59 protein-coding genes (2 of these 59 running past the window's edge) are annotated in these 57230 nt (G+C 34.8%); 22 read left to right on the plus strand and 37 right to left on the minus strand.

Going from position 1 to position 57230, the window contains the following annotated elements; genetic code table 11:
- Together ACFPVY_RS05885 and ACFPVY_RS05890 are read right to left on the minus strand one after the other, a co-directional pair.
- Nucleotides 1-357 carry the 5' end (the start) of a GTP cyclohydrolase gene (locus ACFPVY_RS05885; RefSeq protein WP_379791040.1) on the minus strand. Its footprint begins 783 nt before the window's first position, so 357 of the gene's 1140 nt are visible here — the first part of the coding sequence; it begins with the start codon at nt 355-357; its stop codon lies beyond the left edge, outside the window.
- Between the two features lie 3 nt (nt 358-360).
- On the minus strand, nt 361-1332 hold the full coding sequence (locus tag ACFPVY_RS05890; protein ID WP_379791041.1) for a transporter: 972 nt from the start codon (nt 1330-1332) through the stop codon (nt 361-363).
- 97 nt (nt 1333-1429) lie between these two features.
- Between ACFPVY_RS05890 and ACFPVY_RS05895 the strand changes: the two genes are divergently transcribed.
- The 5 genes from ACFPVY_RS05895 (at nt 1430) to ACFPVY_RS05915 (ending at nt 7433) form a co-directional block, all read left to right on the plus strand.
- Nucleotides 1430-1729, plus strand: coding sequence for a DUF4834 family protein (locus ACFPVY_RS05895; protein WP_465254368.1), 300 nt, complete (start codon nt 1430-1432; stop codon nt 1727-1729).
- A 73-nt stretch (nt 1730-1802) separates the two neighbouring features.
- Nucleotides 1803-4250, plus strand: coding sequence for a YfhO family protein (locus ACFPVY_RS05900; protein WP_379791043.1), 2448 nt, complete (start codon nt 1803-1805; stop codon nt 4248-4250).
- A 13-nt stretch (nt 4251-4263) separates the two neighbouring features.
- Nucleotides 4264-4431 (plus strand): hypothetical protein, encoded by a 168-nt coding sequence (locus ACFPVY_RS05905; RefSeq protein ID WP_379791044.1) that lies wholly within the window; start codon nt 4264-4266, stop codon nt 4429-4431.
- A gap of 215 nt (nt 4432-4646) precedes the next feature.
- The gene (locus ACFPVY_RS05910; protein WP_379791045.1) at nt 4647-5939 is read left to right on the plus strand and encodes a glycosyltransferase family 4 protein; all 1293 of its coding nucleotides are present in this window, start codon (nt 4647-4649) and stop codon (nt 5937-5939) included.
- 15 nt (nt 5940-5954) lie between these two features.
- Nucleotides 5955-7433: a lipopolysaccharide biosynthesis protein gene (locus ACFPVY_RS05915; RefSeq protein ID WP_379791046.1), complete on the plus strand. Its 1479-nt coding sequence runs from the start codon at nt 5955-5957 to the stop codon at nt 7431-7433.
- Nucleotides 7434-7628: 195 nt separating this feature from the next.
- On the opposite strand, the gene uvrA is transcribed toward ACFPVY_RS05915, so the two are convergent.
- Nucleotides 7629-10427 (minus strand): excinuclease ABC subunit UvrA, encoded by a 2799-nt coding sequence (gene uvrA, locus ACFPVY_RS05920; protein WP_379791047.1) that lies wholly within the window; start codon nt 10425-10427, stop codon nt 7629-7631.
- Between the two features lie 316 nt (nt 10428-10743).
- Here uvrA and ACFPVY_RS05925 point away from each other — a divergent pair, with 316 nt between their 5' ends.
- A complete protein-coding gene (locus ACFPVY_RS05925; RefSeq protein WP_379791048.1) occupies nt 10744-11328 on the plus strand; it encodes an RNA polymerase sigma factor in 585 nt (194 codons plus the stop codon).
- A gap of 48 nt (nt 11329-11376) precedes the next feature.
- Complete coding sequence (locus tag ACFPVY_RS05930; protein ID WP_379791049.1) at nt 11377-11520, plus strand: hypothetical protein; 144 nt, start codon at nt 11377-11379, stop codon at nt 11518-11520.
- A 134-nt stretch (nt 11521-11654) separates the two neighbouring features.
- Here ACFPVY_RS05930 and ACFPVY_RS05935 read toward each other — a convergent pair whose 3' ends face one another.
- Nucleotides 11655-12305 carry an endonuclease III domain-containing protein gene (locus ACFPVY_RS05935; protein WP_379791050.1) on the minus strand — a complete coding sequence of 217 codons (651 nt, stop codon included), beginning with the start codon at nt 12303-12305 and terminating at the stop codon, nt 11655-11657.
- Between the two features lie 75 nt (nt 12306-12380).
- On the opposite strand from ACFPVY_RS05935, the gene bcp reads away from it, so the two are divergent.
- Nucleotides 12381-12830 carry a thioredoxin-dependent thiol peroxidase gene (bcp, locus tag ACFPVY_RS05940; protein WP_379791051.1) on the plus strand — a complete coding sequence of 150 codons (450 nt, stop codon included), beginning with the start codon at nt 12381-12383 and terminating at the stop codon, nt 12828-12830.
- 205 nt (nt 12831-13035) lie between these two features.
- Here the strand turns inward: bcp and ACFPVY_RS05945 are convergent, their stop codons facing one another.
- Entirely contained in the window at nt 13036-14508 is a 1473-nt protein-coding gene (locus ACFPVY_RS05945) for a TonB-dependent receptor (protein WP_379791052.1), read from the minus strand.
- An 85-nt stretch (nt 14509-14593) separates the two neighbouring features.
- Between ACFPVY_RS05945 and ACFPVY_RS05950 the strand changes: the two genes are divergently transcribed.
- From ACFPVY_RS05950 to ACFPVY_RS05960, 3 genes are read left to right on the plus strand one after another with little or no spacing between them, the layout of a single operon-like run.
- Nucleotides 14594-15358 (plus strand): MBL fold metallo-hydrolase, encoded by a 765-nt coding sequence (locus ACFPVY_RS05950; RefSeq protein WP_379791053.1) that lies wholly within the window; start codon nt 14594-14596, stop codon nt 15356-15358.
- Nucleotides 15359-15367: 9 nt separating this feature from the next.
- On the plus strand, nt 15368-15865 hold the full coding sequence (locus ACFPVY_RS05955; protein WP_379791054.1) for a hydrolase: 498 nt from the start codon (nt 15368-15370) through the stop codon (nt 15863-15865).
- A gap of 47 nt (nt 15866-15912) precedes the next feature.
- Nucleotides 15913-16398, plus strand: a complete 486-nt coding sequence (locus ACFPVY_RS05960) for a hypothetical protein (RefSeq protein ID WP_379791055.1) — start codon at nt 15913-15915, stop codon at nt 16396-16398.
- A gap of 113 nt (nt 16399-16511) precedes the next feature.
- Here ACFPVY_RS05960 and ACFPVY_RS05965 read toward each other — a convergent pair whose 3' ends face one another.
- The 4 genes from ACFPVY_RS05965 to ACFPVY_RS05980 all read right to left on the minus strand — a co-directional run bounded on the left by ACFPVY_RS05965 (nt 16512) and on the right by ACFPVY_RS05980 (nt 20818).
- Nucleotides 16512-17159, minus strand: coding sequence for an alpha/beta hydrolase (locus ACFPVY_RS05965; RefSeq protein ID WP_379791056.1), 648 nt, complete (start codon nt 17157-17159; stop codon nt 16512-16514).
- Nucleotides 17160-17164: 5 nt separating this feature from the next.
- Nucleotides 17165-17491: a hypothetical protein gene (locus tag ACFPVY_RS05970; protein ID WP_379791057.1), complete on the minus strand. Its 327-nt coding sequence runs from the start codon at nt 17489-17491 to the stop codon at nt 17165-17167.
- Nucleotides 17492-17493: 2 nt separating this feature from the next.
- Nucleotides 17494-18750 carry a dihydroorotase gene (locus ACFPVY_RS05975; RefSeq protein ID WP_379791058.1) on the minus strand — a complete coding sequence of 419 codons (1257 nt, stop codon included), beginning with the start codon at nt 18748-18750 and terminating at the stop codon, nt 17494-17496.
- A gap of 130 nt (nt 18751-18880) precedes the next feature.
- Nucleotides 18881-20818 carry a BatA domain-containing protein gene (locus ACFPVY_RS05980; protein ID WP_379791059.1) on the minus strand — a complete coding sequence of 646 codons (1938 nt, stop codon included), beginning with the start codon at nt 20816-20818 and terminating at the stop codon, nt 18881-18883.
- 272 nt (nt 20819-21090) lie between these two features.
- On the opposite strand from ACFPVY_RS05980, the gene ACFPVY_RS05985 reads away from it, so the two are divergent.
- Nucleotides 21091-22203: a lactonase family protein gene (locus ACFPVY_RS05985; RefSeq protein ID WP_379791060.1), complete on the plus strand. Its 1113-nt coding sequence runs from the start codon at nt 21091-21093 to the stop codon at nt 22201-22203.
- A gap of 76 nt (nt 22204-22279) precedes the next feature.
- Here ACFPVY_RS05985 and ACFPVY_RS05990 read toward each other — a convergent pair whose 3' ends face one another.
- The 3 genes from ACFPVY_RS05990 to ACFPVY_RS06000 all read right to left on the minus strand — a co-directional run bounded on the left by ACFPVY_RS05990 (nt 22280) and on the right by ACFPVY_RS06000 (nt 25262).
- A complete protein-coding gene (locus tag ACFPVY_RS05990; protein ID WP_379791061.1) occupies nt 22280-23629 on the minus strand; it encodes a DEAD/DEAH box helicase in 1350 nt (449 codons plus the stop codon).
- Nucleotides 23630-23807: 178 nt separating this feature from the next.
- Nucleotides 23808-24572: a TIGR02757 family protein gene (locus ACFPVY_RS05995; RefSeq protein ID WP_379791062.1), complete on the minus strand. Its 765-nt coding sequence runs from the start codon at nt 24570-24572 to the stop codon at nt 23808-23810.
- Nucleotides 24573-24602: 30 nt separating this feature from the next.
- A complete protein-coding gene (locus tag ACFPVY_RS06000) occupies nt 24603-25262 on the minus strand; it encodes an ABC transporter ATP-binding protein (protein ID WP_379791063.1) in 660 nt (219 codons plus the stop codon).
- Nucleotides 25263-25410: 148 nt separating this feature from the next.
- Here ACFPVY_RS06000 and msrA point away from each other — a divergent pair, with 148 nt between their 5' ends.
- The gene (gene msrA, locus ACFPVY_RS06005) at nt 25411-26061 is read left to right on the plus strand and encodes a peptide-methionine (S)-S-oxide reductase MsrA (protein ID WP_379791064.1); all 651 of its coding nucleotides are present in this window, start codon (nt 25411-25413) and stop codon (nt 26059-26061) included.
- A 44-nt stretch (nt 26062-26105) separates the two neighbouring features.
- Nucleotides 26106-26402, plus strand: a complete 297-nt coding sequence (locus ACFPVY_RS06010; protein WP_379791065.1) for a hypothetical protein — start codon at nt 26106-26108, stop codon at nt 26400-26402.
- A 114-nt stretch (nt 26403-26516) separates the two neighbouring features.
- Here ACFPVY_RS06010 and ACFPVY_RS06015 read toward each other — a convergent pair whose 3' ends face one another.
- The 3 genes from ACFPVY_RS06015 to ACFPVY_RS06025 form a co-directional block, all read right to left on the minus strand.
- On the minus strand, nt 26517-26831 hold the full coding sequence (locus ACFPVY_RS06015) for a DUF6787 family protein (RefSeq protein ID WP_379791066.1): 315 nt from the start codon (nt 26829-26831) through the stop codon (nt 26517-26519).
- Between the two features lie 30 nt (nt 26832-26861).
- Nucleotides 26862-27281 (minus strand): DUF6146 family protein, encoded by a 420-nt coding sequence (locus ACFPVY_RS06020; RefSeq protein WP_379791067.1) that lies wholly within the window; start codon nt 27279-27281, stop codon nt 26862-26864.
- A 106-nt stretch (nt 27282-27387) separates the two neighbouring features.
- Nucleotides 27388-28578 (minus strand): pyridoxal phosphate-dependent aminotransferase, encoded by a 1191-nt coding sequence (locus ACFPVY_RS06025; protein ID WP_379791068.1) that lies wholly within the window; start codon nt 28576-28578, stop codon nt 27388-27390.
- A gap of 129 nt (nt 28579-28707) precedes the next feature.
- On the opposite strand from ACFPVY_RS06025, the gene ACFPVY_RS06030 reads away from it, so the two are divergent.
- Nucleotides 28708-30027, plus strand: a complete 1320-nt coding sequence (locus ACFPVY_RS06030; RefSeq protein ID WP_379791069.1) for a PDZ domain-containing protein — start codon at nt 28708-28710, stop codon at nt 30025-30027.
- A gap of 31 nt (nt 30028-30058) precedes the next feature.
- Here the strand turns inward: ACFPVY_RS06030 and ACFPVY_RS06035 are convergent, their stop codons facing one another.
- The gene (locus tag ACFPVY_RS06035) at nt 30059-30487 is read right to left on the minus strand and encodes a DUF1573 domain-containing protein (RefSeq protein WP_379791070.1); all 429 of its coding nucleotides are present in this window, start codon (nt 30485-30487) and stop codon (nt 30059-30061) included.
- 423 nt (nt 30488-30910) lie between these two features.
- Here ACFPVY_RS06035 and ACFPVY_RS06040 point away from each other — a divergent pair, with 423 nt between their 5' ends.
- Complete coding sequence (locus tag ACFPVY_RS06040; protein ID WP_379791071.1) at nt 30911-33544, plus strand: valine--tRNA ligase; 2634 nt, start codon at nt 30911-30913, stop codon at nt 33542-33544.
- 54 nt (nt 33545-33598) lie between these two features.
- On the opposite strand, the gene ACFPVY_RS06045 is transcribed toward ACFPVY_RS06040, so the two are convergent.
- From ACFPVY_RS06045 to rsfS, 8 genes are all read right to left on the minus strand, one after another.
- Nucleotides 33599-34666 carry a hypothetical protein gene (locus ACFPVY_RS06045; RefSeq protein ID WP_379791072.1) on the minus strand — a complete coding sequence of 356 codons (1068 nt, stop codon included), beginning with the start codon at nt 34664-34666 and terminating at the stop codon, nt 33599-33601.
- Nucleotides 34667-34745: 79 nt separating this feature from the next.
- Nucleotides 34746-35531 carry a superoxide dismutase gene (locus ACFPVY_RS06050; RefSeq protein WP_379791073.1) on the minus strand — a complete coding sequence of 262 codons (786 nt, stop codon included), beginning with the start codon at nt 35529-35531 and terminating at the stop codon, nt 34746-34748.
- Nucleotides 35532-35538: 7 nt separating this feature from the next.
- Entirely contained in the window at nt 35539-35802 is a 264-nt protein-coding gene (locus ACFPVY_RS06055) for an acyl-CoA-binding protein (protein ID WP_379791074.1), read from the minus strand.
- Nucleotides 35802-36461: a phosphatidylserine decarboxylase family protein gene (locus ACFPVY_RS06060; protein ID WP_379791075.1), complete on the minus strand. Its 660-nt coding sequence runs from the start codon at nt 36459-36461 to the stop codon at nt 35802-35804. The genes ACFPVY_RS06055 and ACFPVY_RS06060 overlap by 1 nt, the downstream gene beginning before the upstream one ends.
- Entirely contained in the window at nt 36454-37257 is an 804-nt protein-coding gene (locus tag ACFPVY_RS06065) for a phosphatidate cytidylyltransferase (protein WP_379791076.1), read from the minus strand. The genes ACFPVY_RS06060 and ACFPVY_RS06065 overlap by 8 nt, the downstream gene beginning before the upstream one ends.
- Before the next feature lies 1 nt (nt 37258).
- Complete coding sequence (locus tag ACFPVY_RS06070) at nt 37259-37855, minus strand: lactate utilization protein B/C (RefSeq protein WP_379791077.1); 597 nt, start codon at nt 37853-37855, stop codon at nt 37259-37261.
- A gap of 109 nt (nt 37856-37964) precedes the next feature.
- Nucleotides 37965-39905: an ATP-dependent zinc metalloprotease FtsH gene (gene ftsH / locus ACFPVY_RS06075; RefSeq protein WP_379791078.1), complete on the minus strand. Its 1941-nt coding sequence runs from the start codon at nt 39903-39905 to the stop codon at nt 37965-37967.
- A 15-nt stretch (nt 39906-39920) separates the two neighbouring features.
- Nucleotides 39921-40292: a ribosome silencing factor gene (rsfS, locus tag ACFPVY_RS06080; RefSeq protein WP_379791079.1), complete on the minus strand. Its 372-nt coding sequence runs from the start codon at nt 40290-40292 to the stop codon at nt 39921-39923.
- Nucleotides 40293-40384: 92 nt separating this feature from the next.
- Between rsfS and ACFPVY_RS06085 the strand changes: the two genes are divergently transcribed.
- A complete protein-coding gene (locus ACFPVY_RS06085; RefSeq protein ID WP_379791080.1) occupies nt 40385-41116 on the plus strand; it encodes a biotin--[acetyl-CoA-carboxylase] ligase in 732 nt (243 codons plus the stop codon).
- Here the strand turns inward: ACFPVY_RS06085 and ACFPVY_RS06090 are convergent.
- The 5 genes from ACFPVY_RS06090 to pyrE all read right to left on the minus strand — a co-directional run bounded on the left by ACFPVY_RS06090 (nt 41113) and on the right by pyrE (nt 45730).
- Nucleotides 41113-43377, minus strand: coding sequence for an ATP-binding protein (locus ACFPVY_RS06090; protein WP_379791081.1), 2265 nt, complete (start codon nt 43375-43377; stop codon nt 41113-41115). The two genes, ACFPVY_RS06085 and ACFPVY_RS06090, sit on opposite strands and share 4 nt — an antisense overlap.
- Nucleotides 43378-43380: 3 nt before the next feature.
- A complete protein-coding gene (locus tag ACFPVY_RS06095) occupies nt 43381-43998 on the minus strand; it encodes a biliverdin-producing heme oxygenase (protein WP_379791082.1) in 618 nt (205 codons plus the stop codon).
- Nucleotides 43999-44008: 10 nt separating this feature from the next.
- Entirely contained in the window at nt 44009-44446 is a 438-nt protein-coding gene (locus ACFPVY_RS06100) for a response regulator (protein WP_379791083.1), read from the minus strand.
- 159 nt (nt 44447-44605) lie between these two features.
- A complete protein-coding gene (locus ACFPVY_RS06105; protein WP_379791084.1) occupies nt 44606-44998 on the minus strand; it encodes an SRPBCC family protein in 393 nt (130 codons plus the stop codon).
- Between the two features lie 81 nt (nt 44999-45079).
- Nucleotides 45080-45730, minus strand: coding sequence for an orotate phosphoribosyltransferase (pyrE, locus tag ACFPVY_RS06110; RefSeq protein WP_379791085.1), 651 nt, complete (start codon nt 45728-45730; stop codon nt 45080-45082).
- 7 nt (nt 45731-45737) lie between these two features.
- On the opposite strand from pyrE, the gene ACFPVY_RS06115 reads away from it, so the two are divergent.
- Complete coding sequence (locus tag ACFPVY_RS06115; protein WP_379791086.1) at nt 45738-46340, plus strand: NUDIX hydrolase; 603 nt, start codon at nt 45738-45740, stop codon at nt 46338-46340.
- 195 nt (nt 46341-46535) lie between these two features.
- Here ACFPVY_RS06115 and ACFPVY_RS06120 read toward each other — a convergent pair whose 3' ends face one another.
- Nucleotides 46536-48263 carry a M14 family metallopeptidase gene (locus ACFPVY_RS06120; RefSeq protein WP_379791087.1) on the minus strand — a complete coding sequence of 576 codons (1728 nt, stop codon included), beginning with the start codon at nt 48261-48263 and terminating at the stop codon, nt 46536-46538.
- A gap of 120 nt (nt 48264-48383) precedes the next feature.
- Between ACFPVY_RS06120 and ACFPVY_RS06125 the strand changes: the two genes are divergently transcribed.
- Nucleotides 48384-49727, plus strand: a complete 1344-nt coding sequence (locus ACFPVY_RS06125) for a DEAD/DEAH box helicase (RefSeq protein WP_379791088.1) — start codon at nt 48384-48386, stop codon at nt 49725-49727.
- 132 nt (nt 49728-49859) lie between these two features.
- Here ACFPVY_RS06125 and ACFPVY_RS06130 read toward each other — a convergent pair whose 3' ends face one another.
- From ACFPVY_RS06130 to ACFPVY_RS06150, 5 genes are read right to left on the minus strand one after another with little or no spacing between them, the layout of a single operon-like run.
- Nucleotides 49860-50426, minus strand: a complete 567-nt coding sequence (locus ACFPVY_RS06130; protein WP_379791089.1) for a PhnA domain-containing protein — start codon at nt 50424-50426, stop codon at nt 49860-49862.
- A gap of 57 nt (nt 50427-50483) precedes the next feature.
- Nucleotides 50484-50942: a pantetheine-phosphate adenylyltransferase gene (gene coaD / locus ACFPVY_RS06135; protein ID WP_379791090.1), complete on the minus strand. Its 459-nt coding sequence runs from the start codon at nt 50940-50942 to the stop codon at nt 50484-50486.
- Nucleotides 50943-50956: 14 nt separating this feature from the next.
- Nucleotides 50957-51298, minus strand: a complete 342-nt coding sequence (locus tag ACFPVY_RS06140; protein WP_379791091.1) for a DUF5615 family PIN-like protein — start codon at nt 51296-51298, stop codon at nt 50957-50959.
- Nucleotides 51295-51519, minus strand: a complete 225-nt coding sequence (locus ACFPVY_RS06145; protein WP_379791092.1) for a DUF433 domain-containing protein — start codon at nt 51517-51519, stop codon at nt 51295-51297. The genes ACFPVY_RS06140 and ACFPVY_RS06145 overlap by 4 nt, the downstream gene beginning before the upstream one ends.
- Nucleotides 51520-51570: 51 nt before the next feature.
- Complete coding sequence (locus tag ACFPVY_RS06150) at nt 51571-52557, minus strand: D-alanine--D-alanine ligase (RefSeq protein ID WP_379791093.1); 987 nt, start codon at nt 52555-52557, stop codon at nt 51571-51573.
- Between the two features lie 141 nt (nt 52558-52698).
- Between ACFPVY_RS06150 and ACFPVY_RS06155 the strand changes: the two genes are divergently transcribed.
- Together ACFPVY_RS06155 and ACFPVY_RS06160 are read left to right on the plus strand one after the other, a co-directional pair.
- Entirely contained in the window at nt 52699-53316 is a 618-nt protein-coding gene (locus ACFPVY_RS06155; protein WP_379791094.1) for a PASTA domain-containing protein, read from the plus strand.
- Nucleotides 53313-54356, plus strand: coding sequence for an RluA family pseudouridine synthase (locus ACFPVY_RS06160; RefSeq protein ID WP_379791095.1), 1044 nt, complete (start codon nt 53313-53315; stop codon nt 54354-54356). Before ACFPVY_RS06155 ends, ACFPVY_RS06160 begins: the two co-directional genes overlap by 4 nt.
- A gap of 408 nt (nt 54357-54764) precedes the next feature.
- On the opposite strand, the gene ACFPVY_RS06165 is transcribed toward ACFPVY_RS06160, so the two are convergent.
- Together ACFPVY_RS06165 and ACFPVY_RS06170 are read right to left on the minus strand one after the other, a co-directional pair.
- Entirely contained in the window at nt 54765-55484 is a 720-nt protein-coding gene (locus ACFPVY_RS06165; RefSeq protein WP_379791096.1) for a LytR/AlgR family response regulator transcription factor, read from the minus strand.
- Nucleotides 55484-56857, minus strand: coding sequence for a sensor histidine kinase (locus tag ACFPVY_RS06170; RefSeq protein ID WP_379791097.1), 1374 nt, complete (start codon nt 56855-56857; stop codon nt 55484-55486). The genes ACFPVY_RS06165 and ACFPVY_RS06170 overlap by 1 nt, the downstream gene beginning before the upstream one ends.
- Before the next feature lie 208 nt (nt 56858-57065).
- On the opposite strand from ACFPVY_RS06170, the gene ACFPVY_RS06175 reads away from it, so the two are divergent.
- Nucleotides 57066-57230 carry the 5' portion of a hypothetical protein gene (locus tag ACFPVY_RS06175; protein ID WP_379791098.1) on the plus strand. Its footprint extends 27 nt past the window's final position, so only the first 165 of its 192 coding nucleotides appear in the window; its start codon is at nt 57066-57068; its stop codon lies beyond the right edge, outside the window.

Here is a 57230-nt window from a genome sequence, read left to right on the forward strand (position 1 = left end):
GTATTCTAAATTGTGCTGTTTTCCAAATTCATATACTTTTTCAAGCAAAGCTTTGGTCACTTCGATATCGTCGATCACGTCAAACCAGCCAAAACGAACTTTCTTTTTGCCTTGGTTGTTGACTTCGTCCCAATTGATGATTGTGGCAATTCTTCCGGCAATTTTTCCGTCTTTGTAAGCCAAATAAAAATTGGCATCTGCATTGGTAAACGCCGGATTTTTCTCCTTGTTAAAGGTTTCCATTTCTTCCGCAATAATTGGCGGTACCCAATATTTGCTATCATTATATAATTCAAAAGGAAACTTTACGTAGTCCTTTAATAATGCTTTTGTATTCGCTTCTTTTACTGTAATCATTTTTTATTCTGTAGGTTGTTCGCCTCCGACTTCGTCAATTCGTTTTTTCTCGTCGTCTTTTTTCTTCTTTTCTTTTTTATCTTTTGAATCGTCTTTTCCGGGAACATCGATTAAAATATCCTTATAATTTCCGTCAAAGCGCCAAGATACGCCAATTCCTCCGTAAAAAATAGACGGCGTGTCTTTAATATTTTTACTGATCGAAGCATCTAATTGAAGGTTTGGTCGTAATAAATATGCGGCACCAACTCTTGCAATTCCGTCAGAATAATAATCACTTTGATACGCCTGACCTTCGATAAACGCTGACCAATCTGGGTTTATTCCGTAAGTTAATGTAGCAATTCCGCCATAACTTGGAAAATCTGAAGAAATTTTATCAGCTATAATATTCATTACAAAAACATAACGGCTTCCAAAATGATTCTGAGTAATAACCATCAATTTCGGTGATATTTTTGGATCAGTAGGAAAAGTGTAAGGATTATTAGAAAAATTGATATTTGCTCCAGCATAAACTCCAACCGCCGGAATAAATTGTCTCCATTTAAACCTGTGATTTGCTTTCCAGCTATAAATATTTACTTTTTCTTCGTAATTTTTAAATGGATCGTAAATCAAATATTTTGCGCCCAAAGTCATTTTTTTCAAAGCGCTTCTGTTTTCAGAACCTAATGCAGTATTGTATTGATCTGCTTGATATTGAAAATTTGCAATAAATTCTAATTGCTCCAAAAATGCACCATAACGCAAAGCGAGATCCATCCCAAAACCTTTAGAATCAGTATTTAAAACGCTGTGATCTTCTGCAATTCCATAAATTCCTGCCTCCATTTGAAAAACAGATTTACCAACAGAAAAGCCAGACATTGATTCTCCGGGACGGTTTGAATTGATGTCGTCAGTAAATTGGGCATAAATTGCAGAGGTCGAAAAGGCAAAAAAGAGCAGTGAAAGTGACTTTAATTTAGACATATTCTCGAAGTTTTCATTAGGATATGGTTAGTATAACCCAAATGTACTATAATTTATTATTAATTTAAGAATCATATTTTAATTTTCAAATTTCATTTTGTTATTTTTACACATTAAAATTTCTATTATGCAATATGCTTCACTTGACGGTATCTTGAGAACGATATTAACTATTGTATGTATTTATTATTTGCTAAAATTTATTGGCAAGTTACTTTTCCCGATTATGGTGAAAACAGTGGTTGATAAAGCGCAAGAAAACTTTCACCAACAACAGCAAAGTTACCAACGACCTCAAAATAACCAGTCTGATTTTGTAAACACAAATAGCAAATCTGACAAGCCACGCGAGAAGAAAAAAGTAGGTGAGTACATCGATTACGAAGAAATAGACTAAACTTTTCTTTGAATATATTTGCGGTAAATGCGTATCTTCACGCCTTTATTTATTTGTTTTCAACTTATCTATTATGAAAATAATCAGCAAGTATTATCCTCATTTATTGGCCGTTCTTGGCTTTATTTTGGTTTCCTTAATTTATTTTTATCCTGTAATGCAAGGCAAACAGCTTTATCAGTCTGATATTGCGCAATATACAGGAATGGCGAAAGAGCAAAACGACTTTAGAGCCGAAACAAAAGAAGAACCTTTTTGGACCAATTCTGCCTTTGGAGGAATGCCAACGTACCAACTCGGAGCCAAATATCCAAACGACGCTGTTGGCGGTTTAGACGATATTTTGAGGTTTTTGCCGAGACCTTCTGATTATTTATTTCTATATTTCTTAGGATTTTACGGATTGCTTTTGGTTTTAAAAGTAGATCCGCTGAAAGCCTTTTTCGGAGCGCTCGCCTTCGGATTTTCCACTTATCTTATAATTATTCTCGGCGTAGGCCACAATGCAAAAGCACACGCAATCGCTTACATGCCGATGGTTGTTGCTGGAGTTTTGCTGGTTTTTAAGCGAAAATATGTTCTCGGAGGATTAATTACAATGATCGCCGGAGCTTTAGAAATCAATGCGAATCACTTTCAAATGACGTATTATTTGTTGTTTTTGCTTTTGATTATTGGTGTTTATTTTCTTTATAAATATAGTAAGGAGAAAGATTTTAAAGGATATTTGGTTTCCATCGGAGTTTTTGCCGTTGCCGGAATTTTGGCAATCGGTGCCAACGCCACAAGTTTGATGGCAACGTCTGAATACGCGGATTTTAGTATGCGCGGAAAAAGTGAATTGACTTACAATCCTGATGGTTCAAAAAACACGACAACGTCAGCAATGACCTACGATTACATCACAGAATATAGTTATGGAATCGCCGAAAGTTTAAATTTATTTGCTCCAAGATTATTTGGAGGATCGAATTCAGAGCATTTAGGAAGCGAGTCAAAAGTATATGAATTTATCAGTACACAAGGCGCAACTCCAGAAGAAGCTAAAGGTTTCACAGAAGCTTATGCTAAAACTTATTGGGGCGATCAACCGATTGTTGCGGCACCGGCTTACATCGGAGCGGTTGTTTTCTTTTTGTGCGTTTTGGCTTTATTTCACGACAAAAGAAAAATTAAATATGCTTTTTTAGCAGGAGCAATCTTCTCATTATTACTTTCTTGGGGAAAAAATTTCCCAATAATGACCGACTTTTTTATTGATTTTGTTCCAATGTATGACAAATTCAGAGCGGTTTCTTCCATCCAAGTTATTTTGGAATTGTGTATTCCTGTTCTAGCAATTATGGGATTGCAGAGTTTTTTCAAATCAGAAAAAGACGAACAATGGAAATCTTTGAAATTAGCCGGAGCAACAAGTTTTGGAATTATAATCGTGCTGTTTTTTGCGAAAAGTTTCTTTGATTTTACCGGACCTTACGATGCTCAAATGCAACAAATGTTCAGTCAGGCACAAGGAAGCGACGCGTTTGGTTCTGGTTTTGTCGAAGCGTTGAGAGCCGACAGAAAAAGCCTTTACAACGCAGATTTATTGCGTTCTGGATTCTTGATTCTAATTTCCGCAGGATTTTTGTGGCTTTACACAAAAAACAAATTATCTCAGACATTAACGGTTATCTTAATCGGATTATTTATGGTTGGGGATTTATTCTTTATTGATAAAAATTATGTGGACAGCAAAGGCTTTGTGAGTGCGAGAGAAGTGAGAGAACCATTTCAAGAAACGCCTTCTGACCAGCAGATTTTAAGAGATACTTCGGTTTATAGAGTGTATGAAATCGAGGGAAGATTACAGGCGAGAACGTCTTATTTTCATAAATCGTTGTCAGGTTATAGCGCCGTTCGACCACGAAGAATCGAGCAGTTATTTGATTATCAGATTGCAAAAAACAATTTGAACGTATTGAATATGCTGAATACAAAATACGTGATTCAAGTAGATGAAAAAGGCCAGGAATATCCAGTGGTAAATCCAGATGCGAATGGAAATGCGTGGTTTGTAAGCGAAGTAAAACTCGTAAATACGCCTGACGAAGAAATGAAGGCTTTGGATAAATTAGATACTAAAAACCAAGCCGTTTTCAACCAAAAAGAGTTTAAAAACCCAGTTTCAAAAACGTACCAGAAAGATTCGACTGCAACAATTACGCTAAAATCGTATGAGCCGAATTACATCAAATACCTTTCAAATAATACGAACAAAGGTTTGGCCGTTTTCTCTGAAATTTATTATCCAAAAGGTTGGAATGTCACAATTGACGGAAAAGAAGCAGAGCATTTTAGAGTTGATTATACTTTGAGAGGTCTTGAAATTCCTGCCGGAAAACATACGATTGAATTCAAATTTGAGCCACAAGTTGTCAAAACCGGAAGCACAATTACGTTGATTAGCTCGATTGTAATGCTACTTCTTTTATTGGGCGGAATTTATTTTGAGAATCGAAAAAAGGAGAATCAAAAATAGTATTAGTATTTAGATGAAACCAGCAAAATTAAATCATGATAAGCCAGAAAAATTGGAGGCAAAACGAATTGCCGAAATCCAATCGCTGACTTATAGGCAACGTTTGGAGCGTTTGATGGCAATAATCGAGATTTCTTATAAGTTGAAAAATGCTCCTAAAATTTATCCTTCTACGAAATGATGGAAGAAATTTTAAATATTTGGAAAGGCTTACGCAAAAATGATGTCAAATATATTACGCTACGATTGTGATAATTGAAAATATTGAAGTAAATTTCATTGATTACAAAAATCTAATTATAGCTAAAAAAGCAACAAATCGCTTAAAGGACCAATTGGATATTGAAGAGCTTAACAAATTGAACAGAACCGACGGAGATTTACAATCATAGTATTTTGGAGAGTAAAAAAGTTTTAATAATCACATATTATTGGCCACCAGCTGGAGGTCCAGGCGTGCAACGCTGGCTTAAGTTTGTGAAATATTTGCCTGATTTTGGAATTCAACCAGTTGTTTATATTCCAGAGAATCCAACGTATCCAATAATTGATGAAGAATTAGCTTCTGAAGTTTCTGATAAAGCAATTATTTTAAAGAAAAGAATTTTTGAACCGTATGGTTTTGCATCAATTTTCTCCAAAAATAAAACCAAAAAAATAAGCTCTGGAATTATTCCAAATCAACGAAAACAATCTTTTACAGAAAAGCTTTTTCTTTGGATTCGAGGCAATGTTTTTATTCCGGATGCGCGTGTTTTTTGGATAAAGCCCTCGGTTAAATATTTGGAAAAATACATTCAGGAAAATCAAATTGACACAATTATAACTTCGGGTCCGCCACACAGTTTGCATTTGATTGGCTTGGGTTTGAAAGAGAAATTAAGCGTCAAATGGTTTGCCGATTTCCGTGACCCGTGGACAACAATTGGTTATCATAATAAATTAAAATTATCGGCTTCCGCTTCTAAAAAACATAAAGATTTAGAATCAAAAGTTTTAAATACCGCCGATGTAATTTTGGTCACAAGCAACACGACAAAGAAAGAATTTGAAGCTTTGACCACAAAACCAATTGAAGTTATTACGAACGGTTTTGACGTTGAAAAGATAGAAAAACAGACGCTTGACGAGAAATTTTCTTTGGCACACATCGGTTCTTTTTTATCTGAAAGAAATCCAAGAATTCTGTGGAAATGCCTGAAAGAATTGGTTAAAGAAAATCCTAATTTTAAAAAAAATTTCGAGTTAAAATTAATCGGAGCGGTCAGCCAAGAAGTTTTGGATGCCATTTCTGAATTTAAACTAGATAAATACGTCAATAATTTGGGTTACGTTTCGCATAAAACAGCGGTCGAACACCAAAGAAAATCACAGGTTTTACTTTTGATAGAAATTGATTCTGAGGAAACCAAAAGCATAATTCCAGGGAAGTTATTTGAATATATGGTTTCAGAAAGACCAATTATTGGAATTGGTCCGGATGGTTCTGATTTTGCCGAAATCATTAGAAATACAAACACGGGAATCTTTGTAAAATACGATGAAATCGAGAAATTAAAAGCATCTATTTTAACATATTACGAAGAATTTAAAAAAGGAAATTTGAAGGCAAATGCTGTCGGTTTGCAACAATACAGCAGAAAAAGCTTGACTGAAAAACTCTCGAAAGTTCTGAAATCTGAAATCTAAAATCTGCAATCTTAAATGGGAATCGTATTAAATCAGTCGGCCAAAAACATTGCCGTGACCTATTTTGGTTTCGGGATTGGCGCTATTAATGCGATGTTTTTATACACCAGTTTCTTAGGAAAAACGCACCTCGGAATCGTAACTTTTTTACTTTCCGCAGCGAATATTATGATGCCATTGATGGCTTTTGGAGTACAAAGTACGCTGATTCGATTTTATAACAGATACAAAGACGAAGCCGAACGCGAACGTTTTTTGAGTTTTATGCTTCTGATGCCGTTATTGCTGATAATTCCGATTTGCATCATTACTTTTTTTGGTTATGACATTATTGCTTCTATAATTATTGGCGACAATCCGACTGTTGAACCGTTTCTTTGGCTCATCCCGATTATCGGGATTTTCATGGGCTATTTCGAAGTTTTTTATGCCTGGGTAAAAGTGCATATGAAGTCTGTTTTCGGGAATTTTATCAGTGAAGTCTTGGTTCGTGCCATGATTTCAATGATGCTTTTTGCCGTACATTTTGATTGGATTACCAAAGAATTTTTTATTTACAGCCTGACTGCGATTTATGGTTTGCAAACGCTGGCGATGCTACTTTATGCAATAAAAGTGCATCGGCCAATCTTCCAATTTAAAATTCCGGAAAAAATTCGTGAAATTTTAGGCTATTCTTTTTTTATAATTTTATCAGGAAGCGTCGCCGTTTTGCTATTGGATTTTGACAAAGTAATGATTCCGGCGTACTTAAAAATTGGTGAAAATGCGGTGTATTCCGTGGCTATTTTTATTGCAACGGTAATTGCAGTTCCAAGCCGTGCCATGCTTCAAATTATCTATCCGATTACGGCAAAATTGATGAGCGAAGACAAAATGGAAGAACTGAATGATTTGTATAAAAAAAGCGCCATCAATCTTCAAGTTTTTGGAGGTTTGGTCATGCTCGGAATTTTTCTCAACCTAAAACAGCTCTATTTAATCATTCCAGGAAATTATTCTGGAGGAATTTTAACCGTTTTCATGATTGGACTAGGGAAGTTTTACGACGCTATTTTAGGAAACAACAACGCGATTATTTTAAACACAAAATATTACCGAATGGTGTTGCTTTTCGGATTGATTTTGGTGCTGATGATGGTAGTTTTAGTAATGATTTTTGTCCCGATGTATGGAATAACCGGTGCGGCTTTGGCGACTTTGATTTCGATGTTTATTTACAATACGATCAAGCTTTTATTTGTAGTAAAAAAGATGAATTTATTTCCGTTTACGATAAATACGCTGAAATCTTTTGGAGTTTTGATTGGCGTTTTCTGCCTGTTTTATTTCTGGGATTTTCCTTTTAATCCTTTTATAAGTATAATTTTAAAATCAATTTTGATAACTATAGTTTACGTTTATCTGAACTACATTTTTAAAATTTCTTCGGATATTAATTTCGTCTTGAAAAATCTAACTTCAAAGATTTTCGGTTACATCAAAAAACAATAAATCCCGCAAACCTCACAGTCACGGGATTTATAACAAACCTAACCAACCAATTTAATAATCAACCAAATTATTAAACTTTCAAATATTTTTATTATGTATGACAATAACCAATTCTTATATTAGATATTATTTCAAGTTTCGTGCCAAATTTTTAAATGTCACATCCTGAAGCTTATAAAATATTGTTAAACAAGTCTATAGCTTCTCTTTCAGATATTTTCCCGTAACAGAAGCTTTGTTTTTTACAATATCTTCCGGTGTTCCAGAAGCAATTAATTGTCCTCCATTTTCGCCACCTTCTGGACCAATATCGATAATATAATCGGCACATTTTATCAAATCTAAGTTGTGCTCAATCACGATAATCGAATGTCCTTTGTCTAAAAGTGCATCAAACGACGCCAATAATTTCTTGATATCGTGAAAATGCAATCCAGTTGTTGGCTCATCGAAAACAAATAATGCCTTGTCTTTCGTAGCTCCTTTGACCAAAAACGATGCCAATTTGATACGCTGTGCTTCGCCACCAGAAAGCGTTGAAGACGACTGTCCCAATTGAACATAACCCAAACCAACGTCTTGCAAAGGCTGTAATTTCTGCGTAATTTTCGTCTGATTATTATTTTTGAAAAAGTCAACAGCATCGTCGATAGTCATCGTTAAAATATCATCGATATTTTTTCCTTCGTAAGCTACTTCTAAAATTTCTTTTTTGAAACGTTTTCCGTTGCAAGTGTCGCAAAGCAATTGAACGTCGGCCATAAAAACCATTTCCACATTGATAGAACCTTCGCCTTTGCAGGTTTCGCAACGACCTCCGTCCACATTGAAGGAGAAATGTTTTGGCTGATAATTTCTGATTTGAGATAATTTCTGTTTTGCAAATAAATCACGAATATCGTCGTAAGCCTTGATATAAGTCACCGGATTTGAACGCGAACTTCTTCCAATCGGATTTTGGTCCACATATTCAATATGCTTAATTGCCTGATAACTTCCGGTCATTTCGGTAAATTGTCCGGCTTTTTCTCCAACGCCTTCCAAAACTTTTTGCATTGCTGGAAAAAGAATTTTTTTGACCAACGTACTTTTTCCGCTACCTGAAACTCCCGTAATCACGGTCAAAACTTCCAAAGGAAAGCGAACGTCAATATTCTGAAGATTGTTTTCGCGAGCGCCTTTGATATCGATGAAATTTTTATGTTTTCTACGGATTCTAGGCGTTTTGATTTCTTCTTCTCCATTCAAATATTTCGCTGTCAAAGAATCTGCTTTCAAGATTTCATCATATGTTCCTTGCGCGACTAATTCTCCACCAAAAGTTCCAGCTTCGGGACCAATATCAATAATCATATCGGCCGATTTCATAATATCTTCGTCGTGTTCAACAACAATTACGGTATTTCCTAAATCTCTTAGCGAAAGCAAAACTTTAATCAATCTTTCGGTATCTTTTGGATGCAAACCGATACTTGGTTCGTCCAAAATATACATCGAACCCACCAAACTGCTTCCCAACGATGTCGCCAAGTTGATTCGCTGTGATTCTCCACCAGAAAGTGTAGCTGAATTTCGGTTCAAAGTCAGATAATCCAAACCGACTTCGGTCAAGAAAGCCAAACGGTTGTTGATTTCCAAAAGCAATCTTTTTGCCACTTTAGTATCATATTTAGAAAGTTCTAAATTTTTAAAAAAAGTAACCAAATGTTTGATTGGCAAATCGACCAAATCAGAAATCGTTTTATTATTGATTTTGATGTAATTCGCTTCATCACGAAGACGTTTTCCGCGACAATCAGGGCATTTTGTTTTGCCACGATAACGCGAAAGCATCACGCGATTTTGGATTTTATAGTTTTTGACTTCCAGTTCTCTGAAGAAGTCATTCAATCCGACAAAGTCTTTATTTCCTTTCCAAACCAACGCTTTTTGTTCATCGGTCAATTGAAAATAAGGCTTGTGAATTGGGAAATCAAATTTGTGCCCTTTCTTGACCAATTCATCTCGGTAAAAGCTCATGCTTTCGCCTCGCCACGGATAAATTGCGTTTTCAAAAATCGATAAAGCGGTATTTGGAATCACCAATTCTTCATCAATTCCAATAATATTTCCATAGCCTTGACACGTCGGGCAAGCGCCATACGGATTGTTAAAACTGAATAAGTGAACGTTTGGTTCAAAGAATTGAATTCCGTCCAATTCAAAATTACTGCTGTATGTTTTTCTGTTTTCTGTGCCTAATTCTTGCAAATAACAAATTCCTTTTCCTTCGTAAAACGCAGTCTGAACGGCATCTGCCAAACGATTGTAGAATTCTTCTTCTCCAGAAACTTCGGGATTTAAAACAATTCTGTCGATAATCAAAAGAATGTCTTTATTGTCTAAAGAATGATTTTCGATTTCATCCAAACGGACCATCTCATTATTGACCAAAATCCTTGCAAAACCTTGTTGCAAAAGCGTTTTCAGTTTGTCTTCCAAAGCACGTCCTTCCTCCAAATGAATAGGAGCGAGGAGCAACCATTTGCTGTCAGGTTCAAAGTTTTTGACGTCGTTCATCACGTCAGAAACAGTATCTTTTTTTACTTCTTGGCCAGAAATCGGAGAAAAAGTTTTTCCGATTCTTGCAAAAAGCAACTTTAAATAATCATAAATTTCGGTAGAAGTTCCCACGGTTGAACGCGCATTCGTGGTGTTTACTTTTTGCTCAATGGCGATTGCAGGCGCGATTCCTTTGATGTAATCCACTTTTGGCTTGTCCAATCTTCCAAGAAATTGCCTTGCATACGAAGACAAACTTTCCACATATCTTCTTTGACCTTCGGCATATAAAGTGTCAAACGCCAAACTCGATTTTCCAGAACCCGAAAGTCCTGTAATCACGACTAATTTATTGCGCGGAATCACGACGTCCAAATTCTTAAGATTGTGAATTTGAGCACCTTTTATAATAATATTAGACTTTGGTTCGATTTTTGTAATATCAGTAATCATAGCAGTTTTTGAATACCACAAAGGTAATTAAATAATAGGGAAGTGTCATCGGACTAATTTCTAAATTATCTTTTTCAATCTCTGTTAACGTACTGATAAATCTAAACAAACAATGCGATTTCAATTGGAAATTGTTTGTTAAAATTACTTTTATTGTACGATTTATGTTAAAATTCAAAAATTTATTTTGAAGTATAAAAATAAATTAGCTATATTTGGCTCAACATTAATCTTAATTTAACATTTGCCTATTACAAAAACATTACTTTTTTAGAATTACGATTTCAATTACAACCAAAAACTAAAAGGTAATATTATGGCTAATGTTCAACTCCCAGACGCTTTATTGGTAAAGAGTTATGTCGCAGGTGACGAAAATGCCCTGGCTTCTCTAATCGATAGGCACCAATCAAAAATTTACGGATTTATCTATTCTAAAGTATCTGACAGAGATATTACAGATGATATTTTTCAAGATACTTTCATTAAAGTTATTAAAACTTTAAAATCAGGTTCTTACAATGAAGAAGGTAAATTTCTTCCTTGGGTGATGCGAATTGCGCATAACTTAATTGTGGACCATTTCAGAAAAAACAAAAAAATGCCGATGTTTAGAGAGACAGAAGAATTTTCTATTTTCTCTATAATGTCTGACAATTGTCCAAATATTGAGAGCACAATGATTACGAATCAAGTGGAAAGTGACTTGAAAAAGCTAATCGAAGAGCTTCCAGATGACCAAAAAGAAGTGTTGGTAATGCGAATTTATCAAGACCTTAGTTTTAAGGAAATCTCTGAATTGACGGGCGTTTCCATCAATACAGCTTTGGGAAGAATGCGTTATGCGTTGATGAATTTGAGAAAAGTTATTGACAAGCATCAAATTATCTTGACAAATTAACAATATTCAGAAATTTGTTGCGTTAAAGTAGAAACAAACATAATCAATATGGCAAAAATCTACTCTAAAAAAACATTAGCAACAAAACAAATGCAACCAAAAAAAGAGACAATATCGTTTTTATTGAATTACTCTAAAGCCTTGAGCTTTATCAAAGTAAACGGGTTGAAATTTGAATCAATCGCTAATTAATTAATATCCCGATAATTTTTATCGGGATATTTTTTTGTTCACCGCAGATTACTTCGTCAGTTCGACTTTAAGTCTCGGGTCACAGATTTATTTTTCTGAGCGTTTAACATTTAAAAAAATCTGTGAATCTGCGGTTATTTTTTTACAAGCTCCGCTAGAATTTTTTTATTGCCAATAGTTCTGGTAATGATATCTTTCTCTAAATTCCAGCCTCTCGCCGGAGAATATTCTCTTCCGTACCAAATCATTTGCAAATGCAATTCGTTCCAAGTTTCTTCCGGAAAAATTTTCTTTGCATCGCGTTCGGTTTCCACCACATTTTTTCCGCTTGACAATCCCCAGCGATACATTAATCGGTGAATATGAGTGTCCACGGGAAATGCTGGAACGCCAAAAGCTTGTGACATTACAACACTTGCCGTTTTATGACCAACGGCTGGAAATGATTCCAAAGCCTCAAAACTTTGCGGGACTTCGCCATTATATTTGTCAATCAGAATATGCGAAAGACCGTAAATTCCCTTAGATTTCATTGGAGACAAACCACACGGACGAATAATATCTTGAATTTCTTCGACCGACATTTTTATCATATCATACGGATTATCCGCTTTTGCGAAAAGCAACGGCGTAATTTGGTTCACGCGAACGTCTGTACATTGTGCGGAAAGCAAAACTGCAATTAGCAAAGTGTAAGGGTCTTTGTGGTCTAACGGAATGGGAATCGTGGGATATAATTCTTTTAACGTAGTTATAACGAAAGAAGCGCGTTCTTTTTTGGTCATTTTTAGCTAATTTTATAGCTGTAAATTTACGATTTCAATCGCAAGAATCAATTACAAATCTAAAATCATAAATAAATGATGCTAAAAATAGGAGATAAGGCGCCTGATTTTTCGGGTTTTGACCAAGACGGAAAATTCCGCCAATTAGAAGATTACAAAGGAAAAAAATTAGTAGTTTTCTTTTACCCAAAGGCAAATACGCCAGGTTGTACAGCGGAAGCTTGTGACTTGAGAGATAACTTTGAGCGTTTCAAAGCAAATAATTACGAGCTTCTTGGCGTAAGCGCTGATTCGCAGAAAGCACAATTGAAATTTAAAGACAAATTCAGTTTTCCGTTCCCGCTTTTGGCTGATGAAGAAAAAGAAGTAATTCAGGCATTCGGGGTCTGGGGACCAAAGAAATTCATGGGAAGAACCTACGATGGAATCCACAGAACTACTTTTGTAATCAATGAAGAAGGAATTATCGAAGATGTAATTTCTGATGTAAAAACGAAAGCGCACGCTAACCAAATATTGAAATAGTATTCAGTATTCAGTTTGCAGATTTCAGTTTAATTATTTAGCTGGCAAAAAAAAAAAATAAAAATAAAAAAGCGGTACTTAATTTGAATACCGCTTTTTTAAAATTTTATATAATTGTTGTTTAAAAGCTGAGTAGTGAAAACTGCAAACTGCTTACTTCGAACTGATTACCGCAATCTAAATCCTGCAAACTGAACACTGCAAACTAATTAGTGCTTTCTTCCATCAATTTTTTTGGGTCATACCCAAAAAGATTATCTCTCTTGATTAATTCAGCAATACCTTTTGGAAGCATTTCTTCCCAACCTGGTTTTCCTTTGCTAATCATTTTTAAAACTTCTCTTGAGAAAATTTCCAAATCGTTTTCGTCAAAATCGGTAATATCAACCACTTTTCCGTTGAATTTGAAGAATTTGTACAATTCTTTCATTCTTGGATGTACTTTTAGATTTTCTGAATTGACCACGATTCCGTTTTCATCTTTCATTGGATATAAGAAAACTTTCAAATCTCGGTAGAATAATTTACCGAAAGCTTCTAAAATTCCTCCGCTCAAATGACGGTAATATTTCTCATCAAAAACATCCACTAAATTGTTAACACCCATTGCTAATCCCATTCTGGCTTTGGTATAATTTGAAAAATATTCAACCACTTTATAATATTCCTGGAAGTTCGAAATCATAACATATTGACCTAAAGAACAAAGCAATTCGGCTCTGTCCATAAAATCTCGTTCGTCAATTTCACCATCCGAACGAAGATTCGAAAGCGTGATTTCAAAAACAACCAACGTATTTTCCTTCTGTACTTTATTTTCCTCAAGAAACATCTCGAGCGACTTTTTGTACATATCCATATTGACTTTTGTAACCGGACGGAAACTTCCGCGCAAAGCCAAAATATTTTTCTTGTAAAGCACCGCCGCAGGCAAAACATTATTTCCGTCTGGGTCAAACATTACCGCGTCAGTCATTCCGTTTTTAACCAATTGCAAACTCATCAAACGATTGTCAACATCAGCAAAACGGGGTCCTGAGAAGTTAATTGTATCGATTTCCAATTGGTCTTTGTCCAAATGGTCATACAAATAACGAAGTAATTTTTTTGGGTCGTTGTATTTATAAAAAGCACCATAAATCAAGTTAACGCCCAGAATACCAAGGGTTTCTTGTTGTAATCTGGCGTCAGTTTCTTTAAAGCGAATGTGAAGTACAATTTCGTTATAATCTTCGTCAGGTTCGATTTGGTACTTAATTCCAACCCAACCGTGACCTTTAAATTGTTTTGCAAAATCAATTGTCGCCACCGTATTTGCGTAGCTAAAAAACATTTTGCTTGGGTGTTTATCACGATTTAAACGTTGTTCCACCAAACGAACTTCGTGAGAAAGCATTTTTTTCAAACGCGCTTCCGTCACATATCTTCCGTCAGTTTCAGAACCATAAATGGCGTCGCTAAAATCTTTATCATACGCAGACATCGCCTTTGCAATCGTTCCTGAAGAACCGCCAGTTCTAAAAAAGTGTCTTACCGTTTCTTGTCCGGCACCGATTTCAGCAAATGTTCCGTAAATATTTTCGTTCAAGTTGATACGCAAAGCCTTGTCCTTAACTGAAGGAATTTGCTCAATAACTCTATCTCCTTTTAATGTAATTTCGTTGTCGTCGTTTCTCATAATTGTGATAATACATTGCAAAGTTAACAAAATAGGGCTTTTATTAAAGGGAATTAATGCTATTTTTGTAAAAAATTAACGGCACTTGAAAGTCTATTTTTTAGGTACAGGAACATCTCAAGGCATTCCGGTCATCGGAAGCGACCATCCCGTATGTCATAGTAACGATTTTAAGGACAAAAGATTGCGTGTTTCAGTATGGATTTCTTGGGAAAATTACTCTTTTGTAATTGATTGTGGCCCAGATTTCAGACAGCAAATGCTTACTTCTGGATGCCAAAAAGTCGACGGAATTTTATTCACTCACGAACATTCTGACCACACCGCAGGAATTGATGATATTCGGCCTTTCAACTTCAAGCAAGGAAATATGCCAATTTATCTGCACGAACGCGTTTTAGAATCATTGCAACAGCGATTTGCTTACGTTTTTGAAACCGTGAATAAATATCCTGGAGCGCCTTCGGTTGAACCAATTTTGGTTGAAAACAATAAGAATTTTAAACTGGGAGATAAGACTGCAATTCCCATAAATGTGATGCACGGCGATTTGCAGGTTTTTGGGTATCGAATTGATGATTTTGCCTATTTAACCGATGTGAAAACCGTTGAAGATGTTGAAATTGAGAAGCTTCAGAATTTAGACGTTTTGGTTGTAAATGCTTTGCGAGAGGAAGAACATCATTCGCATTTTAGTTTGCAGGAAGCTTTAGATTTTATCAATTTAATCAAACCAAAGAAAGCTTATCTGATACACATCAGCCACACGATGGGCTTTCACGAAGAAGTTCAGCAACGACTTCCGGAGAATGTATTTTTGGCTTATGATAATTTAGAAATAACGATTTAACTTACAATAATGAAAAAAACGATAGTTTACTTATTTATATTTTCGGTGCTTTTGAACATATTTACGTATATGTATTTTACGAAAAAAGCGAAGTCAGAAGAAGATAGAATTGCAACTTTCCAAAAGGAATCAAAGGCAAAAAAAGATTCGATTGCGTCGCTAAACAATCAAATTATGGATGCCAATTATTTTTCTTTGGAATATAATGATAATGCTATTGAATATTTTGAAGATTATGACGTAACCAAATTGGCTTCAGAAATCAAAGACGAAATCAGTTCCTTGAACGAAAATCCTACTGGAAATCCGCTGACAAAATATGAATTAATCAACGGAAGCAAGCCGATTATCAACAAAATTAAGATTTTAAATCACCGATGGATTATTGCAGATTTCAACGTTGGCGGTGCTTGGGGAGAAGTTTTGATTAAGTACTACAAGAATGAAGGAAAGCCAACCGAGTTTGAGACAATGGATACTTTTATTTATCCAAAAACGCTGAAATAGTAGATTTTTTTATAATTTTATAGACCAAACAATTTACTATTCCCCTTATGAAAAAGATGCTTTTCCTTTTAATGATTCCTGTTTCCTTAGTTTCGTGTAGAGATTTGGGCGGTTCGTCCGATAACGCTGGAATCGAGAAAGATAGCTTGGCAAAAGTTGTGGGAATTGACAAAGATGAAAACGGATGCGTGACTTCTGCAGGTTATAAATGGTCTATTCTTAAGAAAGCGTGCATTCGTCCGTTTGAAGACGGAATTCGTTTAAATCCTGCTACGGAAATTAAAGCGGGAGACCCAGTTATCAGTGCATTTGCCGTATTGGAAGAAGATGGGAACAAAGCCGAATTATTTCTTCCAAATTATAAATCTTCCGTAATTATGGAACGCAAATCAGAAGGAAAACCATATATCAAAGATGAATGGCAATTGCTTACTGACAAAGGATTTACACTTAAAAAAGGCGATTCCATTATGTATGCCGGCGCAATGATTAACGAAGAAGTTATCACCGGAAGCGACAACCCAGAAGATTAGAAAAACTACCGCAGATTCGCAGATTTTTTTATAAATAATAAACCGTAGACTCTAAAATTAATCCTAGAATTTACGGTTTTTATATTTTTTAATCTGCGAATCTGCGGTGATTTTTAATTTTGCTCCAACCAATTTTTCAAGTCGTGAAAATTTTGAGGTGAAACACCGTGACCAATTGGATATTCTTTATATTCCACTTCAATTCCTAGACTTTTCAATGCTTCCGGAGCTTTTCTTGCCCAATCCACAGGAATAACTTGGTCTTGAGTTCCGTGAGAAACAAACATTTTTAGGTTTTTGAAATTTTTAGTTTCATAACCAGAAGCTAAAATTCCTTCGTTCAAATAACCGCTTAAAGCCACAACTCGCTTGATTTTTTCGGGGTAACTTAAAGCCACAGCGTAACTCAAAATCGTTCCTTGGCTGAAACCAATCAGAGTCACATTTTCTGAATCAATTGGCAATTCAGAAACCAATTCGTTGATGAATCTCGCAATCAAATCTCGTGATTCAATCGCTTGGTCGTCATCAGAAAATTTGTTTTGGTCCGCGTCAAAAGTGATGGCGTACCACGCATGTCCGTAAGGTTGCAAGTCGTATGGCGCGCGAGCGGAAACCACATAATAGTCGTCTGGAAGTTCAGTAGCGAACGAAAATAAATCTTCCTCGTTGCTTCCATAACCGTGAAGCAGAAGCAACAACGGATTTTTTTCTTTCTTTATTTTTGGTTCTCTGATGAGATATTCAATGTTTGATTTCATTTATTTTAAGTAAGATTTTTAAAGAATTTTTGGAAAAAACTTCCTAACAGCGGAATCAAATTCATCTGTCCCTGAAGCGCGCTCACAAAGCTGTACGCCCAAAGAATAAAGATGAAAATGTACAAAGAAGATGAAATCATCCAATCATCAAAAAGACCAACCGGATAACCCAATGCGAAAAACAATAGGAAAATTCCAAGGGTCTGGCGAATGTGAAATGACGCAAAAGTATTCTTTTTGTCGTTGTTTAAAATAATCGCGATAATCGTCCCAATGATTGTAATATGGCTGATTAGCGCAATATTTTTTCCTTCTTCAACCGTATTTTGCATAATTATTTATTTAAAACCAATTTATTATTATTCAAAATTCCATACGCTTTTCCCTTCATTTCTTGTCCAAGAAAAGCCGAGTTTTTAGATTTTGACAAGATATTTTCTTTCGTAAATGTCCAATTTCCTTCTGGATTAAAAAGCGTCAAATTAGCCATATTTCCTTCTTTGATTTCTGAATTTTCAATTGCAAAAACTTCTTTTACGGAAGTCAATTTTTCAATTACAATTTCTAAAGGAAGAACCGTCAGCAACGCTCCAAAAGCACTTTCCAGACCAATCGTTCCGTTTTTTGCCATATCAAACTCCATCTTTTTGTGCTCAATATCCATCGGATTATGGTCTGAAGTAATCATATCAATCGTGCCCTTTTTTACAGCTTCCACCAATGCTTTTCTGTCTGATTCGCTTCGCAAAGGTGGCGTAACTTTAAATCGGGTATCAAATCCGTCCAATTTTTCATCGGTCAAAACCAAATTGTGAACCGCTACTGAACACGTTACGTTCAAACCTTTTGCTTTTGCTTCTTGGATTAATTGCGCTGATTTTGCTGTGGAAATCGTCGGAATGTGCAATTTTCCTCCAGTATATTCCAAGATAAATAAGTTTCTTGAAATCTGTAATTCTTCTGCCAAAGCCGGAATCCCTTTCAACCCTAACCTTGTGCTGACAATTCCTTCGTTAGCAACTCCGGTTCCTTTGATGTTGGAATCTTGCGAATAAGCGATTACCAAACCGTCAAAATCTTGAACATATTGCAGGGCAATTTTCAAAAGATTTGCGTTCGAAAGACTTTTGTTGTAATCTCCAAAAGCAACGGCTCCCGAATTTTTCATATCAAAAAGTTCGGCCAAATCATTTCCTTCGCTTGACTTTGTCAAAGCGCCGATTGGAAATAAATCGGTTGCAAAACCAACTGATTTGCCTTTCACGAAGCTGATATTTTGTTGGTTGTCCACAATCGGAAAGCTGTTGGGTTGCATTGCAATTGCAGTAAAACCGCTTTTTCCAGCCGTAGTTAAGCCGTTTGAAATCGTTTCTCTATCTTCAAAACCAGGCTCGCCCAAACTTACGCTCGAATCAAACCAGCCTTGGGAAACGTGCAGGTTTTCCAGTTCCAAAGTTTCAAAATTATCTGGATTTGAAAGCTGGCTTCCAATTTTTGTGATAACGCCATTTTCAATTTGAATGTCGGCCGTTTGATTGTGATTCGGACTTTTCGGATCAATAATTTTTGCTTGTCGAATAATCAGGTTCATATTTTATGCGTGTTGTGTTGTTGTATTTTTTTTTTTGCCACAGGTTAAATGATTTCCACGGATTTTTTCTTTTCTGTACAAATCATTTTAATCCTTTTAAATCTGTGGCAACTTTTTTTGATATTTATTTTTACTTCAAAAATTTCTGAATCAATATTTCTATAACTAAAAATAAAAGCGTTAAAAACACAAACCATTTCCAGATTTCGTTGTCGGTTCTGTCGGTTTGTAACGTGTCAAAGACGTTGTCAATGCTGTCAATTACATTAAAATCAGAAAGCAAAGCTTCGTTTGATGATGACAAATCGCTTTCAGTTCTGTTGTAATTAAAACTAATTTTTTTCAGCAGCTCGTCTTTTTTATAGATTCCGAAATTTCCAGCTTCCTGCGGAAAATCGTTAAATGTCAATTTCACTTTGTTGTTCAAAATCTGTTGCATCGGAATAAATTTCTCAGCATCTTCTGAAAGACTTTTGATTTCTAAAATTTCGTCTTTTGACAATAAAACATCCATTAAAAACGGACTATTTTCGCCAATTGTCAGGGCGTTGATTCCGGTTTTCTGACTGCTTTGTGCCATATTATAAAACGTTGGAACGATCAATGGCGAATTCTGGAAATTAGAATTTTCCTTATTTATCGGAGCGGAAAAAACATACACCGAACTCACCGGATTTTGAATCGCTGTCAAGAACGAACTTTGGTCTTCAAATCCCAAAATTGAAGGAAAAGCGCTGGAAATGGCGAACGAATTTTTAAAATTTGGATATTGAAAATTGTCTATTTTTTTCTCAAAAACCGTACTGTATAGCGGATGACTAAAAGCGATTTTTGAAACTAATTTTTCTTTGTTTTCTAAAGCTTTAAATTGAATTCCGCCAAAATTCTGCATCAAACTATTTAAGTTGGAAACCGAACTTTCCTGCGAAGGAATTACGATCAAATTGCCTCCTTTTTCTACAAAAGATTTTAATGTTGTTTGCAATGCTTGCGGAATTTCTTGAATTTCGTTTAAAACAATCGCATCGTGTTTTTCAAGTTGATTGTAATCCAAAGATTTAATGTCAAAATTGCTGTAAATGAATTCTTTATCAGCATAAATTTTTCGTAAAAATGTGCTTTTTTCAACTTGACCAATGCTAATTACATTGGTTTTGATCGGTTTTGAAATGCTGAAATACAATTGATTATCATATTGCAAAGCATTGTCTTCGATCGACGCATAACCGTTAAAATCTTCCTTTGGAATTGTAAAATTGATTGATTTTTCTTTACCCTCAAATTTTACTATTGTTTTGGCAACCAGTTTTTTATCGTTGTACAAAGCTATCGGAAGATCATCTTCATTTTGGCCATACGAAGATAATTTCACGCCAATTTCATAAAAATTATCCAAAGTTTGGTTAATATAAACGCTATCGATGGAAACGTTATTTTTCTGTTCTGCTTTCGGAATTATAAAATAGGTATTGAAAGTGCTGTCGATGCTTTTCAGCTGTTTTGCTTCCAAACCAACAGCGTCTGTAATCACGACAATATCTTTATTATAAGGAGATTTTCTCGATTTAATTTTTGCCATTAAATTATCAAACTGAAATGAAGAAGCGCTATATTTCAAGTTTTGCAACTCTTTTTGAATGGATTTTATGTCGGTGTTCCAAAATGTTTCTGAATTTGTAATCAATGAAAAAGTCTGGTTTTCTGGAGCATTTTCTAGCAATTCTTGAACCGCTCTTTTCATCAATTCGCCTTGTTTTCCTTTGGCTTGCATCGAAAATGAATTGTCTAAAACGATAAACATTTCGTTTGTGATTCCTTTTGAATCTTTTGCTTGGAAAAAGGGTTGGGCAAAAGCAATGATTAAACACGCCAACAAAAATAAACGCGTCAGTAAAAGTAACCATTTCTTCAATTTTGAACTCTTACGAGTCTGAATGGCAAGCTCTTTTAAAAAATGTACGTTGGTGAAATATTCTTTTTTGAAACGACGCAATTGAAACAAATGAACCAGAATTGGAATGACCAATAAAAAAAGAAAGTATAGAATTTCCGGGTGTTTGAACTGCATTCAATGAAAGTTTGTCAAAAATACGAATTTGTTGGGAGTTGTGGTGCGTTTTTTTTGAACAATTATTTTAATTATCAAATTACGCATAATTAGTGTTTTTTGATATGTAAGCTTTGCGTCTTGGCGCCTTTGCGAGAATAGTTACACGCGAAGGCGCTAAGTCGCAAAGTGTAAACAGGATTAACTGATTCTGCTATTTCCTTTTCATTTAACATTTATTTCCAACATTTTTTCAAAATTGAAGCTTAATTTTACAGCATAAATTATCCAAAATGAAAAAACTCAGTTTGTTGCTTTTTGCAATTTTCCTCACGATTTCAATGAATGCCCAAGATAAAATTTACAATCTAATTATCGGAACCTACACAAATTCTTGTGAAAGCAAAGGAATTTACGTTTATGATTTTAGTGTTGATACCGGAGATTTTTCGCTGAAAGCTAATACAGAAAACGTAATTAATCCAAGTTATTTGACTGTTTCACAAGGAAATGATTTTGTATATTCTGTGAATGAAAACGGAAAGGAAAGTACCGTGAGCTCATTTGGGTTTAACCCAAAAAGCGGAAAATTGAAATTTTTAAACAAACAAGAAACTAACGGAGCTGATCCTTGTTATATAATTAACGACGGTAAAAATGTAATTTCTGCCAATTATTCTGGTGGAAATATCACGGTTTTTGGAAAAAATGCTGACGGAAGTTTGACTAAAGCAAAACAGATTATTCAGCATTCAGGCAAAAGTGCCAACGAAAAAAGACAAGAAAGCGCTCACGTTCACATGACCTATTTTTCTCCAGACAAGAAATTTGTTTTGCTCAATGATTTGGGAATGGATAAAATTTTAGTCTATAAATATGACAAAAATGCTCCAAAAAATGTTTTGACTTTGAAAGAAACAATTGATACGAAAAAAGGAAGCGGACCAAGACATTTGGTTTTCAGCAATGACGGGAAGTTTGTTTATGTTTTACACGAATTAGACGGAAGTTTGACAGTTTACAAATACAAAAACGGTTCTTTAAAATTCCTTCAAGAAACTACGATTGTTGCGAAAGATTTTAAAGGCGAAACAAGTTCAGCAGATATTCATATTTCGCCTGACGGAAAGTTTTTGTATGCTACAAATAGGGGTGATGCAAACACGATAAATACTTTTGCAATCAGCAAAAAAGGGACTTTAGATTTAGTAAATCAAGTCGATACCAAAGGAAAAGGCCCGAGAAATTTTGTAATTGACCCAACCGGAAAATTTCTTTTGGTAGGTCACCAATACACCAATAATGTAGTAATTTTTAAAATTGATAAAACTACAGGAAAGCTTGCCGACACTGGAAAACGAATCGAGTTGTGTTCGCCAGTTTGTTTGGTTTTTGCGAAACAGTAAAGTAAAATGCCACTAATTCACGAATTAAAAATCCTCAATGGAATTAAAATTCGTGAATTAGTGGCAAAATATTATCCTATTTCCCTTTATCTTTTCTCTTTTTATCACGAGCTCTTTCCACACCACGGTTTCTCGCTTTGGTTTTTCGAGGTTTTGTTTTTCCAGGTCCACCAAGATTGACTTGTTTGTTTTTCTCTGATTTTTCGTGGAAAGCTCCTGAACCTTTTGCCACTTTTTTCATCAAAAGTTTAATCGGTTGCTTTACTTTTTCAGATTCAATCAAAACCGTCGCAATTTCAACCGCTTCTGGAATTGATTCAATATCAACTTCCTTATTCATCAAAAGTTCGCTTTCGATAAAAAATTCTTCTTCTTTTGGCCCAACGAAACTGATTGCAATACCGTCTTTATCAGCACGACCGGTTCTACCAATTCTGTGAATATATTGTTCTGGAACTTCCGAAACATCAAAATTAATAACGTGCGTAATGTCAGAAATATCCAAACCTCTCGCCATAACGTCAGTCGTAATAATTCCGCGTAAAATTCCTTGTTGGAAATTTTCCATCGTCGTCAGACGGTAATTTTGAGATTTATTCGAGTGAATTACGCCAAATTGGTCTTCAAATTCTTCTGCAATTCGGTCATAAACCATATCCACGAATTTCTTGTTGTTTACGAAAATCAAAATCCTTGACATACTTTCGTCGTTTGCCAAAAGGTTTTTCAAAAGGTTAATCTTCGTATTGAAATTCGGAACCTTGTATCTAAATTGTTTGATTTTTTCCAAAGGAGTTCCAGATGGAACCAGCGAAACTTCTTCTGGAAAATCAAAATAATCATTCAAAATGGCATCAACTTCTTCAGTCATCGTAGCCGAAAAAAGTATGTTTTGACGTTTTGGTTTCATCATTGCCAAAATCGAAGTCAACTGAACTCGGAAACCAAGATTCAGCATTTCGTCGAATTCATCAATAACCAATTTTTGAGTTTCGTCAAAACGAATTACGTTATCCAAAGCCAAATCCATCACACGTCCAGGCGTTCCCACAAGAATATCAATTCCTTCGTAAACGTTCTTTTTCTGCGTGTTGATGTTTACGCCACCGTAAATTCCAAGCGTTCGAACCGACATATATTTTGTCAATTTTTCAACTTCTTCCACCACTTGAACTACCAATTCACGCGTTGGGACAAGGATTACGATTTTTGGCGTATGTGTTGGTGTAAACGTATATAATTTCAGCAAAGGCAAAAGATACGCAAAAGTTTTACCAGTTCCGGTTTGTGCAATTCCCATCATATCGCGACCTGACGCAATTACAGAAAAAGATTTTTGCTGAATTGGAGTAGGTGCGGTGAATCCTAAATCATCAATTGCTTTTTGTAATGATTTTGGAAGATTTAATTGCTCAAAAGTGGACATAATGTGTAAATTTTGTGCAAAGGTACGTTAAAATTTGGACTTCTTAGATTTTTAGACTACTTAGAAGGTTAGACTTCATAGATTGTTAGACATTTAGACTCTTTAGATTATGACAAATTATATTTCTATTTTAGGATGTCTAAGAAGTCTAAAAATCTAAAAGGTCTAAAAATTTAAACTAAAATCCTTCAAAAACACCCAAACCAAACAATGAGAAGTCATATTTCACAGGGTCATTTGGGTCTAATTTTCGCAATTGCATGTCTAATTCTGCCAAAGCTTTTGCATCATTTTGTTTTCGATTTAAGATGCCTAATTTTCTAGCAACATTTCCAGAATGAATGTCTAAAGGACACGATAAACTGGCTGGAGAAATAGTTTTCCAAATCCCAAAATCAACGCCTTTTTTGTCTTGGCGAACCATCCATCTGAGAAACATATTGATACGTTTTGCAGCAGAATTATTCAGCGGATCAGAAATGTGTTTTTGCGTTCGTTGTTGGTGTTCAATTTCAAAGAAAAGTTTCTTGAATTCGTGAATGCTTTTTTGCATCGAATTGGCTTCTCGATTTTTCGAGAAGACCGCTTCCAAGCCGTTGTGATTTTTGTAAATATGCTGTAAAGCCTTGATAAATGTTGTGAAATCTTGTCCGTTGAAAGTTCTGTGGACAAAATTTTCAAGTCTTTCCAATTGATAATCTTGGTGCGACATGATGAAATCATACGGAGAATTTCCCATCAAATTCATCATTTTTTTAGAATTATTGATGATCATTTTTCGGTTGCCCCAAGCAATTATCGAACTCAAAAATCCGGCAATTTCAATGTCTTCCTTCAAAGAAAATTGATGTGGAATTTGAATCGGATCGCTTTCAATAAAATTCGGATTATTATACAATTCGACCTTTTCGTCGAGGAAAATTTTTAGTTCAGAATTCGTCATTAATCGTTAAATCAGATTTTAAATTTATGCTCAAGGAATCAATCCGTCAGACATAATTAATTTTCTATCGGCCATATTTGCCAACTCTTCGTTGTGAGTAACAATAACGAAAGTTTGTCCGAATTCGTCTCTTAATTTGAAAAATAATTGGTGCAGGTTTTCGGCAGAAGCCGTATCTAAATTTCCGGAAGGTTCATCTGCAAAAATTACGGCTGGTTTATTTATTAGCGACCTTGCAACGGCAACTCTTTGTTGTTCTCCGCCAGAAAGTTCTCCGGGTTTGTGATTGATTCTGTGTGACAAACCTAAATAATCTAATAATTTTTTAGCCTCAACTTCGGTTTCTGATTTCGATTTTCCGGCAATAAAAGCAGGAATGCAAACATTTTCTAAAGCGGTAAATTCGGGAAGCAATTGGTGAAACTGAAAAATGAATCCGAGTTGCAAATTTCTGAATCTTGAAAGTGCTTTGTCGCTCAATTTCAGAATATCTTCGTTGTTGATTTTTAATGACGTTTCATTTTCAACAGTTGGTTTGTCTAAGGTTCCGAGAATTTGCAAAAGTGTCGTTTTTCCTGCGCCAGAAGCTCCTACGATAGAAACAATTTCGCCTTTTTCAATGTGTAAATCAACTCCTTTTAAAACGTGAAGCTTGTCGTAATATTTATGTAGATTTTTTGCTTGAATCATTTTTTGTGCGGTTTATACAAAGAAACAAAGTTTTGGAAAACTTTCACATCTTTAAGCGCACATTCTTTCGTATATTGACTTATAAAGTTTAGTTAAGACGCCAAATTTGGCTTATTTATTGATTAATTTTAAGAAACAAAAGGACAAAATGAAAAAGATGATTGCGGCGCTGACCTTGATAAGTATTTCGTGTCAGCCAAAAGAAAAAGAAAAGGAACAATTAATTTCAGAAAACAAGGAGCCTGTAAAAATGGAAGTTGAAAAAGGACTGGAAGTCGCCACATTTGGTGGAGGATGTTTTTGGTGTACAGAAGCGATTTTTTTAGAATTAGAAGGAGTTAAAAAAGTGGAATCTGGTTACACGGGAGGAAAAGTAGCAAATCCTACTTATGACGAAGTTTCAACAGGAACGACTGGTCACGCAGAAGCAACTCAAATTACCTTTGATCCAGCAAAAATAAGCTTTGGAGAATTGTTAGAGATATTTTTTGCAACGCATGATCCAACGACTTTAAACCGTCAGGGCGCGGATGTCGGGACGCAATATCGTAGCGAAGTTTTTTACCACAACGACGCCCAAAAGAAAATTACATACGATTATATTAAAGTTTTAAATACCGAAAATACTTTTGGAAAACCAGTCGTGACAAAGGTTTCTCCCGCTCCAAAATTCTATGTAGCTGAAGATTATCACCAAAATTATTATGCCAGAAACAAAGGAAAATCATATTGCAGTTATGTGATTACGCCAAAGGTTGAAAAAGTCAGAAAACAATATTCTGATAAGCTGAAGAAATAATTGGCACTGGTTTTGCGTTAGTATTACAAACTAAATAACTGAAAATGACAGAACAAGTTCAGATAAAAACAGCTTCGGATAAAAAGCAAAAGCAATTATTGTTGAGTTTGCTTTTTGACGCCATCGGAATGTTTTCTTACGCATTGCCTTTCTTTGGAGAATTTGCAGATTTCGCTTGGGCTCCGATTTCGGGGATTATTTTGGCGAGCATGTATAAAGGAACGGTTGGGAAAATTGGTGGTGTAATTTCTTTTCTTGAGGAATTACTGCCTTTCACAGATGTTTTGCCAACATTTACTTTGACTTGGATTTATACTTATCATTTTAGTAAAGAAAAATAAGGCATCAAGTTTAAAATTTAAATAAAAAAGCCAGAAGTTTAAATGCTTCTGGCTTTTTTAGTTTATAAAATTTGGCACTTTGAAGTTTTGCTTCTCGGTAACTCAGTATCTTTTTTAAACCTTTTCCTTCGGTAATAAAAACCCCAATTTCATGCTTCTGATCATCTTTTTTGCAAACGGAAAGAAAAATTTCGATTGCCCAAAAAGCCATCCAAAAACCATTAGCATAAAAGGATAAAGCGGTAAAACCAAGACGAGCATTATGATGATATATAAAAGCCAGTGCGTATTTTCTTTGGTCATTCCAAACAATCCCATTAAAAAATAAGAGATTCTGGCAGAAAGCGAACCGTTGATTGCAAAGACTATGAAGATAACGAGAAGCTGGAAGTTAGAGGTAATTCCCCAGCGTTGTTTAAGCTTATTCATACTGAATTAATATAGCGCAAAACTACAATTTTAAAATCGAGGAGCAAAACTGCCAAGCTTAATATTATTTGTTAATTGAAAATAAGTGAGATAATTGAAAATCATATAATTTACTTCGTAACCATAGTCGATATTATTTTCATAATTGAGTGGCATGTCAAATAATCTACTTCCTTGATAAAATTTATTATTCCAACTTAAAGTCCAATCTCGATTTCTTGCTTCAAGAAATGCCAAAGAATAATAATTTCTAGGTCTGGCATAAGCATTAAACCAGCTTGTGAATCCGGGATCGATGATGATCACTTCATATTCCAATTCTTCGTTTGCAATTTTAATTGTGTCGCCAGTTATCTTGGTTGGTTCTGTTTCAAACGATTTGTTTGTCATTGAAGTAGAACACCCAACGATGATCGCGAATAAAAATACTATGTAAAAAAGATTTTTCATAAACTCAATTTGTATAAAATTACGCAAACTTATTTATGGTAACAAATTGATTGTAATCAAATTAACACCCAATAAAAAAGCCCCATTTTCATGAGGCTAAATTTTTTTATTTGTTGTAAGCTATTAAGGCTTCCTTTAAAATTTCAACTGATTTGATCAAGTCTTCTTTTTTCAAGACATAAGCAATTCTAACTTCGTCTAAACCAACACCTGGCGTGGAATAAAATCCCGCTGCAGGAGCAACCATAACCGTTTCTCCGTTAAAATCATAAGATTCTAAAAGCCATTGAGCAAAGTCGTCAGCACTTTTTACCGGCAGTTTTGCGATACAATAAAAAGCACCTTTTGGTGTAGCCACTTTTACGCCTTCAATTTTTTGAAGTTCAGCGATTAAAGTATCGCGACGGTCTTTATATTCTGTAATTACGTCGTCAAAGTAACTTTGTGGTGTTTCTAAAGCAGCCTCACTTGCAATTTGAGCATAAGTTGGAGGAGAAAGTCTGGCTTGAGCAAACTTCATTGCTGTTGCCATAACTTCTTTATTTTTTGAAACAATACAACCAATTCTTGCTCCACACATGCTGTAACGCTTTGAAACTGAATCAATCATAATTGCGTGTTCTTCTAAACCAGGAACATTCATTACAGAAAAATGTTCTTCACCGTCATAAATAAATTCGCGGTAAACTTCGTCAGCAATTAAAAATAGATCGTGTTTTTTTACGATTTCTGCCAATTGAAGAATTTCTTCTTTTGAATACAAATAACCAGTAGGATTTCCTGGATTGCAAATTAAAATTGCTTTTGTTTTTGGCGTAATCAATTTCTCAAAGGCAGAAATTGGAGGCAACGCAAAACCTTCGTCAATCGTCGAAATTACCGGAACCACGTTTACTCCAGAAGCCGTTGAAAATCCGTTGTAATTGGCATAAAATGGTTCAGGAATAATGATCTCATCACCTTGATCCATTGTGCTTCCCATAGCAAAAAGCAATGCTTCAGAACCTCCGGTTGTGATGATGATATCTGCAGTATTTATCGGTAATCCGTGTGTTTGATAATAGCTTGATAATTTATTTCTGTAGCTTTCAAAACCAGCAGAGTGACTATATTCTAAAACTGTAATATCCGCATTTTTCACAGCGTTCAAGGCTACATCCGGAGTTTTAATATCCGGTTGACCGATATTCAAATGATATACTTTATGTCCTTTCTTTTTTGCAATTTCAGAATAAGGAACCAATTTTCTAATTGGTGATTCGGGCATTTGCTGACCTTTGGTAGAAATTCTTGGCATGACTTTTTAATTTTGATTGCAAATTTGCAAAATATAATTAAGAAATCGACAAAATAAACCACTTGAAAATGATAAATTCATACAAATTATATGTTAAAAGTTTTTATATTTATCTAAATTTCTATAAAAATGGTAAACCGGTTTATTTTGTTGGTATTGCTGATTCCGTTTGGCCTCATGGCTCAGCGTGATTTTGAGTGGAATTCCAAAAAAGACAAAATTACCATCAAGTTTAAATTAGTATCAAATCTTATCATCATACCAGTAAAGTTAAATAATGTTGATTTAAATATGGTTTTAGACACTGGTTCAGAAAGCTCGATGATTTTCAGTCTTCCAGAAAATGATACCGTAGAATTTAGGAATGTGAAAAAGATTTTCATCAAAGGACTTGGAGAAAATGAGAAAATCGAAGCCTTGCATTCCGATAAAAACGCATTGAATATAACGGGTTATAAGAATGAAAATTTCCCCATGTTGATTATTTTAAACCAAGAAATAAATATTTCAGAAAGACTTGGTGTGGAAGTAAATGGCATTTTAAACAGCTCGTTTTTTAAAAATAGAATTGTAGAAATTGATTATATCAGAAAGAAAATTACAATTCATAAAAACCGAAATACTTTAACAAAGAAAAAGTTCGAAAAGTATGAAAAAATTCCACTACGAATTTCGAAAGAAAGACCTTTTATCAATCTTGATGCTAAGTTAAGCGACGACGAAATAAAGCTGAATATCCTTGTTGACATTGGCTTAAGCGACGGTCTTTGGCTCTTTGAAAATAATAATATAAAATCAAACAACAATTATTTCGAAGATGTTTTAGGTCGGGGATTAAGTGGCGAAGTGGTCGGTAAAAAATCACGGGTAAATAATGTAAAAATCTCAAATTTTGAATTTAAAGATGCTTTAGTTTCTTATCCTTATCCCAAGTTTTTTCCACTTTTTCAATTTTCTGACGACCGAAATGGATCAATCGGAGCCGAAATCTTACACCGTTTTCATATCGTTTTTGATTATCAAAAAAGTGAAATGTTGTTGTTTCCAAATTCAAAATTTTCTGATCCATTCAATTATAACATGAGTGGTTTAGAAATTGAGCACAACGGAATCGAATATCATAAAGAAACCGTTCCTTTGGCAGGCGCAAAGCCAAATTCTGGCCAGCGACTTGATGAATTTATTAACGGTACAGAAAATTTCTTGTACAAATTTAGTCTAAAACCCATCTTTGAAATTGCCGCAGTCCAAAAAGATTCACCCGCAGCAATCGCAGGAATTTTAGTTGGAGATAAAATAAAACGTATAAATGGCAGAAATATCCAGCGTTATTCCCTTCAAGAAATAAATGAAATGATGCTATCAGAAGAAGGAAAATGGATTTACGTCGACATCGAAAGAAACGGAACGCCAATCGCATTCAAATTCCAACTCAAAAAAATAATCTAAAAAAAAGCCCGCTATTTGCGGGCTTAAAAATTTATGAACTTGGCATTGCTTTCTTTTTCTCCAGCAAATTTACCTCTTCTTTCACAATCACATTCCCGGTAATTTTCAGCGGAATCATGCCATCTTGCTTATTCACAGCGTTCGAAGTCACAGTAATCGTCTTATTAATCGTCCCCGGATTCATATTATATTGAACCTCAATCACACCCGTTTTTCCAGGCGCAATCGGCTCTGTCGGTCTCGTTGGAACCGTGCAACCACAGCTCGATTTCACATCAGAAATCACCAACGGCGAATCGCCAGTATTCTTAAATTCAAAAACTCTCAAACCGTTATCTTCGCCTTTCGCCACGGTTCCATAATCAATAGTTTCTTTTTTAAACTCAATTTTCGGACCCGTTTGAGCCATCGCCGAAGAACCAATCATCACTATTGCAAATAAACCTAGTAGTTTTTTCATCATCAAAAAATTTTAAATATTACCCGTAAAATTAAATAGTTTCCTTTAAAGTGCAAATTATTAAATCTTAATTTTTTAAACTGCACTTACTTAATTACTTTTGTGCTACGTATTTTACAAAATTCATACCAAATATTTTTTTTGGTTTTGAAGCAAAAAGACAGTAAAATTTCAGCCATCGAAGTTCCCGCTTTCCGCTGCAATAAAAAAATTTCTAAAGAAGAAATTTTTTTGATTTCCGCTACAATCGGGGCTATTTGAGAAACTTTTCGCATTTTTGTAAACGTCCGTACCAATCTTTGTCGATATCCTAACAGGTTTTTAAAACCTGTTAGGTATAACTTCAACAATCAATAATACCTACAAGGTTTTAAAAACCTTGCAGGAATTATAAAACAAATAATAAAAAAACATCAAAAAAATATGACAATTCCAGCACAATTCGATGCCAAATCAGTAGAGCAAAAATGGTACGATTACTGGATGAAAAACAATTATTTTCATTCAGAACCAGACCACAGAACACCTTACACAATCACCATTCCGCCACCAAACGTGACCGGAGTCTTGCACATGGGACACATGCTGAACAACACGATTCAAGACGTGTTGATTCGTCGTGCACGATTAAAAGGTTTCAACGCTTGCTGGGTTCCGGGAACAGACCACGCATCCATTGCCACAGAAGCAAAAGTTGTTGCAAAGCTAAAATCCGAAGGAATCAACAAAAATGATTTGACTCGCGAAGAATTTTTAAAACACGCTTGGGATTGGACAGACAAATACGGCGGCGTAATTCTTGACCAGTTAAAAAAACTCGGAGCTTCTTGCGATTGGGAAAGAACAAAATTCACAATGGATCCAGATATGTCAGCTTCTGTAATCAAATCTTTTGTTGATTTATATAACAAAGGAATGATTTACCGCGGTTACAGAATGGTAAACTGGGATCCAGAAGCAAAAACAACATTGTCTGACGAAGAAGTAATCTTTGAAGAAAGACAAGGAAAATTATACTTTTTAAAATACCAAATCGAAGGAAGTTCAGATTTCTTGACGGTTGCGACAACGCGTCCGGAAACTATTTTTGGAGATACAGCAATCTGTATCAACCCAAATGACGAACGTTTCACGCATTTAAAAGGTAAAAAAGCCATCGTTCCAATTGCAGGAAGAGTGATTCCAATTATTGAAGACGAATATGTGGATATCGAATTCGGGACAGGTTGCTTAAAAGTTACGCCGGCGCACGATATGAACGATAAAACTTTAGGAGACAAACACAACCTTGAAGTAATTGATATTTTTAACGAAGATGCGAGCTTAAATTCTTTTGGATTGCATTATCAAGGAAAAGACCGTTTTGTGGTTCGTGAAGAAATTGCAAAAGAATTAGAGCAAAACGGAAGCTTGGCCAAAACCGAAACACACCTTAATAAAGTGGGAACTTCTGAAAGAACAAAAGCGGTAATCGAGCCACGTTTGTCTGACCAATGGTTCCTGAAAATGGAAGAATTGGTAAAACCGGCAATCAAAGCAGTTTTAGAAACAGAAGAAATTAAATTGTATCCAAAACGTTTTGATAACACGTATCGTCATTGGTTGGAAAACATTCGTGATTGGAATATTTCGCGCCAGCTTTGGTGGGGACAGCAAATTCCGGCATATTTCTATGGCGATGGAAAAGAAGATTTTGTTGTAGCCGAAAATGTTGAAGACGCTTTGATTTTAGCTCAAAAAGCAACTGCCAACTCAAATCTGACAATTGCAGACTTGAAACAAGACGTTGACGCTTTAGATACTTGGTTCTCGTCGTGGCTTTGGCCAATGGCCGTTTTTGGAGGAATTATGGAACCTGAAAACCAAGATTTCAACTATTATTACCCAACAAATGACTTGGTTACAGGTCCTGATATTTTGTTTTTCTGGGTTGCCAGAATGATTATCGCAGGTTATGAATACGCAGGAGAAAAACCATTCACAAATGTGTATTTAACTGGATTGGTTCGTGATAAGCAAAGAAGAAAAATGTCAAAATCATTAGGAAATTCTCCGGATCCATTGGATTTAATCGAGAAATTCAGTGCAGACGGTGTTCGTGTTGGCTTGCTTTTGAGCGCTTCCGCCGGAAACGACATTATGTTTGACGAAGAACTTTGCAACCAAGGAAAAGCGTTTACGAATAAAATCTGGAATGCTTTTCGTTTGATAAAAGGCTGGGAAATAAGCGACGAAATTGAGCAACCAGAATCTTCAAAAGTGGCAATCGAATGGTATGAAGCAAAACTGCAACAAACCTTGGCTGAAATTGAAGACAACTTTGAAAAGTACAGAATTTCAGATGCTTTGATGGCGATTTACAAATTGGTTTGGGACGATTTCTGTTCTTGGTTCCTTGAAATGATCAAGCCGGCTTACCAAGCGCCAATCGACAGAAAAACCTTTGACAAAGCAATTGAAATGTTAGAAAGCAATTTGAAATTGTTGCATCCGTTTATGCCATTTTTAACCGAAGAAATTTGGCAAATTATCGCAGAAAGAACTTCTGAAGAAGCTTTGATTGTTTCAACTTGGCCAGAATTAAAATCGTTTGATTCTAAAATAATTGCTGATTTTGATTTTGCTGCCGAAGTAATTTCTGGAATCAGAACTATCAGAAAAGACAAAAACATTCCGTTTAAAGACGCGATCAAACTGAAAGCGATTAATAATGATAATGCTTCGACTTATTTTGATTCTGTTATTTCAAAATTAGGAAATATCAGTTCATTAGAATATGTTTCTGAAGCAGTAAACGGAGCGTTGACTTTTCGCGCAAAATCTAACGAATATTTTGTGCCAATAAGCGGTGCCATCAACGTGGAAGAAGAGGTGGCAAAACTTTCAGAAGAGTTGAAATACAATCAAGGTTTCTTAAAATCTGTTCAAGCCAAATTATCAAACGAGAAATTTGTGAACAATGCTCCAGAAAAAGTATTGGAAATGGAACGCAAAAAAGAAGCTGACGCGTTATCAAAAATTGCTACAATTGAGCAAAGTTTGGCAAGTTTAAAATAAGTTTTAGATTTTTGTAAATACAAAAAAAAGTCCCGATAATTCGGGACTTTTTTATTAATAATATTCTATTTTTCTTTCAAGAACAAAAATTGGCATGTCTTTTAAAATAACAGATTTTTGAATCCAATTTCCTTGCGGGTCATATTCATAGATGTATTTTCTACTTTCTTGAACATTTCCATTTTGATCTAATTTATCAATTTGGGTGATATTTTTGTGTGAATCAAATTTATATTTGATGGTTTGCGAAATAACTTTATTGATTGCCAAACTCCACTCGATCAAATTTGATGAAGCGTCATATTGATTATTTTCTTGTGTATATTCTTCAGAAACAACGTCTTGAAACGATCTGTTTAAAAGATTTCCTTTTTTATCATAAGACCTTTTTTCAGCAGATATGTGATTTAATTTAGAGTCAAGTCCAACGATTTCTGTAATTAACGAATCTTTGTATGTCGTTTGAGTTTTGTATAAAAGATTGTTGTCTTTGTCAAATCGCGCTTCTGAAATTCTGTTGTTTTTTCGGTCATATTCATAAACATCTTTGTAAAGCGCTTCATATAAATTATATCTGGTAGCCTCAATTTGGTTGCCGTTTTTGTCGCTCTTATATTCGTATCTTTCGACTAATTGGTCATCTTTATCAAAGAGTCTCTTCTGTATAAGATTTCCGTTTAAAAATGTGTTTACGGTTTTATGAATTTGATTTCCGCCTTTGTCTCGCTTTGAAATGATTGTGTTATTATCACCGTTAAAAGAATATTTTGTTCTGTAAATCACATCATTTGGAAGAAATTCTTCTTCGAGCAACATCTTATTTTTGTGCTCAAAAGTTTTTGAATTAAAAATTTTTCCGTCTGAAAGAATACTTTTTTCTGAAATTAATTGGTGGTTTTTGTCAAATTCTACATCAATGTCATATGTTGCCATATTTTCTCTTTTCAGATTTCCTTTCGCGTCACCACCGACAATTTCATAAGATCTTTCTTGAACAGATTTTACATCTCCGTTTAAATTATAAGCTTTTAAGTCATTTTGAAAAGTGGCATTTTTGTCTTTTTTATCGCAGGAAGCAAAGGCAATCAAAAGTAGGGGAAGGCAAGCAATTATTTTTTTCATTAGAGTATTTAGGTGTTGGTTTTTGGTTAAAAAAAAATCCGCTGAAAAGCGGATTTAAAAATAAGTATTTTTTTCGAGATTATACTTTTGGAGCCGGAGCTTTTGTTGCTTCAAATTTCTTAGCAACTGCATCCCAGTTTACCAAGTTGAAAAAAGCGGTGATATAATCTGGACGTTTGTTTTGATATTTTAAATAATAAGCGTGTTCCCAAACATCTAACCCTAAGATTGGAGTTCCTGAAACTGATTGATTTGGCATCAACGGATTGTCTTGATTTGTAGTACCTCCAACAACCAATTTTCCTGTTTTGTCAACAACCAACCAAGCCCATCCTGAACCAAATTGTTTTGTAGCGGCTTCAGTTAATTGTGTTTTAAAAGCTTCAAAAGAACCAAAATCTTTATTGATTGCTTCCGCCAAAGCACCAGTTGGCTCGCCACCTTTTTTTGGTCCCATAATTTCCCAATAAAGATTGTGGTTGTAATATCCACCAGCATTATTGCGAACAGTTTTATTTTCTAAGTCTAATTTCTTAAGAATATCTTCGATAGTTTGTTTCTCCAATTCAGTTCCAGCGATTGCTTTATTTAAATTGTTCACATAACCAACGTGGTGTTTTGAGTAATGAATTTCAACGGTTTTCGCGTCGATATGCGGTTCTAAAGCGTCATAAGAATAAGGAAGTTTCATCATTTTAAACGCTCCTGGATCAGCTGCAACATCTTCTGGATTTCCCATTGGCGCTTTTTCTGCAGTTTCTGTTGGAAGTGGAACTTCAACTTCTTCTAATTTTTTGTCTTTGTTGCAAGATTGTAACGTGAATGCCAACACAAGGCTTGAAATAAATAATTGTGTCTTTTTCATAAAAATATTATTTAGTAAGTGAATTAATTGTTTCAATATAGAGGCGTTTGGCTTCATCAGACGAGAGGTGGCTAATTTGCATCCAAGCGTTTGTCTTGAAAGCATTTCGCAAATCCACACTTCCCATTCGGTCAGCGTGAACCGTTCCTTGCGTCGCTTGTTTGTAATAAGCATAGATTCGAAGCATGACGTCTTGCGGCAATGCTTCAGTCATATTTGAAGCTTTTTCATACGCTTCTTCAAATTCGATGTCTAAATCTTTGTCGCTCATTAAGATTTTTTTGCAATTACAGTTATACCTCCAACTGCTTTCTGATTAAGCTTTACATTAATTTCAGTTCCAATAGGCAAATATAAATCGACTCTTGATCCAAATTTTATAAAACCAGCATCTTCTCCCTGAACAACTTGCATTCCTTCTTTGGCATAATTCACAATTCTTCTGGCCAAAGCGCCTGCAATTTGACGGTAAAGTACTTCGCCAAAAACTTGGTTTTCAATAACCACGGTGGTTCTCTCATTTTCTTCGCTCGCTTTTGGATGCCAAGCAACAAGATATTTCCCTGGATGGTATTTGCTAAATTTTACGATTCCGTTTAATGCATAACGTGTCACGTGAACGTTAATTGGGGACATAAAAATGGAAATCATCAGTCTTTTTTCCTTGAAATATTCGCTTTCATAAACTTCTTCGATAACGACTACTTTTCCGTCAACCGGAGCGATAATTTTTGTGTCGTTTACGTCAGTCAATCTTATCGGATTTCTGAAAAACTGTAATACTAATATAAGAAAAATTAGCGAGATTATTTGAACAAATTTCAAAATATAAAAATTTGTAATCAGAGAATCTGACAATAAAACGATGGCAACAACGATTGCGCAAGTCGCAAGAATGATTTTCGCGCCTTCTTTGTGAAATTTAAGCATAATTTAAAATTTGATAAAACAAAAATATAAATGGTGATACAAATATAATACTATCTAGTCGATCTAAAATGCCTCCGTGGCCAGGCATTATTTTTCCGCTGTCTTTTACTCCGGCAATTCTTTTGAATTTTGATTCGATCAAATCACCAATAGTTCCAAAAATACTACAGATTAATGAAATTATAATCCAATGAAAAACAGGCTGTTCTACTAAATAAATAGCAATAAAATAACTAAAAATTATAGCAAAAAACAAGCCTCCTAAAAATCCTTCGATGGTTTTTTTTGGAGAAATTCGTTCGAATAATTTTCTTTTTCCCATTGTTTTTCCAACAACGTAAGCAAAGGTATCGTTCGCCCAAATGATTAAAAATATTCCGATTAAAATCTTTGGCGCAAAGACTTTTGCCTCAAACGGAAGCTTTGCAATAATGATAAATGGCAAGATAATATATCCAATTAAATAAACATATTTTGACTGATTATCAATGTGTTGTCTTCTATCGGAAAAAAGTAAATGAATCAATTTGAAGGAAATAAATAAGGTAGCAACTGTCAACAACAAATCATTTGTGGTGCTGAAATTATTGAAAAAAGCAAATAAAACATAACCAAGAAGCGCAATGGCAATTGGTAATGGCTTTTTTAAATTTACAAGATTGCAAAATTCTGAAGTACAAGCTATTAAAAACACTCCAAATAAGAGAAGAAAGCTTTCAATAGAGTAAAGTGTTGCCCCAATGAGTAAAAAAATATAGACTAAGCCCGATAAGGATCTCGTTAGGGTTTCACGCATTTTAAAGGTCTTCTAAAAGCAATAAATACAAATTTTTGGCAACGCTTCCGTATTGCAGAAAATCTTCTTCTTTGGCTTTTTCGAAATATTTCATTGTGGTAATATTTGTGGGGTAGTTGGTCTCGTATTTCTTTTTGATTTCACGAAGACCGTCGCTTTTTGAAGCCAAGATTTGACTTGTTGTAGCAAGAATTACAATGTTTACAGGTAATTCATTTGGTTTGTTTTGCTTGATTTGGTTGGATGAAAATAACACCGAACCTTCGTCAGCAATAAGGTTTTCACAACTTGCCAAAAGAAATTTTGGGTTTGTTGGTTTTACATAAAGCAATTTGTTTTCTTCTAAAAGACTGTGCAGTTTTGGTTCGAAGCAAATAGCTTCTGACTCAAACCAATCGTTTTCTTCGAGAATATGTTCAAAATGTTCTTTAACTTCTTCCAAGTTTTCACAATACAGAAATTTCCCCCCGTTCTTCTTAAAGTTCAGCGTAAACAGTTCGTCAGCCGGAATAATAGCTTCTGGATTAAATGGGCTCAAATTGCCCTCTTTTTCCTCTTCGGATTCTCCGGTACCAAAAAATTTCTTAAAAAGACTCATAAATAGTCAAATCTTTATTTGTAATTTGAAAACAATCAAAGATAAAAAAATCTTAATTCAAAAGCACTTTTGAATTAAGATTTTTATATTTTTTTTTAACATTTGAAATTTACTCTTCGAAAACTTCTTCAACTGCTTCGCCAAAAGCACGTTTGCCGAAAATTGTTTCTAAGTCATCTTTAAAAATAACTTCTTTTTCGATCAAAATATCTGCCAATTGGTTCAATTTGTCTTTGTTTTCCTCAAGAATTTTGATTGCTCGTTGGTATTGTCCTTCGATCAAATCAGAAATTTCTTTGTCAATTACTTTTGCAGTATCTTCAGAATAGGGTTTCCCAAAGTTATATTCGCTTTGACCTGAAGAATCATAATAAGTAATGTTTCCAAGTTTTTCGTTCAAGCCATAGATGGTAACCATCGCTCTTGCTTGTTTCGTAACTTTTTCCAAATCGCTTAAGGCTCCAGTTGAAATTCTATCAAAAGTCACTTTTTCAGCCGCACGTCCGCCCATTGTAGCGCACATTTCGTCAAGCATTTGATCCGTTCTCACTATTTGTCTTTCTTCTGGAAGATACCAGGCTGCACCTAAACTTTGTCCTCTTGGAACAATTGTTACCTTAATAAGTGGTGCCGCGTGTTCAAGCATCCAGCTGATCGTTGCGTGACCTGCTTCGTGAATGGCAATCGCTCTTTTTTCTTCTGGAGTGATGATTTTATTTTTCTTTTCAAGACCACCGATGATTCTGTCAACGGCGTCTAAGAAATCTTGTTTGTCAACTGCTTTTTTGTCATAACGCGCTGCGATTAAAGCGGCTTCGTTACAAACATTTGCAATATCAGCACCAGAAAAACCCGGAGTTTGTTTCGCCAAGAAATCAGTATCAAGTCCTTCAGCTTTTTTTAATGGAGCTAAATGAACTTCAAAAATTTCTTTTCTTTCTCTGATATCCGGAAGGTCAACATAAATTTGTCTGTCAAAACGTCCTGCTCTCATCAAGGCTTTGTCAAGAACATCAGCTCTATTTGTAGCAGCCAAAACGATTACATTTGTGTTTGTACCAAAACCGTCCATTTCTGTAAGTAATTGGTTCAGAGTGTTTTCGCGTTCGTCGTTAGAGCCTGACATGTTGTTTTTTCCTCTTGCACGACCAACAGCGTCAATCTCATCAATAAAGATAATTGCAGGTGATTTTTCTTTTGCTTGTTTGAACAAATCTCTTACACGAGAAGCTCCAACTCCCACAAACATCTCAACGAAATCAGAACCTGAAAGCGAGAAGAAAGGTACTTTTGCTTCACCAGCAACGGCTTTTGCAAGCAATGTTTTTCCCGTTCCTGGAGGTCCAACTAAAAGAGCTCCTTTTGGAATTTTACCTCCAAGATTGGTATATTTTTCTGGATTTTTCAAGAACTCAACGATTTCCTGAACTTCCTCTTTTGCACCTTCTAAACCGGCAACATCTTTAAATGTAATCTTAACGTCAGTTTTTTCGTCAAACAATTTTGCTTTTGATTTTCCGATATTAAAAATTTGTCCGCCACCGCCAGCACCGCCACCAGATGACATTCTTCTCATGATGATAAGCCAAATCGCAACGATCAAAAGAATTGGAAGAAGACCGATTAAGATACCGCTCCAATCACTTTTTGCTTTGTAATCAAAATCTTTAAGTTTTCCTTCTGCCATTGCTTTTTCAAGCTTTTCTTGGAAAGATTTAGTGTCACCAACATCTTCAATAACATAATGCGGACCAGTATTTTCATTGTCGAAAAGGTCTTTTGTTACTTTTTTGTTTGCAGGATCAGCCAAGCCGGCTTTGTTTAAGAAAATTTCGGCTTCGCTTCTGTTGTAAATGATAACTTTATCAACATAATTTTTTTCTAGTAATGGAAGAAATTTAGAAGTTGTGATTTTTCCACCTTCTTCCAATTTTGTACTGCCCGAAGCCCAGTTCAAAATTAGGAAGAAAACAATCAAACCGCCATAAATCCACCAAGGACTTATTCTGAATTTTTTTGGATTCGAATTTGGGTTATTTTCTTTAGCCATTGCTGTTTTCTTTCTTTAGTATTTGTTTTGGATAGTTGTGATTTTTGCATCACCCCACAAACTCTCGATATTGTAGTACTCACGGATGTGTTTTTGGAAAACGTGAACAACAATGTTTACATAATCCATCAAAACCCATTCGCCATTTTCAGCACCTTCAACGTGCCAAGGCTTGTCTTTTAATTCTTTGGAAACAATTTTTTGAACAGAGTTAACGATAGAGTTAACTTGTGTGTTTGAAGTACCGTTGCAGATCACAAAATAATCGCAAACAGTGTTGTCGATCGCTCTTAAATCTAAAATATCAATATCATTACCTTTAACTTCTTCAATCCCTTTGATGATGTTGGCTAACAAATCATCATTACTTATATTCTTTTTCGCCATTTAAATTTTATATGTTTTCGCAAAGTTATCAAATTTTGTCTTTATTTTTGAACCTTAACACAAGATTAAAAAGATAACTTCAATTATTTTATATGAACATCATCAAACTCGATGCCATTAACTCAACGAATGACTACTTAAAGAAGTTGTTGCAACGTCAATTTGTAGAAAATTTTACTATTGTAACCGCTGAAAACCAAACTAATGGACGCGGCCAGATGGGTTCTCAGTGGAATGTGGAAGAGGGTAAAAACCTCACATTTAGTGTCTTGGTTAAAGATTTGTTGCTTGAAATCAATCATATTTTTCACCTTAATGTTGCCGTAGCAGTTAGTATCGTCGAAGCATTATCTTTTTTAGAAATAAAAGATTTAGCGATAAAATGGCCTAACGACATTTTGGCAGAAGGAAAAAAAATCGGTGGCATACTTATCGAAAATAGTATCAAAAGTGACGGAGAAATATTTTCAATCGTTGGAATTGGGTTGAATATAAACCAGAAAAATTTTGGTGATCTTCCCAAAGCATCTTCTTTGGCAGTTTTAAAAAATAAAGAGTTTGATAAAAGCGAAATTCTAACCTCGATATTGCAAAATCTTGGCAGGAATATTTCGATGATTATGAATAAAAATACTGACCCAATTTGGAAAAAATATCATTCTGTTTTGTACAAAAACGGAATTCCGATGCCTTTTGAAAATGCTCAAAATGAGAAGTTTATGGGGATTATTCAAGGTGTAAGCCAAACCGGAAAACTCCAAGTGAAATTGGAGGATAATTTAGTGCAATCCTTTGAAATTAAAGAAGTGAAAATGCTTTATTAATCTTGCTTCGTTGGAAAATACAATCTAAAAATAGCACCTTCATTTGGGATTCCTTCTGCAATAATCGAACCTTTGTGAACCTGCATAATTTTCTTGCATAAAGCCAAGCCCACGCCAGAACCTTTGTACTCATCTTGACCATGAAGTCTGCTGAAAATATTGAAAATGTTCTCGGCAAATTGTTGTTCAAAACCAATTCCGTTGTCTGAAAATTCCAATACTTGAAACAATTCATCTGATTCTAATTTTTGAATTCCAAGCGATTTTACATTCACGATTGGCGCTTTGTCAGGAAACGAATATTTTATAGAATTTTGGACCAAATTAGAGAATAATTGCTTCATTAAAAATGCAATTCCCTTGATTTTCGGAAGTTCTTCAATATTGACAGTCGCTCCTTTTTCGTTGATTAATTCTTGCAAATCAGATAAAACTTCCACAAAAATTTCATTCGGATCAACAAGTTCAAACGAATCGTCAATGTGCTGAATTCTAGTGTATTTTAAGATGTCAATCAGCAAAGTTTGCATTCGTTGTGCCGAATTATTCATTCTTTGCACAGAATTGATTACAGTATCAGAAAATTGCTCGTCTTCCTTGCCTAAAAGTCGCGAAGAAATCATCTGAATTTTTCGCAATGGTTCTTGCAAATCGTGTGTGCTGATCCAGTTTATATTTTCTAATTCCGAATTTGTTTCCTTTAAAATTTCGCTTAATTTTCTATATTTCTCTTCTTCTTGAGTAATAATCAATAAGTTGAACTGTTTTTGAAGCGTGTGCGCATAATTTGCAGCTGCATTTAATTCGGGTTGCAACCAAATTTTGCTTTGGCATTTTACGATTTCCCGGTAAATTTTAAAAGAATTTCTTGGATACAAACCTTTCTCGTCCTTAACAATTGCTTTCTTCGGATCGCCAGCCCAATTCACTTCTGTCAAAGATTCTGGTCGAAACCAAACCACGCAATAACTGCTGTCAGCACTCAATGGATGATAAACAATTCCCGAAGCTTCCTCGCAAAAATCAGATGCGTTTGGCAAATAATTGATGAGTTTATCCGTAGAAAAAGAGCTGTTTTTTGTAAAATCGGCGAGCCAACGGCAAAGTTTGTAAATGTTATCGTCGTCCGGAGTCAATCCGCTTTTGTAAATTTTTGAATCTAAGACAATTGCAAAACCCGAAGCATTGCAAATCTCATGTATTTCTGGACTATTTGCAATGATTTCAAACGATTCTTCTTTTGCGGGAAGATCGAAAGAATTCAGTTTTTCCAACGCAATATTTGATTTTCGAGCCACTTCATATTCCTCATTTGACTGACGAATATCAATTTGTGACGTAATAAAATGTCCTTGTAATTGCGCTGCCAAACGAATTTCTGGTGTCAAATTTTTTGGAGAATAATGATGGCAAGCAATCAATCCCCATAATTTTTTTTGGTGAATCAAAGAAATCGTCAAAGTTGCACCAACACCCATATTGTGAAGGTATTGCACGTGGATTGGCGATGTACTTCTTAATATTGACAGGCTTAAATTTAGATTTTTAGACTCGTTTCCGTCGTCTTCAGTATAAAGCGGAACTGGCGTATAATTCACGTCAACAATCAAGCGCAGAAGGTTTTGCATATACAATTCTCGCGCCTGAACCGGAATATCGGTGTGTGGATAATGCAAGCCAAAAAACGGCTCCAAATCATCACGAACGCTTTCTGCAAAAACTTCTCCGTTATAATCTTTATCAAAACGATAAACCATAACTCGGTCATAACCAGTAATTTCACGAGTTCCTTTGGCCACCATATCGCATAATTCTTTCAAAGTATGCGTTTCGTTCATATAAGCCAAAAACTGCGAAGTCTGATCATAAACATCGGTCAATTTTTTTGGATTTTCTGTGGAAGGTTCTGCTTCCAGAATATAATTGTCATCGCTTTTGTGAATCGTGCACAAAAAATCATTCCCAAAAAGTTCAAGCTTCAACGGAGTGGAAGAAAGCAATAAATTTTTTGAAATATAATCGGCAACTGCTGCTTGCTGTTTTTGCCCAAAAGCAGTTTCAAAATCAGCTCCCAAAACATTTTTAAATTCTGCTGGAATATATTCAGAGATATTTCCGCTGCAGAAATCAATTTTCCAAGAATTTGAGTTGATTCCTAGTAAAAAACCGTGTGGCTGAATGCTTCCCGGAATGTGAATTGGTTCAAATTCGCAGTTGGTCAGGTTTACGATATCGCGATTGACAATGTCTTTTATCTTCATAAATTAAGATGCCGAATTTTCAGATAAATGTTTGCCAATAACTCTAAATGCGTAATCAGCGCCAGCAATAATTTCTTCTTCAGAATTATTTTTGGCTTCAAAATCGGTTAGAGAATTTAAATAGTTTTTCCAGAAGCTTCCGGTTTTATTTCCGTAGCCCGAAAAATAAGAAGCTCCGTTTTCTTCAGTAAAATTTAAACTTTCTTGGATATTTTTCAAGATAAATCTTCCGCCAAGAGTTGATCCTTCAACAACGTACATCATTCCCATTGCAAACGGAACTGAGATTTCTGAGGCATTTTTAAAAGGAGAAAGCGTTTGTTTTTTCTCGCTTCCAATGTTTTTCAAATCGTCAAGAATCAGATGTGCTTTTTTTCTTTCGCTTAAATCTGAAATTACGTCAGAAAGAATCGGATAAATGTTTTCCTCTAAATTTTGAACAACATCGTGCATCAAACTTAAATACAAAACATATTCCTCAATGGTGATTTTTGGGTCAACAATTGATTTTGAAATAGGTAAAGCTTCGAGGCCTTCGTGCGATACAGCGGTTTTTGTTCTAAGATTATTTAAAAAAGATATAGTGGCTGATTCGTCAGTTTTTAAATTTTCAACGCTCATTGGGGAATTGTTAGTTGTTTAAATATACAAAATTTTCTTTGCTTGGCTTGAAAGTATCCCAATTGATATTCAAGGTATGCTGAATAGTTTTCTTTAATAATGTGTAATCGGTAGGCTTTGAAACATAAAAACTTGCGCCAAGTTCCATACTTTTTGCAATAGTTTGCTCGTCACTTGAAGTCGAAAAAATTACGATTGGCAAATTTTTATATTCAATAGAACTTCTCAATTGTTGCAAAACATCAAAACCACTAAAACCAGGCATATTTAAATCTAAGAAAACAATATGCGGATTTGGTGGCGGATTTTTTAAATCGTGAAGTAATTTTTTGCCATTATTTTGTGTAACTATATTCAAGTGATCTCCCATTGCGCTTGTGACTTCGGTGAAGAATTCTAAATCTTCAGCGTCGTCATCAGTATAAAATATTGTGAACTCATTTCTCATAATCCGTTTTTTAAAAGCGCGGTTTATTACAAATATAAAAAAATGAAAATAAAATTTATGTTAAAAAGAGCCCAATTTGAAACGTTAAGACGCGCCATTTTAAATAGAGAAGCCTTTTAGAATCAACTAAAAGGCTTCTTGTAAGTAATTTTTTATTTTTTACAGCTTATGCATGTTGTTTGCCAAAGTTTCGATGAATTTGGTAATCGGTCCTTTTACCATCATTGCCATCATTGCATTAAATTCTCCTTCAAAGTGCAGTTGAACATCGCTTGATTCATCAGAAGTTGGATTAATATTTCCTGTCAAGGTAAACGGAAGTTTATCACTCGCCGCGCCTAAAACAACTTTTGTTGGAGCCGTTTTTTCCTTCATCTTCAACTTGATTTCTGGCATTCCTTTCAATCCAAAGATAAAAGCATCTTCGCCAGTTACTTCAAATTTTGCAATGTTGTCAGGCATCAATTTTTCAAAATTCTTTACGTCAGTTAATTGGTCAAATAAATATTGAGCCGATTTTGGTACGCTAACTTTTGGACTATCTAAATTCATTTTTTATGTCATTGTGAGGAACGAAGCAATCTCATCCTCAATTTATTTATACTTTTAACTGAAAAATGTTTAAATGCAGTTTTATACTTCTTCAACATTCCAAGTTGATGGACTTTTGCTCCAAACTTTCAATGTTTCCTGCTCTTCTTCTGTGATATATCTTTTGGCAACGGCCAATTCTAATAAATTTTCATAATTGCTCAATGTCAATAAATCAACATTCGCTTTTTTAAAGTTTTCTGTAGCAATATCAAAGCCGTAAGTGAAGATGGCAACCATTCCTTTTACGTTTGCTCCAGCTTCTTTCAAGGCTTCAACGGCCATCAAACTGCTGTTTCCGGTGCTGATTAAATCTTCAACCACAACCACATTTTGACCTTTTTGCAAGAAACCTTCAATCTGGTTTTGTCTTCCGTGTTTCTTCGCTTCTGGGCGAACATAAACGAACGGAAGTCCCATATATTCAGCAACTAACATCCCAATTCCAATGGCGCCAGTGGCAACTCCAGCAATCACATCAGGTTTTCCGAATTGTTTTTCTAAGTTTTTAGAAAATTCTTCTCTGATGTAATTTCTAATCGGTGGAAATGAGAGCGTTATACGATTATCGCAATAAATAGGCGATTTCCATCCAGAAGCCCATGTAAAAGGATTTTTTGGATTCAATTTAATTGCATTTATTTGTAAAAGCAATTCGGCAGTTTTCTGTGCGGTGTCTTTATTAAAAATCATACTACAAATGTATAAAGTTTTTGTCAACGATAAACCACTTTTTTTGACTAATGAAATAGTCAAAGAAACAGATTTTCAACTTTTTCTATTGGAAAGTGTTGATATTCATCAGCTTATCGTAAAAATGTTTCAAAATAAAATTCAAAAAGCGTATTTGTATTATCCTGATGAGAAGGAGATTATGAAAATGCTGAAAGAAAAACTTCCGGTAAATAAAGCCGGTGGAGGCCTTGTTTACAATAAAAAAAGAGAAGTTCTTTTCATCTTCAGAAACGGAAAATGGGATCTTCCAAAGGGCGGAATCGAGAAAGGAGAAGAGATTGAAGAGACGGCAATTCGCGAAGTTGAAGAAGAAACTGGCGTTACCGGACTAAAAATTACCAAGAAACTTCAGAAAACTTATCACGTTTTCATAAGAAACGGAAAGTACAAATTGAAAATCGTGCATTGGTTTGAAATGGAAACTGATTTCGAAGGAACTCCACTGCCACAAGAAGACGAAGGAATCGAGAAAGTAGCGTGGCTAAATCCAGAAGAAATTCAAGACGCGTTGCAAAACTCTTATGAAAATATCAAATTATTATTTGAAGATGAAAAGCTCCTGAAATAAGGAGCTTTTTTTGTTTGCCACGAATTGCACGAATTAACACAAAACAGTCCGTGAAAATTTGTGTAATTTGGGGAGAAAAAAATCCAAAAATCTGCGGTAAACTATTTTTTCATAATTCGATAAAGAGGACGAGATGCTAAAAAAATCCGTGTAAATCTGTGAAATCTGTGTTGAATTATTTCTAATCTGCGGTAACTATTTCATAATTCGATAAACAGGATATTCCATATGCGTTTTTTCGTAATATTCAGAATGGCTGTAAATCCAATCTAATTGGGCTTCTCCAGAATCTGAAAAGGTTTTATCATCCGCTTTTTTCTGCTCAAATTCCGCTTTCATTCTCTGATTTTCATCCAATATTTTTTTAGCCAAATCCTCAAAAACATACGCCGAAAAATATTCTTTTTGTTGTAAAACCGAGTCAAAGAAATTCCAAGCAAAATAAGAATCATTCGCTTGCGGTTCTAAAGTTTCCAATAAATATTTTACGCCAGCTTGTTGCGTTTTAATTACGAAATCTCCTTTTTTGAACGATACTTTTTTCTTCGTAGTCGTCATATTTACAGAACTATGCGGATAATGTCCTTCATAAGCAGATTTACTCGTTTTGAAATCTCCAATACGATAACTTTCCACTGCAAATTCAGTATCTTTTTCTAAAGGAGTCATTTCAATATTGTTAATTTTCAATAATTCAATCACATTCCACCACGATTTCGGAATCACATAAGCTTCCGGAATTACAACTTCCAACGAAGATTTAAATTCTTTATGGTACGGAATTACTTTGCTAAAAGGTTTCTTTTCGTCATAAAACAATCGCGATTTTCCAGAAATATCACTCGTTTTATAATCGCCTTCAAAGCCTAAAAACGGAATGCTGGAAACTTTCGATTCGTCTAATTCCCAAAGCAACGTATATTTTTTATTTGGAAGATAATTTTGAAGATTTTCACTTCGTAAATTTTTGATCTTCGTATAATTTTTATCCGTAAATTCAATCGTCGCAACCATATATTCATACGTCACTTTCACACGCGACGCATAATCTTTCAGCATATGTGTTTCGGGCATTGAACCAACCGTGTTGAACATCGACGCAAAACCGGTCGAATAACGCGGATAATCCATAAAAGCGTCAAAACCACCATCCGGTTTTTCATCATGAATATTCACATACGGAACCGATTCTATATTTTTCTTTTTCAAATCTGAAAGCAAAGTCGGAATCATTTCGGTATCCCAAAATTTCCCAAGATTTCCTCCAATTTTTTGCGGATGCGTTGCGATATAAGTAAACGTATATTGGTAATTCGCTCCATTACTCACGTGATTGTCCACAAAAACATCAGGATTTACTTTATGGAAAATCTGTGCAAAACTTCGCGCATTTCTTGTGTCCGATTTCAAAAAATCTCGGTTCAAATCATAATTTCTAGCGTTTCCTCTAAAACCATAACTTTCTGGTCCGTTTTGATTGGCTCTTGAAAAAGAATTTCGGTTCAAAGCACCACCTATATTATAAATCGGAATATTTACAATCACCAAATTCTTCGGAACTTTTATCTTTCCCAACGCCAAATCTCTAAACAACATCATCGTAGCATCAATTCCGTCAGGTTCGCCAGGATGAATTCCGTTGTTGATTAAAAGAACCGCTTTTTCTTTCTGAATTTTCTTGAAATCAAATTTCTTATCCGGATTAAAAGTCACGATATGCAACGGTTCGCCAGAATCTGTCAAGCCCATTTCTTCCATAGAAATTGTCTCAAAATTTTTATCCAAAAGCTGGAAATAAGCAATTGTTTCTTCGTAAGTCGCCGTTTGGTTGCCATTTCCTTTTTCATAAGTCGTCAGGAAATCAGTTTTATTTTGAGCATTTGCCATAATTGAAAAAAGTAAAATTGGAAGTAAGCGTTTCATCTTAATAATTTGATAGATTCAAAAGTAATGGTTTTCATTGGCAATATCAAAGTTCAATTTCAATACCAAAAAAACTCATAACTCATAATTCATAACTCATAATTCAATTACCTTTGCACCATGAATAACAATCACCATTCCACGAATCTTTTGCTGAATTTGGGCATCGAACGCCTGAACGAAATGCAGGAAGCCGCTCAAGAAGCCATTTTAGAAAACAACAATACGTTACTGCTTTCCCCGACAGGTTCTGGGAAAACGCTGGCTTTTTTGCTTCCGATATTTGAAATTTTACAGCCAGAAATTCTTTCGGTTCAATGTTTAATTATTGTTCCGTCAAGAGAATTAGGTTTGCAAATTGAGCAGGTTTGGAAAAAAATAGGAACGGGTTACAAAGCCAATGTTTGTTACGGAGGCCATTCCATTGATACAGAAATTAAGAATTTAAGCAATCCGCCGGCCGTTTTAATCGGAACTCCGGGAAGATTAGCGGACCATATTGAAAGGGAAACTTTTCGCACAGACAAAATCCAGACTTTGATTTTGGATGAATTTGACAAATCACTGCAATTGGGTTTCCACGAAGAAATGTCATATATTATTGCAAGGCTTCCGAAGTTGAACAAGCGTGTTTTGGTTTCGGCGACTTCAGATATTGAAATTCCGAAATATACGCGGGTTGTCAATCCAGAAATTTTAGATTTTATTCCGAAGAATGAAGAGAAAACCAATCTTTCGATGAAGATGGTGGTTTCTAAGGAAAAGGATAAAATCAATACGCTTTTCAATTTGATTTGTTCGCTGAAATCGCAATCGGCCATTATTTTCTGTAACCATCGCGATGCGGCCGAAAGAATCAGCGATACTTTAAACGAAAAAGGAATTTACGCCACCTATTATCACGGAGGAATGGATCAAGACGAACGGGAACGCGCATTAATTCAGTTCAGGAACGGAAGCGTGAGTTATTTGATTACCACCGATTTGGCCGCACGTGGTTTGGATATTCCCGAAATGAAGCACGTAATTCATTACCATTTGCCTTCAAAAGAAGACGAATTTACGCATAGAAATGGGCGAACTGCAAGAATGTTAGCATCTGGAACGGCTTATGTTTTGGTCAATGATAGCGAGAAAAAATTAGATTATATCGACTATGGAATGCAAGTTTTGAATGTAGAAAATTCAAATTCATTGCCAAAACCGCCAGAATTCCAAACGATTTATATTTCTGGAGGAAAGAAAAATAAGCTGAACAAAATTGACATCGTCGGATTCTTTTCTCAAAAAGGAAAACTTGAAAAAGGAGATTTAGGATTAATCGAAGTAAAGGATTTTATTTCTTTTGCAGCTGTGAAATTCAATAAAGTGAAAGATTTGCTTAATAATATTCGCGACGAAAAAATGAAAGGGAAAAAGTTTAAGATTGAAGTCGCGAGAAAAGTGGTGAAGAAAGAGGAATAGTTCAGATTTCAGATTTCAGATTTCAGATTTCAGATTTCAAATTTCAGATTTCAGATTTCAGATTTCAGATTTCAGATTAAGAATGTTAAACATCTAGTCTGTAAACTGCCATCTGAAATCTAAATACTGTAACTATATTTTCTTAACGTAAGCGGTGATTATCACAATCTGCTGACCGTCCACTTTTCCTTCAATATAAGTTTCATTTTCATGGTCCAAACGGATGTTTCTCACGGCAGTTCCTTGTTTTGCAACCATACTTGAACCTTTTACTTTTAAGTCTTTGATTAAAACTACAGAATCGCCGGTTTGCAAAATAACTCCGTTGCTGTCTCTGTGAACCAATTTATTTTCGTCGTCGTCGCCTTCGCCAGTTGCTTGAGCCCATGCCAAATCGTCTTCATCAAGATACATTTGCTCCAATAATTCTTGGTTGCGCAAACGGCTCAACATTCTCCAAGAAACCACTTGAACCGGCAAATGCTCGCTCCACATACTATCGTTTAAACATCTCCAAAGATTGGCATCCATTTTTTCTGGATTTTCAATTTGGTCTATTAAAGGTGCAGTCGCCAAAATGCTTTCGTCGATACCGCCTTTTCTTGTTGGAAGAATTTGGTACACTTTTAAGTTTTCGGTTGCTCCAGAAAGTTCGCATTTTCCGCCACTTCTTTTGATTAGTTCTCTTTCTATACTCATTTTATAGGTTGTTAATTTTTGGCGAATGTACTGTTTATAAGTGCCTATTGCAAATTATTATTTTACTCGAACTGAATCTGGAACAAGCAATTCATATTCGCCATTGTTTCGAATAACGTCACGAACGATGCTTGAACTGATGTACGAAGTATTCGCCGCAGTCAAAAGAAATACGGTTTCAATCTTAGAAAGTTTTCGATTGGTATGTGCAATTGCTTTTTCAAATTCAAAATCGGCTGGATTTCTCAATCCTCGGAGTATGAATTTTGCCTTTACTTTTTTACAGAAATCAATCGTCAAACCTTCGTAAGTCACGACAGAAACTGAAGGATCATTCTCAAAACATTCTTCAATGAAGCGTTTTCTTTCGTCTAAAGAAAACATATATTTTTTTTCGGCGTTGACGCCAATCGCCACGATAATTTTGTCAAAAAGCGGAATGCTTCTTTTGATAATGTCATAATGACCTAAAGTGATTGGGTCGAATGAACCTGGGAATACTGCTATTTTTTCCATAAATTTTTTCAGGATTATTTTATTTCAAGGCAAGCTATTTCAGCATATTCCTTAGAAAGTATGAAATCTTTAATAATTGAATTTCGTGATTTTAAAACTTCCGCAAGAAAATCTGTTTTAGTATTTCCAAATCGAAGCCAAATGATTTTTGGAGGATGACCTTTCAAATTAGCCAAATCATAAAAGTCAGCATCAAATGTTACAATTGTGTAGTTATTTTCTTTAGCAAATTTCCAAATTTCTACATCAGAAAAATTTTCAATTCCCAGTTCTCTAACTTGCTTTGCTTCTGGAAAGAAATTGCTGATTTTTGAAAGAATTCTAAAAGAAATATTTTGGTCAAAAAGTAATTTCACGAAGCGATTTGAATTTTATGTTCTCTGTCAGCGGCATAGGAAAGGCACGCTTTGATTTGATTTTCAGAAAGTTCAGGAAAATCTTCAATGATTTCATTAATAGACATTCCGTTTGCCAACCAATTTAAAACATCAAAAACAGTAATTCTTGTTCCAATGATAACTGGCTTGCCAAAACGCAATTCAGAATTTATTTCGATATATTGTTTATAATCAATCATATAATCTTTTTTGTAAAGTTAACTAATTTACTGCCAATTGATAACTGAAAACTATTTCTTCCAAAGACTTTTTCTCTTTAAAGCCAATTCAATTTCGTTATCTAATAAATCAGAGAAATTTAATTTGGCATAAGTTGCCTGTTGCGGGAAAATACTTTGCGGCGATAATCCCGGATTGGTATTGATTTCGATGAAATGCGGCACGCCGTCCATAATGATGAATTCGCTTCTTGAAAAACCTGACATTCCTAACGCTTCATAGACTTTTTTTGCCATTTCAATAACTTCAAGTTCGGTTTCTTTTGATAATCTCGCAGGCGTGATTTCTTCAGATTTGCCTAGATATTTTGCTTCGTAGTCAAAAAAGTCGTTTTGGGATACAATTTCGGTCAAGCCTAAAACTTTTGTTTCTCCTTTATAATTCAAAACTCCGACAGAAACTTCTACTCCTTTTAAGAAAGATTCGATTAAGATATCGTTGTCTTCCGCGAAAGCGAAATCTAACGCTTTGTCAAAATCAGCCAGGTCGTTTACTTTTGAAACACCCAAACTGCTTCCGGATTGATTTGGTTTTACGAAGAAAGGCAATCCTAATTGGGCCTGAATTTCTTCGCCAGAAATTGCATCTCCTTTAGACAAATAAATCGAGTTTGCCTTTGGAATATTAAATTTTGAAAGTACCGAAAGCGTATCTCTTTTATTAAATGTCAATGCCGATTGGTAGAAATTACAGCCCGTATAAGGAAGGTCTAAAAGTTCCCAATAGGCTTGCAAATGCCCGTCCTCACCCGGAGTTCCGTGGATGGTGTTGATGATGGCATCGAATTTTATTTTCTCTCCGTTTTGTGTAAACGTAAAATCAGAACGGTCGATTGGAAATTGTTTTCCGTCAACAACTGCATTCCATCCATCCAATAAAATGTGGATTTCAAACGTTTGGTATTTGTTTTTGTCGAGATTTTTAAGGATTAATTGACCACTTCGAAGTGAGATTACTGATTCGTCAGAATATCCACCCATTACAACGGCTATGTTCATATAGAATTTTAGATTTAAGATTGCAGATTTCAGACTTGTTTTACGAAGAAATTAGCCTAAAAATCTCTCACAAAAATATCACTATTTATTGAAATTGAAAACCTTTAGGTTTTTTATATCTTTGCACCAAATACATTTTTTATGACTTTAGGACAATATCTTACAAGTAAATCTTTTTTTAAGCGATTAGCGTTGGCGATTGTCATCGTGTTTGCCGTTGTTTTCTTGATTTTGCAATACTTGAGTTTTGCGACAGACCACGGAAATGAAATCGTAGTTCCAGACCTTCGAAAATTAACTGAAGAACAAGTAGGCGACAAGCTTGACGAACTTGATTTAGAATATGTTTTGCTTGATACTGTGGATTATAACCAAGATTTTCCGAAATATTCAGTCGTAAAACAAGACCCGCTTCCGGGAGCAAAAGTGAAGGAAGGAAGAAAAATTTATATCAAAGTAAATTCTTCTGGTTTTGGCGATGTAACCGTTCCAGATTTAGTTGAAAAAACATTACGCCAGGCAGAACCGACGTTAAAAGCGCTTGGTTTTGAAATCGGAAAGAAAACATACAAGCCTTATTTAGGAAAAGATATGGTTCTAGAAATGTATTCTAGCGGAAAAAAATTAAGAGCCGGAGATAAAATTAAAAAATCTTCAGTGATTGATTTGGTTTTAGGCGACGGAAAAGTAGGCTTTGAAGAAAGTGATTCTACTAAAGTTGAAAATGAGAATGAAACAGAAACAGAAAACGCAGAATGATAGAGAATCCAGTTGCTGACGAAACGTTAGACGAAGAATTATATGAACATTTTAGATTTGAAGCCACAAAAGGGCAAATGCCTTTGCGTGTGGACAAATTCTTGATGAACTTGGTAGAAAATGCTACCAGAAACAAAATCCAGCAAGCCGCTGAATCCGGAAATATCATCGTGAATGATGTGGCCGTGAAGTCAAATTATAAAGTGAAAGCCTTTGACGTAGTCAGAATTATGCTTTCGCATCCGCCGTTTGAAAATTTAATTTTACCAGAAGATATTCCGTTGGATATTGTTTTTGAAGACGATGCGCTTTTGGTCATCAACAAGCCAGCCGGTTTGGTTGTTCATCCAGGACACGGAAATTATACCGGAACTTTGGTCAACGCTTTAGCTTTCCACTTCGAAAATTTACCTTTAAATAGTAGCGAACGTCCGGGATTGGTTCACAGAATCGACAAAGACACTTCGGGACTTTTGGTTGTTGCAAAGACAGAATTTGCCATGACTTTTTTGGCAAAGCAATTCGAAGAAAAAACCTCTGAAAGAGAATATATTGCTTTAGTTTGGGGCAATGTTGCCGAAGAAGAAGGCACGGTAACAGGTGACATCGCAAGACACGCCAAAGACAGAATGCAAATGGCCGTTGTGCCAGACGGAGAAGGAAAACACGCAGTGACGCATTACAAAGTTTTAGAGCGTTTTGGCTACGTAACGTTGGTTTCTTGCAAATTAGAAACAGGAAGAACGCACCAAATTCGCGTGCACATGAAATCTATCGGACATACGCTTTTCAACGACGAACGTTATGGCGGGAATTTGATTTTAAAAGGAACTACGTTCACAAAATACAAGCAATTCATTGACAATTGTTTCAAGGTTTTGCCAAGGCAAGCGCTCCACGCAAAAACGCTTGGTTTTGTGCATCCGACCACAAAGGAATTTATGAGTTTTAATACCGAGCTTCCAGAAGACATGAAGGAATGCATCGCAAAATGGAAAGCGTATTCCAATTCCCACAATACAGACGAAGAAGAAAATTAATACCAAACTCCTTGAGAAATCAAGGAGTTTTTTATTTCCAGTCATTGCGAGGAACAAAGCAATCTCAGAAGCGAAACATCTCGCATTTTCGACCATCGCAATTCCTGCTGATGGTACTCGCTTTTCCCGGCTTTGTTCAGCCGTGAAAGAGCTCAAACAAAACCATCATCAGGGCTAGTTAGCCAACCATTTTCGTTTTCAGAAACATTTCAGAGAACTTGTGTAGATTTTTGGCTAAAGCCAAATATTGTTGTGAATAAATTAAACAGGCTAAAGCCCATTTCTACTCATCCATGATTACGTTATACGCAACCGATTAGACTTCAAATTTCACGAAAGCAAATATGAATAGGAACGGGCTTTAGCCCGTTTAATATAGCGTCGCATCAGAAAACGGCTTTAGCCAAATTATTTTTTATACCATTCTAAGAAATTCTTCATTCGTAATCGGCTAACTTTCAATTCTTCTTCGTGATTTTCTATGGAAATTGAAATTTGGTTTTTGGTGTACACTTTACGAATATAATTTCTGTTAATTAGATATTTTCGGCTGATTCTAAAAAATATATTCGGGTCAACTTCTTGTTCTAATTTCTCTAAAGAGTAATTTACTGGCAAAATTCTTCCTTGATTTGTAGTTAAAAAACTTGCATTATCTTCGCTAAAAAAGGTTGTAATGTCATGATTCTCAATTTTTTTGAGCAAATTTCCAATCGGAATCAGAAACGAATTTTTGTATTTAATTTCTGTGAAATTGTCAAGCTTAAATTCTTGATTTCCTTGAAACTTATTCAGCTTGCCAATCATTTTGTCTAATTTTTTTTCATCAATTGGTTTTAAAAGATAATCAATCGCATTGTGTTCAAAAGCCTTGAGGGCAAAATCATCATAAGCTGTCGTGACTATTATTTTTGACGTAATTTGAAATTTTTCGAGCAATTGAAACGAATTCCCATCCCGAAGTTTGATGTCTATAAATACAAATTCAGGATGATTATTTTCTTGAAGCCATTTAAATGCTTTTTTTACAGAAACAAGAATCGTCAAAACAGTAAAACCTTTTTGGTTCAAGAGTTTTTCTAAACGTTTTCCGGCTGGAATTTCATCTTCTATAATTAAAGCAGTCATTAGTTTTCAAGTTTTAGCGTGGGAATTTTTATCTCAAAGGAAGATTCAGTTTTAGAAATAATTATCTCCTTATTTATTAAAATTTTATTTCGATTGTTGATGTTTTGCAATCCTTTATTTGTTGAAATCACTTTATCTTGAGGATTTAAAGAATTGGTAATCTTTAAATAATTTTCTTCAGAAGCGATTCTGATTTCAATTGGTTTCTCTTCGTCTAAAATATTATGCTTAAAAATATTATCGATTATTTCTTGAAGACTGAAAGATAAAATATAAAGGTTCTGAGTTGCATCATTTTTTATTTCGAATGAAAATCCGCTTTCAAATTTGGCTTTGTAAATTTCTAAATAATCTTTGATAAATTGCAATTCAACTGAAAGAAGTACAAAATCTTCGGTTTCATTTTTTAAATAATGTCGGTAAACATTTGAAAGATGATGTCCAAATTCAATAGCTTTTTTGGGCTCGATTTCAATAAATGAAATCAAAGTATTAAGATTATTGAATAAAAAATGTGGATTTACCTGATTTTTCAATTGCAAGTATTCAAAATCTTTTCTTGAGTTAGAAATGCTTAAAGCATTTATTTTTCGTATACTTTCCTTTTGCCTATTTCGATATAAAATTATCGTTGCACATAAAATTGTTGATGATAAACCAATAGTAAAAAATCTAATGATAACAATATGTCTACGAAACTCAGCGCTTCCGATAGCATAGATTGTTAAATATGCCACTATTGAGGCAACAACTATCGAAATAAAAATATTTCGTTTTGTAAATTTGATTTGGCTTAAAATATATAAGCAAAGCATTGAAACTGACGTAACTTGTAATGTTGGTATGAAAAAGTTATCAAAACAAAATTGTGTAAAGTCAACCAAATTTATGAGCTCTACAGAAAATAGGCTTAAAAAAAATGTTTCAATTGAGCTTACGGTCAAAATAATGACCAAATAAAATAATGGCTTCTCTTTAAAGTCTAAGACATTCTTACTATTTCTATTTCGATAAATTGATACAAATCCAAATTCTAAAATTAGTATAACTATACCAAGAAGTCCTTGGAATAAAGGAGTTTGTATCAAAAATTCGTTTAAAAAAATAATCTGAATCAATATGCCGAATAAAGAAATAGAAATAAATGTGGATAAGGCAGTCATTGAAATAGACTTTACTATTTTGTTCTCTTTGGCTTGAATTTTTTCAAAGATATAAACATAATTTAGTGCGATCAAAACAAAGAATCCGATTGTAAGAGAGACTATCTTAACGCTAAAATCGGCGAATGATCCTGCAATTATTAAAGAAGTTATGCCAATAAATAAAGTTGGGAGAGCGCTCAGTAATGCTAACTTTTTAAATGCTTTCATATAAGTTATTTTTAAAATTCAAAGCAAAAGTCAACCAGTTTGAACTTCTAAAAAAAATAAAGATAGTGAAATGCATAAATTGAGTTGTGAAATGTTAATCAAAGCTTTTCACAATAATTTAATAGTAACGCAAAAGTATCTTACATATAATTGTTGTAACTTGTAGTATGCTGAAAGGCAAAAACCAACCAACCTAAAAATCGCTATTATGGAAACGAAAATTACTTCTGAAAAAGGAGAGGCTAACCACACTCCTAAATCTTTGGCTGAAGAGCTTTTCAGTAAAAAAGAGTCGCTTAAAAAAAAGGTAAAAGCTAAAAATCTTCAGTTGAAAAACCTTTTAAAAACCAATTTAGAACTTCTTAAAAGCAAT

The sequence above is a fragment of the Flavobacterium qiangtangense genome (assembly GCF_042658345.1).
Lineage (GTDB): Bacteria > Bacteroidota > Bacteroidia > Flavobacteriales > Flavobacteriaceae > Flavobacterium > Flavobacterium qiangtangense.

Excerpts from the sequence above, each read along its gene's own strand:
- ACFPVY_RS05890 (WP_379791041.1), bottom strand. The coding sequence starts at position 1,332 with ATGTCTAAATTAAAGTCACTTTCACTGCTCTTTTTTGCCTTTTCGACC.
- ACFPVY_RS05900 (WP_379791043.1), top strand. The coding sequence starts at position 1,803 with ATGAAAATAATCAGCAAGTATTATCCTCATTTATTGGCCGTTCTTGGC.
- ACFPVY_RS05905 (WP_379791044.1), top strand. The coding sequence starts at position 4,264 with ATGAAACCAGCAAAATTAAATCATGATAAGCCAGAAAAATTGGAGGCA.
- ACFPVY_RS05915 (WP_379791046.1), top strand. The coding sequence starts at position 5,955 with ATGGGAATCGTATTAAATCAGTCGGCCAAAAACATTGCCGTGACCTAT.
- uvrA (WP_379791047.1), bottom strand. The coding sequence starts at position 10,427 with ATGATTACTGATATTACAAAAATCGAACCAAAGTCTAATATTATTATA.
- ACFPVY_RS05925 (WP_379791048.1), top strand. The coding sequence starts at position 10,744 with ATGGCTAATGTTCAACTCCCAGACGCTTTATTGGTAAAGAGTTATGTC.
- ACFPVY_RS05930 (WP_379791049.1), top strand. The coding sequence starts at position 11,377 with ATGGCAAAAATCTACTCTAAAAAAACATTAGCAACAAAACAAATGCAA.
- ACFPVY_RS05935 (WP_379791050.1), bottom strand. The coding sequence starts at position 12,305 with ATGACCAAAAAAGAACGCGCTTCTTTCGTTATAACTACGTTAAAAGAA.
- bcp (WP_379791051.1), top strand. The coding sequence starts at position 12,381 with ATGATGCTAAAAATAGGAGATAAGGCGCCTGATTTTTCGGGTTTTGAC.
- ACFPVY_RS05945 (WP_379791052.1), bottom strand. The coding sequence starts at position 14,508 with ATGAGAAACGACGACAACGAAATTACATTAAAAGGAGATAGAGTTATT.
- ACFPVY_RS05955 (WP_379791054.1), top strand. The coding sequence starts at position 15,368 with ATGAAAAAAACGATAGTTTACTTATTTATATTTTCGGTGCTTTTGAAC.
- ACFPVY_RS05960 (WP_379791055.1), top strand. The coding sequence starts at position 15,913 with ATGAAAAAGATGCTTTTCCTTTTAATGATTCCTGTTTCCTTAGTTTCG.
- ACFPVY_RS05965 (WP_379791056.1), bottom strand. The coding sequence starts at position 17,159 with ATGAAATCAAACATTGAATATCTCATCAGAGAACCAAAAATAAAGAAA.
- ACFPVY_RS05970 (WP_379791057.1), bottom strand. The coding sequence starts at position 17,491 with ATGCAAAATACGGTTGAAGAAGGAAAAAATATTGCGCTAATCAGCCAT.
- ACFPVY_RS05975 (WP_379791058.1), bottom strand. The coding sequence starts at position 18,750 with ATGAACCTGATTATTCGACAAGCAAAAATTATTGATCCGAAAAGTCCG.
- ACFPVY_RS05980 (WP_379791059.1), bottom strand. The coding sequence starts at position 20,818 with ATGCAGTTCAAACACCCGGAAATTCTATACTTTCTTTTTTTATTGGTC.
- ACFPVY_RS05985 (WP_379791060.1), top strand. The coding sequence starts at position 21,091 with ATGAAAAAACTCAGTTTGTTGCTTTTTGCAATTTTCCTCACGATTTCA.
- ACFPVY_RS05990 (WP_379791061.1), bottom strand. The coding sequence starts at position 23,629 with ATGTCCACTTTTGAGCAATTAAATCTTCCAAAATCATTACAAAAAGCA.
- ACFPVY_RS05995 (WP_379791062.1), bottom strand. The coding sequence starts at position 24,572 with ATGACGAATTCTGAACTAAAAATTTTCCTCGACGAAAAGGTCGAATTG.
- ACFPVY_RS06000 (WP_379791063.1), bottom strand. The coding sequence starts at position 25,262 with ATGATTCAAGCAAAAAATCTACATAAATATTACGACAAGCTTCACGTT.
- msrA (WP_379791064.1), top strand. The coding sequence starts at position 25,411 with ATGAAAAAGATGATTGCGGCGCTGACCTTGATAAGTATTTCGTGTCAG.
- ACFPVY_RS06010 (WP_379791065.1), top strand. The coding sequence starts at position 26,106 with ATGACAGAACAAGTTCAGATAAAAACAGCTTCGGATAAAAAGCAAAAG.
- ACFPVY_RS06015 (WP_379791066.1), bottom strand. The coding sequence starts at position 26,831 with ATGAATAAGCTTAAACAACGCTGGGGAATTACCTCTAACTTCCAGCTT.
- ACFPVY_RS06020 (WP_379791067.1), bottom strand. The coding sequence starts at position 27,281 with ATGAAAAATCTTTTTTACATAGTATTTTTATTCGCGATCATCGTTGGG.
- ACFPVY_RS06025 (WP_379791068.1), bottom strand. The coding sequence starts at position 28,578 with ATGCCAAGAATTTCTACCAAAGGTCAGCAAATGCCCGAATCACCAATT.
- ACFPVY_RS06030 (WP_379791069.1), top strand. The coding sequence starts at position 28,708 with ATGGTAAACCGGTTTATTTTGTTGGTATTGCTGATTCCGTTTGGCCTC.
- ACFPVY_RS06035 (WP_379791070.1), bottom strand. The coding sequence starts at position 30,487 with ATGAAAAAACTACTAGGTTTATTTGCAATAGTGATGATTGGTTCTTCG.
- ACFPVY_RS06040 (WP_379791071.1), top strand. The coding sequence starts at position 30,911 with ATGACAATTCCAGCACAATTCGATGCCAAATCAGTAGAGCAAAAATGG.
- ACFPVY_RS06045 (WP_379791072.1), bottom strand. The coding sequence starts at position 34,666 with ATGAAAAAAATAATTGCTTGCCTTCCCCTACTTTTGATTGCCTTTGCT.
- ACFPVY_RS06050 (WP_379791073.1), bottom strand. The coding sequence starts at position 35,531 with ATGAAAAAGACACAATTATTTATTTCAAGCCTTGTGTTGGCATTCACG.
- ACFPVY_RS06055 (WP_379791074.1), bottom strand. The coding sequence starts at position 35,802 with ATGAGCGACAAAGATTTAGACATCGAATTTGAAGAAGCGTATGAAAAA.
- ACFPVY_RS06060 (WP_379791075.1), bottom strand. The coding sequence starts at position 36,461 with ATGCTTAAATTTCACAAAGAAGGCGCGAAAATCATTCTTGCGACTTGC.
- ACFPVY_RS06065 (WP_379791076.1), bottom strand. The coding sequence starts at position 37,257 with ATGCGTGAAACCCTAACGAGATCCTTATCGGGCTTAGTCTATATTTTT.
- ACFPVY_RS06070 (WP_379791077.1), bottom strand. The coding sequence starts at position 37,855 with ATGAGTCTTTTTAAGAAATTTTTTGGTACCGGAGAATCCGAAGAGGAA.
- ftsH (WP_379791078.1), bottom strand. The coding sequence starts at position 39,905 with ATGGCTAAAGAAAATAACCCAAATTCGAATCCAAAAAAATTCAGAATA.
- rsfS (WP_379791079.1), bottom strand. The coding sequence starts at position 40,292 with ATGGCGAAAAAGAATATAAGTAATGATGATTTGTTAGCCAACATCATC.
- ACFPVY_RS06085 (WP_379791080.1), top strand. The coding sequence starts at position 40,385 with ATGAACATCATCAAACTCGATGCCATTAACTCAACGAATGACTACTTA.
- ACFPVY_RS06090 (WP_379791081.1), bottom strand. The coding sequence starts at position 43,377 with ATGAAGATAAAAGACATTGTCAATCGCGATATCGTAAACCTGACCAAC.
- ACFPVY_RS06095 (WP_379791082.1), bottom strand. The coding sequence starts at position 43,998 with ATGAGCGTTGAAAATTTAAAAACTGACGAATCAGCCACTATATCTTTT.
- ACFPVY_RS06100 (WP_379791083.1), bottom strand. The coding sequence starts at position 44,446 with ATGAGAAATGAGTTCACAATATTTTATACTGATGACGACGCTGAAGAT.
- ACFPVY_RS06105 (WP_379791084.1), bottom strand. The coding sequence starts at position 44,998 with ATGAATTTAGATAGTCCAAAAGTTAGCGTACCAAAATCGGCTCAATAT.
- pyrE (WP_379791085.1), bottom strand. The coding sequence starts at position 45,730 with ATGATTTTTAATAAAGACACCGCACAGAAAACTGCCGAATTGCTTTTA.
- ACFPVY_RS06115 (WP_379791086.1), top strand. The coding sequence starts at position 45,738 with ATGTATAAAGTTTTTGTCAACGATAAACCACTTTTTTTGACTAATGAA.
- ACFPVY_RS06120 (WP_379791087.1), bottom strand. The coding sequence starts at position 48,263 with ATGAAACGCTTACTTCCAATTTTACTTTTTTCAATTATGGCAAATGCT.
- ACFPVY_RS06125 (WP_379791088.1), top strand. The coding sequence starts at position 48,384 with ATGAATAACAATCACCATTCCACGAATCTTTTGCTGAATTTGGGCATC.
- ACFPVY_RS06130 (WP_379791089.1), bottom strand. The coding sequence starts at position 50,426 with ATGAGTATAGAAAGAGAACTAATCAAAAGAAGTGGCGGAAAATGCGAA.
- coaD (WP_379791090.1), bottom strand. The coding sequence starts at position 50,942 with ATGGAAAAAATAGCAGTATTCCCAGGTTCATTCGACCCAATCACTTTA.
- ACFPVY_RS06145 (WP_379791092.1), bottom strand. The coding sequence starts at position 51,519 with ATGATTGATTATAAACAATATATCGAAATAAATTCTGAATTGCGTTTT.
- ACFPVY_RS06150 (WP_379791093.1), bottom strand. The coding sequence starts at position 52,557 with ATGAACATAGCCGTTGTAATGGGTGGATATTCTGACGAATCAGTAATC.
- ACFPVY_RS06155 (WP_379791094.1), top strand. The coding sequence starts at position 52,699 with ATGACTTTAGGACAATATCTTACAAGTAAATCTTTTTTTAAGCGATTA.
- ACFPVY_RS06160 (WP_379791095.1), top strand. The coding sequence starts at position 53,313 with ATGATAGAGAATCCAGTTGCTGACGAAACGTTAGACGAAGAATTATAT.
- ACFPVY_RS06165 (WP_379791096.1), bottom strand. The coding sequence starts at position 55,484 with ATGACTGCTTTAATTATAGAAGATGAAATTCCAGCCGGAAAACGTTTA.
- ACFPVY_RS06170 (WP_379791097.1), bottom strand. The coding sequence starts at position 56,857 with ATGAAAGCATTTAAAAAGTTAGCATTACTGAGCGCTCTCCCAACTTTA.